Raw genomic sequence first — 57,671 nt, 5'->3', positions numbered from 1 at the left:
ACGACCTCGCTCCAGGAGCCGGCCAGCCCCACCTGGGAGGCGTCGACCTCGGCCTCGGCGACGCCGAGCTTCTCGACCGGCTTCTTCTTGGCGGCCATGATGCCCTTGAAAGACGGGTAGCGCGGCTCGTTGATCTTCTCCACCACGGAGACGACGGCGGGCAGCGAGGCCTCGACCCTGTCGTAGCCGTAGTCGGTGACGCGCTGGATGGAGATGGCGCCCTTGTCGATCTGGACCTGGTTGGCGAAGGTGAGCTGCGGCACGCCGAGACGCTCGGCCAGCATGGCGGCGAGGACCCCGGTACGGGCGTCCGTCGACTCCGAACCGAGTACGACCAGGTCGAAGCTGATCTTCTTGAGAGCCTGCGCCAGGGCGTGCGAGGTGCCCAGCGCGTCCGAGCCGTGCAACGCGTCGTCCACCAGGTGGACGGCCTTGTCCGCCCCCATGGCCAGGGCCTTGCGGATGGTGTCGCTCGCCTTGTCGGGACCCATGGTGAGAACGGTCACCTCACCGCCATGAGCCTCCTTCAGACGTAGCGCCTCCTCGACCGCGTATTCGCACAGCTCGTTGATGACGCCGTCGGCGGCGTCGCGATCGAGCGTCTTGTCATCGGACCTCAGCTTGCGCTCGGTCGCCGTGTCGGGGACCTGCTTCACGCAGACGACGATGTTCATGGCTGGTGGCCGACCTCCCGTGGTCGCTTACGCCACCGCGTCACTGCGGTTGGCGCCGGATACTCGGTGCGTACACGCGGGGCACGTGCACACTGTGCCAAGACTGCCAGGTGCCCGAGAGCGCCGTGGCAGCGGGTGGCCCGGTTGGGACACGCCCGTCCCTACCCCGAGCCTATGTTACTTATCAGTAGCTTGGCCGCAAACCGCCAGGCAGGACGGCCGGCGACCGGGACCTCGGAGCCCCCAGGGACCCCCGGACCACCATACCGAACTATATTCCGGTGCCTGCTCGCGGGCCCCTTACTCCGGAAACGTACCCCGGGAATTGGCCTGACTAGCTTCGTGCGCTCAGCTGGCCACCAGGATCCCGACCAGGACGAAGACGACGGTGCCCAGCGCGAGCGCCAGGGTGATCGTGCTGAAGAACGCGCTGAGGGCCGCCCACAGCGCGACGGCCCCGGCTCCCGCGGACAGGTCGAGGATCGTGCGTCCGCGGTCCCCGCGGGCGAACAGGGCGATGCCCGCGTCGACGAGCATCGCCGAGCCGTACCCGGTCAGCAGCAGCAGCGCCACCTCGGGCAGCGGTTCCCTGGCGGTCGCGGCCATCAGCGAGACGAGCAGGCCGGTGCCGACGACCCAGCGGCGGTGCAGCACGACTCTGCGACGCTCGCGGGCCTCCTCCGGTGTGGGCCTGCCCTTCTGCGGGCGGGGGCGGTCGCCCGGCCGCCACTCCCGGGTGGTGAGGCCGTGCATCCCGTTCTCCACCACCGCACGGGGCCGTGGCGGACCCACCACCGGGGCCGCACCCAGCCGGGCCGGCAGCGCGCCCGCGTCAGGCCGGGCCGCGGGGTCGCGCAGCAGGCACTCCCGCAGCAGCGGCTCCAGCCACCCGGGAACACCTTCGAGGTCGGGAGGGTGGTGGACGACGCGGTAGCCGATCGCCGACGCCGGGCCCGTGCCGTAGGGGTGCCGCGCCGTGGACGCGTACGCCAGCGTCGCCCCGAAGGCGAAGACGTCGGCCTCGGCACCGGATCCGGTGCCCTCCAGCACCTCGGGCGCCAGGTAGCCGGGCGTGCCGAGCACCGCTCCCGAGGCGGTGACCGAGGGCGAGTCGAGCGCGCAGGCGATGCCGAAGTCGATGACGACCGGCTCGCCGTCGCTCAGGATCACGTTCGCGGGTTTGAGGTCGCGGTGCACCACCCCCGCGGCGTGCACGGCCGCCACGGCCTCGGCCAGGCCGCGCGCCAGCCGTACGAGATCGTCGCCCGCGACCGGCCCGTCCGCGCCGACCACCTCGCTGAGCGGGCGACCCTGCACGTAGCGGGTGACCAGGTAGGGGCGCGCCCCGTCAAGGGAGGCGTCCAGGACCTCGGCGACGTGCGGGCCCCGGACCAGCCGCATGGTCTCCACCTCGCGGGCCAGCCTGGTCAGCGCCGTCGCGTCGGCCGCGACGTGGGGATGCAGGATCTTGACCGCCACCGTACGCCCCTCAGGGTCCAGAGCCAGGTGGACCTCGCCGAAACCTCCGGCCCCCAGTCTCGACAGCAGGCGGTAGGGGCCAAGACGTTCACCGTCCGGTGCGACCATGCGACTCCTTCCGGTGGATCTCCTCCATCGTGCCGCAGAGAGGGCGATCCCGCATCGGCTGGATGTCAGGAAACCCCCATCAATGGACGCGGGATACAAACCAGAGGTTTCCCATCGACCACATCCGGTAACCGGGCTTGGGACCGGCTTGGTATCGATCTTCAGGAATCGCCCAGGAGGCCGGGGCCGGCCTCGCCCCGGAGAACGCCGGTGCCCGGGGGTCTCACCCGGCGGGACCGGCCGTCGCGTACGACCTCGACCGGCCCGCCCGCGCCGGCGGGATCGTCACTTCCAGAACGTCAGGAACCCGAGGCCGAGGCTTGTCATCAGGTCGTCGAGGAGGCCGCCGACGAGATCGAGCGCGCCCATCGCGCCCTCGTTCGCCGACTGCCGCCACTGCGCCGTGAGATTGTCGACGACATCGGTCGGCTGCTGCCACGGGGAGAAGGAGGGAACCACGCTCAGCGCGGCCATCACCGCGAAGAACGCCAGCGTGCCCAGGACGATCGTGGTCACCATGCCCGCGCCGGGGCTCCGGATGATCCCGCTCAGCGCGCGGGCGACGGCCTTGCGCGGCTTGCCGCCGCCGGGCAGGACGAACAGCCCGGCCGCGAAGGCGCCGGCCGCGTAGGCGGCCGCGTGGTTCTTGTTCATGTCGCCCGCGTAGACCAGGACCCCCCACACGCACATGCCGAACATGGCGGAGAGCAGCGAGGTGACCAGCGTCGCGAAGGTGGCCCTGATCAACGCCCACGGGGTGCCGAGCAGCGCGAGCAGCGGGTCGGTGGCGCTGCTGCCCCTGATGGAGCGGCGCTGGACCAGGTCCCCGAACAGGTACTCCCCCACCCGCAGGCAGAGCGCGGCGGCCAGCGCGAACACGCTCACCACCACCGGCAGCATGCAGGCCACCGCCACCAGGATCGTCAGCAACAGGAACGCGGCCAGCGGGTGGCTGGCGCGGTAGCGCTCCTGCGGCGGGGTCCTGGGCGCGGGTGCGGGCCGCTCCTGCGGCGGGGTGTGCGGCCGCGCCTGGACCGGCGGCGGATAGTGCCTCGACGGGCCGGTCGGCGGCGGCGCCGGGTATCCGGCCACCCGCTGGTCGGGGTAGGGCGGCGGTGCCGCCCCCCTGGCCTGTGCCGAGGGCGTCGCGGGGACGTAGGGCGGCGGCTGGGGGGCCGGGACGTACGGCGGCGGGGCGGTCCCCGCGCCGGACGCCTGGCCGGACGCCTGCCTCGGCCTGCGCTCGCGCCGCTCCGGCTTGGCGTACTCGACCGGCGGGAGCAGGTCGGCGTAGCCGTCGTCCTGCGGCAGGACGCGGGTGCCGTTCGGCGGGGGCGGCGGGGGCGGCGGACTCTGGCCGTCCAGAATCCTGGTGCCGTCGGTGTTGAGGACCTTCGTCCCGCCGTCGAGGACGGCGGTGGGCGGCGTCTCGTGGAAGGTCGTCACCGTCGGGTCGAGGGCGCGGGCCATCCGGTGCAGCTCCGTCGCGGACGGCCGGGCGGCGGGGTCGACGGCCAGTGCCCGCTTGAGCCAGCCTCGCAGCCAGACAGGGGCCTTGTCGACGTTCGCCCGGCCCTCCATGATGTTGAAGCAGACGACTTCGAAGCTGCCCGTGCCGAACGGCGGCTGACCGGTCGCGCCGAAGAAGACCGTCGAGGCCAGCGCGTGCACGTCGGCCGCCTGGGTGATCTCGGAGTCACGGATGATCTCCGGGGCGAGGTAGCCGGGGGTGCCGACGAACATGCCGGTCTGGGTCAGCCTGGTCGCGTTGACCAGGTGCGCGATGCCGAAGTCGATGACCAGCGGGTCACCGTTGACGATCATCACGTTGGACGGCTTGAAGTCGCGGTGGATGACATCGGCGGCGTGGATGGCCACCAGTGCCGCGCACATGCCCTGCGCCAGCCGGATGACCTGGTCCGCGGGGAGCGGGCCGTCCTGCAGGACGGTCTCCTCCAGCGTGCGCCCGGGGGCGAACCGGGTCACGATGTAGGGCTGCCTGGCCGTCAGTTCGGCGTCGAGCACCTCGGCGACGTGCGGGCTGCGCACCCGCCGCATGGTCTCCACCTCGCGGGTGAGCCGGTCGCGGGCCTTGAGGTCGGCCGCCACGTGCGGGTGCAGGACCTTGACGGCCACCTCGCGCCCGTCCTCGTCGATCCCGAGGTGGACGACGCCCATGCCGCCCTCGCCGATCTTTCTGAGCAGCCGGTACGGGCCCAGCCTCTCGGGCGCCCGCGTGTCCCCCGTCATCACGCCGCCTTCTTTCGTAGGTCGCTCAGTTCGTCCACCACCGTTCCGACGTCGACCGGTGTCCACACCGCCGGCCGTGCCCTGTCTCCCACGGTGCCGATCGCCAGGAAGACCATCAGCGCCGCCACCGCGCCCAGCGCCGCGGCGGCGATCATGGCCGCGCCGCGGGACGGCAGCAGTGATGCCAGCGTACGTCGCATCTGGCGGCTGGGGCCCTCCACACCGGGTCCGGCGCAGACGGTCCAGAGCGCGACGGCCGCACCCCAGCTCAGCGTGTTGGCGATGGGCATGCTCCCGACCAGCACGGCGAGCAGGAGCGTCACCGGCAGGCCGAGGATCAGCGCGTACGGCACCAGGGCGACGGTGATGCCGATCGACTTCAGGAGCGCGGCCAGCTGGCCGAGCACCCGGAGGACGTCGCCGGCCGCCTCGCCGGCGGTCCTGCGGGCGTTCAGGGCCGGCTGGGCGATGTCGGCGGCGCGAAGCAGGATCGCCACCGGGATGGCCACCGCGGCGACGATCAGCGGGGCGATGACCGCCGCGATCGTCATGATGACCAGCATCAGCACGCTCACCACCCCGTACGCCCTGGAACGCTGCAACGCGTGCCCCGGCCGCTGCCCGGGGTGGAGCGGCGACGGCGCGGGGTACTGCTGGGCCTGCGTGGGGGGCTGGGGGTGCGAGTAGGGGTAGGGCGGGGGTGCGGGGGTACGGACGTGCGGGGTCTGCTGCTGATCGAACGGGGCCTGCCGCTGCGGGTAGGGCTGCGGGGTGCCCGCCTGCGGCGCCCGGCCCTGCTGGCCCGGCTGCCCCTGGTAGCCACCCTGCTGGTTCTGGTGGCCCGGCTGGCCCGGCTGGCCCGGCTGGCCCGGCTGGTTGGTGTACTGACGGATGTATTCCTGCAGGTCCTGAGGGCGGACCCGCTGGGTGGGGATGTCCCCGTCGGGGACCGGCGCGGTGAAGCCCCGGTCATCGCCCCTGGCCCCCGGCTGGTCACGGACGGCGGAGACGGGCGGGGAGCCATGGACCGCGCCCGGGGTGCGGGTGGGCACGTCCTCCGGAGCGAGCATGCCGGTGGGCAGGTCGTGCGCGGACTGCTGGGCCGCCGCCTGGCGCAGTTCCTCGGGGGTCACCCGGCGGGTCGGCCACGGGTCGGCCTGCTCCTCGCCGAGCAGCGAGACGTACTCGTGGGGCTGGGCCATGGGGGTGGGCGGCCAGGGAGTGGGCGGGACCGCCGGGCGGGACGCCACCGGGGTCGGCACGTCGCCGGGGTCGCCGCGGAACCCGGGATCACCGCGGAGACCCGGGTCAGGGGCGGCGCGAAAGCCGGGAGCGGGGGCGTCGAACTCCGCGACCGTGGTGATCTCGTCCGGCACCCGGGGCCGGCCGGTGTCCGGCAGCAGACGCCCCACCTGCGCCGCCAGCTCGGCGGCCGAGGGTCGCCTGGCCGGGTCGCGCTGAAGCGCGGCCCGCAGCACCGGCTGGAGCTCACGCGGGACGGCCTCGACGTTCGCCTTGCCCGCGGTGATGTTGTAGAAGATCATCTCCAGCGTGCCCTTGCCGAAGGGCGGCTGGCCGGTGGCGGCGAAGACCAGGGTGCCCGCCCAGGCGTGCACGTCGACCTCGGGGCCGGCCTCGTGTCCCTCGATGATCTCGGGGGCGAGGTAACCGGGCGTGCCGATGAACATGCCGGTCTGGGTGAGCCTGGTCGCGTCGACGGCCTGGGCGATGCCGAAGTCGATGAGGACCGGCTGGCCGTCCAGGATGAGGACGTTGCCGGGCTTGAGGTCGCGGTGGATCACGCCGACCGAGTGCACGGCGGCCAGCGCCGACGCCACACCGTGCGCGACCCGCAGCAGCGCGGGCAGCTCCATGGGGCCGTCCTGCTTGACCACCTCGTCCAGCGGCCGACCGGCGACGTACCGCGTCACGATGTAGGGGCGGTGGCCGGTCACGTCGGCGTCGATGACCTCGGCGATGTGCTCGCTGCGCACCCGCCGCATCGTCTCGACCTCACGCGAAAGGCGGCGACGGGCGACGTCGTCGCCCGCCACCTCGGCGCGGAGCACCTTCACCGCGACCTGTCGGCCCTGTGGGTCGACCGCGAGGTGAACCACCCCCATACCGCCCTCACCGAGCCGCCGCAGCAGCCGGTAAGGGCCCAATCGGTCGTCCTGATTCATGGCATGAAGCACCATATCGGCTTAGACCCCGCCCATGAGATGAACCATCGGGCCACATTTTCCGACTGAATAACGTTCACAGAACCCCGACGGTTTCCCGATTCCCGCTCTCACTTAATCTCATTTTCGCTTCAGTTCGCCAGACGGAGAACCTGCGCCGTTTTCAACCCTGCCAGCAGGGAGCCCGGCACCGCCAGCTTGGAGCGGCGGACCCCGCTGCCGATCACGACCTCCGGATGGGCCGCCACCGCCTCGTCGACGAGCACCGGCCAGTCCTCGGGCAGTCCGAGCGGGGTGATCCCGCCGTACTCCATGCCGGTCAGCGTGACCGCGTCGTCCATCGGCGCGAACGAGATCTTCCGCGCGTCCAGGTGACGCCGGACCACGCCGTTGACGTCGGCCCTCGTGGTGGCGAGCACCATGCACGCCGCGTAGCGGACCTCCCCCGCGCGCCTGGCCGCCACGATCACGCAGTTGGCCGACTCGCCCAGGCCCACGCCGTAGCGCTCGCAGAAGGCCGCCGTGTCGGCCAGTTCCGGGTCGATCTCGGCGACCTCGATCTCGCCGAGGCCCCCGTCGGGCCCGCCGACCGCCCGCGCCACCGGCTCGGCCAGCAGGTCCGGCCGCTCGGCGGCACTCGTCCAGTCAAGTGTTCCGATCGCCATCGCCGTCTCATCTCCCTTGGTTTTCCTTCGCACCGAAGACCTTACGGCCGCGCCGGAGAACTCAGGAGGTCGCGCTCAGCACCCGGCGGTGCAGCTCGGTGACCGTCCTCCTCGCCGACTCCATCGCGCCGGCCTGCCAGGCGATCAGCTGGGTGAGCCAGTCCCCGGCGAAGTAGACCCGCCCCGCCGGGCGCTGGAGGAGGGCGAAAGCACCCTCGTGGGAGGGCCAGCCCACCCAGCCTCCCTCGATGTACGGCGTGCGCCGCCAGGCGATCGAGACGCTGGAACGCAGCTCGGAGCGGTACTTCTCACCGTGGATCTTCTTGCCCTGGGTGAGCGCCCGCTTTCGACGATCACTGTGGGAGAGCGCGCCGTAGAGGTCGGCGTTCGGTCCGACGTTGTAGTAGCCGACCAGCAGGCCACCGCGGGAGTGGTAGCCGTGGGAGGGGTACCAGATGTGGGTGATGTCCAGGTCGGTCTCGGTGACACCGCCGTAGATGCGGTCGTCGATCTCCCACCAGCGTCTGCCGTACTCCAGACCGATCTTGCCCGCGGAGACCGGGACGGGCGTGCGGAGCGCGGCGGTGACCGGGGTGCCGAGGTTGTGCGGCAGGCGCGCGAGCAGGTGGGGCGGCAGGGTCGCGATGCAGTAGTCGGCGCGGACCGTGCCGCCCCGGTGGGTCACCTCCACCCCGTCGGGCAGGTTCCTTATCCCGGTGACCGGGGTGCCCGTCCTGATCCGGTCTCGGCCGACCGCGTCGGCGAGCGCGCCGGCGATCGTGTCCATGCCGCCCACCGGCTGGAACATCGGCATCGCCTGGTCGTAGCCGAAGTCCATGGTGACGGCCCTGCCGGTGCCCGCGGCGAGCACGTCCCGCAGCGAGGGCGTCGCCCCCAGGGGAACGCCCCGGTCCACTCCCGGATAGGTCTCGAAGCCCCGCCGTTCCGAGCCTCGGTAGGTGAGGTCGGAACCCAGGTCGCCGAAGCGCCGCAGGAACTCCGCCAGCCGCTCGCGGTCGTCGGCGGTGAGCCTGCGGTTCAGCGCGCCGGCGTTGCTCGCCTTGGCCAGCAGCTCCGCGACGTAGCCGTACAGGTCCGCGCGGGCGGTACGCGCCCGGACCGGGGCGGTCATGTTCTCGTTGTAGACGTACGCCGAGGCGTTGTTGTTGACGAACGTCTCGATGGGGACGCCCAGCTCGCGGCAGTAGTCCATGGTGACCATCCACGGCGCGATCCGCCCGGCCCCCGCGTTGAAGTAGGTGCCCTCCTCGAACGCGGCGGTCTGCGGCTCGCCGCCCAGTTCGTCCAGCCGGTCGCCCGTGCGCAGCGTGATGGTCCTGCCGCCCACCCGGCCGGACGCCTCCAGGACCGTGCAGTCGTATCCGGCCTTGCCCAGCTCGTAGGCACAGGTCAGCCCGGCGATACTGGCACCGAGGACGACCACCTTGGCCGCCGCCTTCCCGCTGAGGGAGAAGTCGGAGGGCTGCGGGGGGGTGAAGTCCTTCTCCTGGGACTCCGGGGCGAGGCCGAGCGCGCCCATGGCCGCGAACATGGCTCCGGCACCCCCGGCCGCGCCCACCCCGACCAGCAGTGCCCTGCGCGTCAGTCCTCCGCCTCTGCCGGGGGCGGCCTGGGCGGCGGGCTCCGTCTCGTCACTCATCGAAGGTCTTCAAGGACATCGGGCACCGCCGGGGGTCGGCTCGAAGGGGACATGGAAGGAGGATCAGCCGTAGATGCCGCTGCCGCAGGCGACCTGGCCGCCGATCATGGCGAAGACTCCCAGCAGGGCCATGATCTGGGAGAAGTCGTCCGTGGTGAACTCGGTGTGCCGGGGGCCCACCGCCCGCACACCGGGAATGAGCGCGCATCCGGCCGCGATGGCCGTGGAGTTCCACTCGACGCCGAGGGTGAACGGCGGCTCGGGGGCGCAGAGGCGGAAGTCGGCCACCCGGTCGAGCGCGCGGGCGGTGGCCTCGCGGATGCGGGCCTGGGCGACGGCGGGCGGCAGGAGTTCGGCGGCGAACCTGTCGATCCCCTTCTTGACCGCGACGGTCTCCACGTCACCGAGCAGTTCCCTGGCCTCCTCGCAGACCGCCTCGTCCCCGGTCACCAGGACCACCGGCACGCCGAGCGTCCCGGCGAAGGAGGCGACGAGGCGGGTCTCGCCGCAGACCTCGCCGTTGAGGTGGACGTTCTGGATCTCCCTGCCCATCCAGGTGTGGTTGAGGACGCCGTGCTGGACACCGGCCCGCGCGTGGTAGCCGACGAAGCAGGCCGCCCGGTGGCTCGCGTCGAGTCCCTGCCCCATCCGCAGCGGCTTGCCGGGACCGCGGAGCAGGGTCGCCCGCTCGTCGAGCAGGTCGATCCTGAGGTTCTTGGTCGAACCGTGCGCGTCGTTGACGCGTACCGCGGTGGCGCCCGCGTCGAACGCCCCCTCGATGACCGCGTTGGCGTCGCCGGTCATCAGCTCGCAGCCGCGCTCGTAGCCCCGCCCCCCGGCCTGCATCTCCTCGGGGTCGGTCAGGCCGGTGACACCCTCCATGTCGACCGAGACGTACACCTTCACGCCGTCCCCCACGTCTCGACGCGCCGCGCCTCGTCCTCGGTCATGAAACCGATCTCCCCATCCATGAAGTCGTGAACCTGCTTGCGCCACGCTTCGGGAATCTCCGCGATCGCCGGCCGGTAGCAGCGGTCCAGCCAGGCGGTGGAGGACTCGGTCGCGCGCAGGTACCCGGCCGCCGCGCCGAAGACGGTGTCCTCGATGCCGGGCACCCTGGCGCAGCCGTACTCGATCATCTCCTGGCCGCCGTACGGCGGCGGCTGCTGCCACCTGCGGGCGACCGGGCGGCCCGCGGTGATCGTGGTGCGGAGCGGGCGACGCTCGACGGCGGCCTGGATGAGCTCCTTGTACAGGCACTTGCCGCAGGTCCCGCAGGGGCCGTTCACCCCGCGCAGGCACCAGCGGACCTGCTCACGCAGTTCGGAACCGAGGGCGAGCCGCATCGTGACGGCCTCGCTCACCCCGCCCACCGGGAGCACGATGTGCAGACCGGCCGCGGCGAACGCCCGCCCCCAGGCGCCGTGCGGCGCCCACATCGGGTTGTCGGGTGTGTAGCGGAGCAGGTAGCGGTCGCCTCCCAGCCAGCGCGAGCCCAGCTCGTAGCCGAAGGCCAGGCCCCCCAGGTCGAGCTCGTCCGCCAGCAGCAGCGCGCCGGCGGCGACCGCGTGGTGCTCGGGGTAACCGGGGCGCGGCTCGGCGAGCGTGAACTCCAGGTCGGAGCGGACGACGGTCAGCTCGCGCCCGGTCCTGGCGGCCAGCGCGGCCAGCACGTCGGAGCGGTAGTGGGTCCACCGGTTGGGCACCCGCGGGTGGGAGACCCGCTGGAAGTGCACGAAGGGCGCGTCGGGCAGCATCGCGGCCACCGCGACCGAGTCCGCCCCGCCGCTGTAGGAGATCGCCAGCCTGTCACCCGACCGCGCCCGTCCCCCTTCGGGGCCGGCCTCGATCCCCCAGCCGTCGCCGATCGCCCCCGCGAGCTCCGGTGAGATCGGCCGGTCGAAGGTGACGCGGCGCCGGGTCCACGGCGCGACCACGGTCCACGCGGCGAGGGCGAGCAGGTCGGGGTGGATGTCACGCGGGGCTCGCGGCAGCTCGACCCGGAACGAGTTCGTGGCCAGCTTCAGCGGCTGGCCGTCGGCGCAGCGGCCGGTGACGTCGTCCTCGGAGTCCAGCCGGAACGACAGGTGCCAGGTGCCGTCGTCCGCGCTCCAGGTCACTCTCACGCGGTGCCCCCGGCGGTCCTGTCCGGAATGCTCCCGCGCTCCCCGGAACCCGCGGCGCGGTCCACGGCCTGCCAGAGCAGCACCTCGTTCTGCAGGACCCCGTCCAGCGCGACCGCGGTCTCCTGGGCCAGCCGGTGGGCGTCGTCCCAGCGTCCGGCCCGCGCGGGGTCGAGAGCGACCCCGGCCACCCGCGCGCGGAGCTCGACGACCTCCGCGCGCAGCGAGGTGACCTCCCTGGCCAGCGTCTGGACCTCCCAGAGCGCGTCCTTGACGTCCTGCCGGTGATCCGCCCTGGAGATGTACCGGGAATCGAACCAGCCGAGGACCGCCCGCCGCAGCGGAGCGGGCACCAGCGCACGCTTCACCAACCGCACCATAATCCGGCACGATACCGGCAATTTTTCATCACCCATCACCGATCCCGGCAAGCCGGATGAGTGCCTCAGCGGCCGGTGAACTCGGCCTTCGACCTCTCGGAGAAGGCGCGCATGCCGATCCCGGCGTCGGCGGTGGCGAACATGCCGGAGAACTGCAGGCGCTCGATCTCCAGGCCGGTGTCCAGGTCGGTCTCCAGGCCGTGGTCGACCGCCTGCTTGGCGGCGCGCAGCGCCAGGGCCGGCCCCCCGGCGAACTGGGCCGCGTACGCGAGGGCCTCGGTGTGAACGTCGTCGTCGGGGACCACCCGGTCCACCAGGCCGATGGCCAGCGCCTCGTCGGCGGCCACATGGCGTCCGGTGAAGATGAGGTCCTTGGCCTTGGCCGGGCCGATGAGCCTGGGCAGCCGCTGGGTGCCCCCCGCGCCGGGGATGATGCCGAGCAGGACCTCGGGCTGGCCCAGCTTGGCCGACTCTCCCGCGATCCTGATGTCGGCGCACAGGGCCAGCTCGCAGCCGCCACCGAGCGCGTAGCCGGTCACGGCCGCGACGACGGGCTTACCGATTCTCGCGACGGCGGTGAAGCAGTCCTGCAGGGTCCGCGAGTGGACCGCCATGTCCGCGTACGACATGTCGGCCATCTCCTTGATGTCGGCCCCGGCCGCGAAGACCCGTCCCCCGTAGAGGACCACGGCGCTCACGTCCCCGTCGGCGTCCACCTGCCGGGCGCACTCGGCGATCTCCAGCTGGACCTGCCGGTTGAGCGCGTTCATCTTCGGCCGGTCGAGCCTGATCGTCGCGACCCCGTCGGCCTTCTCCACCCGCACGAACTCACCCATGGACGTCCCTCCGTCAAGATTCACAACGCGACCGGTCCGGTGCCGGTCGCGCCGTGATCCAACATAGAGCGCCGCTCAGTTGACGGGCATGGCCAGGTCCCTGCTCCCCGCCGCGCTCCCCGCCGCACTCGCCGCGACGCGCTCTTCCGCCCGCCTCGACGGCCCGGCGATCACCCTGCGGTAGATCGCCTCGTACGCGCGGGCCATCGTCTCCAGCCCGAAGAAACGCTCCGCCCGGGAGCGGCAGGCGTGCGGGTCGAGCACGTCGGCCGCCTCGATGGCGGCGGAGAGCTCCGCGGGGGTGCCGCGGATGAATCCGGTGACCCCGTCCACGACCACCTCGGGCACCGCGCCCCTGCCCAGGGCGACCACGGGCGTGCCGCAGGCCATGGCCTCGATCATCACCATCCCGAACGGCTCCTCCCAGACGACCGGGAAGACCAGACATCTGGCCGCGGCCAGCAGTTCGCGTTTGCGGGCGGTGTCGGCCTCGCCGACGTATTCGGCGTCGGGACCCAGGCGTGGCCCGACGTGGGCGTCGAAGTAGTCGTGCTCGGTCTTCTCTGTGAGCTTGCCGGCCAGCAGGATGCGCCGCCCGGCCGCGCGAGCGGCGTCGATGGCCAGGTGGGCGCCCTTGTCCTCGCTGAACCTGCCCAGCCAGAGCGTCCAGTCCTCCTTGCGTTCCCTGAAGGGGAACGCCTCGACGTCGACGGCGTTGTGGACGACCCCCGCCCAGTTCAGGTCGGGGGCGATGCGCCGCTGGGCCTCGGAGATGGCGACCATGGACATGCCCGCGCCGAGCACCCGGTAGTACTCGCCGTACTCGCCCCCCACCTCGCCGTGGCAGGTGATCACGGTCGGCGCGGCCTGCGCGGGCGCGGTCAGCGGGCCGGCCAGGGAGTGGTCGTGGATCACGTCCACGACGAGCTTCGAGCTCATCGCGTACGCCCTGGCGGCGTGCAGGACCTCGGGCAGCGCCTCGCCGATCCGCTCGGACGGCGCCCGCCCGTAGGTGGCCAGGAAACGCGCCGGCGTCCCGGCCGTGCCCGCCCCGATCATCGTGACGTCGTGCCCGCGCCGGGTCAGCCCGGCGACGAGGCCCGCCACCATCGACTCGATGCCCCCGTAGCCGCTGGGCGGTACGTCGTACCAGGGCGGCGCGACCATCAGGATGCGCATGCCGTTGGACCACCCCGGGACAGCTCTGGAAGAAACCATGGCGACCTCACCTGGAGAGAGACGAAGGAAACGGTCAGTGCACCTGCCTCAGGGCGGCGGTCAGCGGCCTGCGCGGCGCGTTGATCAGGGTGATCCCGTCCGGCAGCCCGCTGATGGTGGCCCCGGACGCGCCGACGTCGATCGTGACCCTGGCTCCCGCGAGCGGCAGTCCCTGGATCCGCAGGCCCTCCAGCCCGACGGGATCCAGCCACACCCGCCCGTAGGGAACCCACGGCTCGAAGCGCAGCAGACTCCTGACCAGCTGGATGGGGCTCGCCGCGGCCCACGCCTGCGGGGAGCAGGAGGTGGGGTACGGCACGGGCCAGGTGAACTCGGCCCGGTCGAACCCGCAGAACAGCTCGGGCAGCCGCCAGCCGAACGCCTCGGCCGCGTCCAGCAGGCCGTAGGCGATCCGCTGCGCGTCCCGGGTGAAGCCGTAGCGCATCAGCCCGGACGCGATCAGGGCGTTGTCGTGCGGCCAGACCGAGCCGTTGTGGTAGCTCATCGGGTTGTAGGCGCCCATGGTGGAGGCGAGGGTCCGCACCCCGTACCCGGTGAACATCTCCGGCGAGAGCAGCCGCTCGGCGACCTGTGCCGCCCGGTCCTCGTCGACGATGCCGGCCCACAGGCAGTGCCCCATGTTCGAGGCGAGACTGTCGATGGCGCGCCCGGCGCCGTCGAGACCGACGGCGTAGTAGCCCCGGTCCGGCAGCCAGAAGCGCTCGTTGAAGGCGTCCCTGATCCGGCTCGCGCGGGCCGCCCACTGTTCCTCCAGAGCCGTGTCGCCGACCTCGTGGGCGAAGTGGGCGCGGGCGATGTAGGCGGCGTAGACGTAGCCCTGGACCTCCGCCAGGGCGATGGGCGGGCGGGCCAGGGTGCCGTCGGCGAAGTTGATGCCGTCAAAGGAGTCCTTCCATCCCTGGTTGACCAGTCCGTGGTCGGTCTTGCGCCGGTAGGACAGGAACGGGTCGGCGCACCTGTTGATCCAGTCGAGGGCGGCGTCGGCGTGCGGCATGAGTTCCTCGACGGCCTCCCTGTGCATGCCCCACCGGCGCAGCTCGCCCAGGACCATCACGAACAGCGGGGTCGAGTCCACCGAGCCGTAGTAGGCGCGGCCGGCCTGCGGCGAGGCGCCGACCTGGGTCCCGAAGCGGAGCTCGTGCAGGATCTTGCCCGGCTCCTCCTCGGTGAGCGGGTCGTCGACGGTGCCCTGGAGCCTGGCCAGGCGGCGCAGGGTGCCCAGCGCCAGGCACTGGTCCATCTGCAGCGCCATCCACGAGGTCAGCAGCGAGTCGCGGCCGAACAGGGTCATGAACCACGGCGCGCCCGCGGCGATGGTCGGCGGCTCGTCCGGCCTGTCGGACTCGAAGAGCCGGAGCGCGCCGAGATCCTCCTTGGAGCGTTCCAGCGCCTTCGACAGGAGGCGGTCGGAGGTGACGACGACCGGGCTGAGGCGCTCCCAGTCGGCCCGGCGCCTGGCGGGCTCCGCGTTCTCCAGGGGACAGCGCGTGGAGAACCAGGCCGGTGACTCCTCGCCCTCCAGGATCGGGTTGACCTGCAGGCTGACGGTCCACTCACCCCGGGCGGGCACCACGACCCTGAAGATGAGCATGCCCGGCACGGCGAACGGCGACGGTTCGGCCACCACCCTGGTGCCGCGCGAGCGGCAGGTGGAGATGATCAGCAACCCCGACCTGTCAGCGGTCATCTCCACGTCGGCCACGTGCCTGACCCGGCCCGCCTTCACCTCGAACAGGTCCGCCACATCGGAGGCCACGTGGATGTCGACGACGCATCCGGCGGGCTCGTCGGCCAGGTTGCGCAGGGTCACGTCCTCGCGGAGGCCGCCGCCGACGTAGCGGTCCCTGATCACGAGCAGGCTGCTCTCGGCCCGACCCGGACGAGGGCCGGTCCTGCCGAGGAACGTCGCGTGGTACGGCTCGGCCGGCAGCACCCTGAGAGGCTCCACCCCCGTCTCGTCCACCCTGAGCTCCCAGCGCGAGAGCAGCCGGGTGTCGGCGTGGTAGACGCCCTGCGCCCCGCCGGGCCGGATGTCGCCGTTGCGCGCGCACACGCAGAAGGAGCCACCCTCGACCAGGGTGACCGTGGTGTCGCCCAGCGGGCCCGGCTGGCCCTCGAACGTCCATGCGTTCAATGCTCACTCCAGCCTGTGCGATATGTCGGCTATCAAGCCATTCCCGAATAAAAGGAGAGGGAACTAGACAAAAGGGGTCCATTGTCACGTTTTGCCCGATAAAAGAGCTTTTGTCCGACTCTGCTTGATATTTCGCCCCCGCGCACCATCGGCCACCCACCCGCCTGTTGCGACAAAAACCGCAAAGAACCGGCTCTGTCACATCGGTTGGAGTCACAACCGGGAAGATCCTGGCACGCCGGAAGGTAAACCGATAGTAGTCATTTCATTACCTAGAGTGACTAGCGACAGGAGGATGCCGTGACAGGCATCGACCGGCGAGGATTCGCCAGGCTGGCAGGGCTGGGCGCGGTGGGGGCCATGGCCCCCGCGGTCCCGGCCGCCGTCTCGCTCACCGGCCCGGCCCCCACCGGCCCCCGGCGGGAGCCGCGTGACGGAGAGCGCTGGGACACCTGCCTGAAGGTGGCACGGGATCTGCTGCTGATCGACGAGAACGGCGCGGACCTCAAACTCGAATACCTCAGGGTGCTGATCGACAAAGGTCTGCCCAGGACCCGCAGCCCGAAGAGGATCCTGGTCGTCGGCGCCGGGATCTCCGGGCTGGTGACCGCCACGCTGCTGAAGCGGGCCGGGCACCGGGTCACCGTCATCGAGGCCAACGGCAACCGGATCGGCGGCCGGATCAAGACCTTCCGTACCGGTTTCGCCGACCGGCGGCAGTACGCCGAGGCGGGGGCGATGCGCATCCCCGACTTCCACCCGCTCACCCTCGCGCTGATCGACAAGCTCGGCATCTCCCGCCGCCTGTTCTACAACGTCGACGTGCGGCCCGGCGACGCGGCGAGCGGACCGACACCGCCGGTCGTCTACACCTCGCGCCGCGGACCGGTCTGGCGCTCCGGGCCGTCCCGCGGGGAGTTCACCGCACCGCGGCGGGCGAACCACACCTGGATCCGGGTCAACGGCATCTCGCAACGGCGCGACGAGTACGCCAGGGACCCGCGAAAGATCAACGCCTCGTTCGGGCTCAGGGACGACAGGACCGCGGGAAGGATCCTGGACGAGGCGCTGGATCCGGTCAGGGACTACTTCTCCGTCGTCCGCGGCTCCGAGCGGGTCGACAAGCCGCTGCCCGAGCTGATCGAGGGCTGGGCCCGCGTGCTGTACGACTTCGACGACCACTCCATGAACCGCTTCCTCCGGGAGCACGCCAGGTTGAGCGACGCGGCCGTCGACGCCATCGGCACCATCGAGAACCTGACCTCCCGGCTGCCGCTGTCGTTCATGCACACCTTCCTCACCCGGAGCCTGGTCAACCCGTCGGCGACCTACTGGGAGATGGCCGGAGGCAGCCGGGAGCTGCCCTACCGGCTGGAACCCGGGCTGCGCGGGAACATCCGGATGGACCGCCGGGCCGTGCGGATCCGGCACACCGCCCGGGGGGTGCGCGTGGAGACGGTCACCGAGACGGGCAGCACCGAGTCCGTCTCCCGGCCCCAGGGCAGGGGTGAGACGTTCGAGGGAGATCTCGCGATCATCACGATCCCGTTCTCCGCGCTGCGCCACGTGGAGATCACCCCGGCTCTGCCGTACCCGAAGCGGCGCGCGGTGATCGAGCTGCACTACGACTCCGCGACCAAGGTGCTGCTGGAGTTCCGCAGGCGCTGGTGGGAGTTCGACGAGCGAGACTGGAAGCGCGAGCTGGGCCCCCGCTACCGCCCTGGGCCCGCGAGCCACGTGACGGGCGGCGGCTCGGTCACCGACAACGCCAACAGGTTCGTCTACTTCCCCTCGCACCCGGTGCGCGGCAGCGAGGGCGGGGTCGTGCTGGCCAGCTACGCGTGGGCCGACGACGCCTCCCGGTGGGACTCCATGGACGACGCCGAGCGCTACGGCCACGCGCTGCGCGGACTTCAGGAGGTGCACGGGGAGCGCATCGCCGACTTCTACACCGGCCACGGCCAGACCCAGAGCTGGCTGCGCAACCGCTACGCCTTCGGCGAGGCCGCGGTCTTCACCCCCGGCCAGATGACCGAGATCCACCCCGCCATCACCGCACCCGTCGGGCGGCTGCACTTCGCGGGCGAGCACACCTCGCTCAAGCACTCCTGGATCGAGGGCGCCCTGGAGTCGGCCGTCCGCGCGGCCCTGGAGGCCAACGCCTGACGCCGCCGTCCACCCGGCGTGTCCACCCGGCGCGCGCCGGGTGGACACGCGCTCAACGGAGGGTGCCGTTGGTCATGCCGACGGGCTCCTCGGGCACCGCGACCAGGCCGAGCTCCGCGGGCGACGCCACCAGGGAGTGGTCGGGAACGATCCGGACCGTGTAGCCGAACGGGCCGGTGCGCTCCAGGGGGATGGTCCCGCCGAAGACGGCCCTGCCGTCGTCGCCCACGTTCTCGACCGTCAGGTCGGCGTAGGCGGGCGCGACCAGGTCGTCGTGGTCCCCGACCCGTCCGTAGGCCGCCTGGACCCGGATGTCACCGGGCTCCAGCTCGCCGAGGGCGACGGTGGCCTTCAGCCCCAGGGACGATCCGAGCTCGGGGGTGTCGCCGAGACCCGCGGCCTCCACATGCTCGACCCGCACACCCGGCCAGGCCCTGCCGACCCTGAGCTTCCACGCCGCGAAGCTCCTCGCCTGCTCGTACCCGTCGCCGGACAGGGCGCGCGCGGAGGAGGCCGCGGGGGCGTAGAGACCCACCACGTAGTCGCGGAGCATCCGCCCGGCGAGCACCTTGGGACCGAGCGAGGTAAGGGTGTGCCTGACCATCTCCAGCCAGCGCCGGGGCAGGCCGTCCGCGCGGTCGTAGAACCGGTCGGCCACCTCGTGCTCGATCAGGTCGTAGAGGGCGGTGGCCTCCAGCTCGTCGCGACGGTCGGGGTCGGCGACGCCGTCGGCGGTGGGGATGGCCCAGCCGTTGGTGCCGTCGTACCACTCGTCCCACCAGCCGTCGCGGATGGACAGGTTGAGCCCGCCGTTGAGCGCCGCCTTCATGCCGGACGTGCCGCACGCCTCCAGCGGGCGGAGCGGGTTGTTCATCCACACGTCGCAGCCCTGGACGAGCAGCTGCCCCAGGGCCATGTCGTAGTCGGGCAGGAAGACGATGCGGTGCCGCACGTCCTCCGCGTCGGCGAACTTCACGATCTGCTGGATGAGCTTCTTGCCGCCCTCGTCGGCCGGGTGCGCCTTGCCCGCGATCACGATCTGGACCGGCTTGACCGGGTCGAGCAGCAGCGCCCGGAGCCTTTCGGGGTCGGACAGCATCAGGGTGAGCCGCTTGTACGAGGGCACCCTGCGGGCGAAGCCGATGGTCAGCACCTCGGGGTCGAGGGCCTCGTCGATCCAGCCGAGCTCGGGCGGGGAGGCGCCCCGGTTGAGCCACGACTGGCGGAGCCGGGCGCGGGCCGCCCTGACCAGCCTCTCGCGCAGCCTCCCCCGGATGCCCCAGACGTCGCCGTCGGAGATCTTGGTGATGCTCTCCCAGCCCTGGGCCTGCTCGACCAGCGTGGGCAGCTCCTGACCGGCCAGCTCCATGATCTCGCGGCCCACCCAGGTGGGCGCGTGCACGCCGTTGGTGATGAACCCGATCGGGACCTCGTCGGCGTCGAAGCCGGGCCAGAGCCACTGGAACATCTCCCGGCTCACGGCGCCGTGCAGTTCGGAGACGCCGTTGACGCGCTGGGCCAGCCGCATGCCCATCGCGGCCATGTTGAACTTGCCCGGCTCGTCCTCGGCGCCGAGCGCGAGGATGCGGTCGGTCGGGACCGTGGGCCACGCGTTGTCGCCGCCGAACTGGCGGGCGATCATCTCCGTGGGGAAGCGGTCGATCCCGGCGGGCACCGGGGTGTGCGTGGTGAAGACGGTGCCGGCCCGCACCGCCTCCAGCGCCTCGTCGAAGGAGAGCCTGGCCTCGGTGAGTTCGCGGATGCGCTCCAGACCGAGGAAGCCGGCGTGCCCCTCGTTGGTGTGGAACACCTCGGGCTCGGCGTGCCCGGTGACCCGGCAGTAGGCCCGGATGGCGCGGACGCCGCCGACGCCGAGCAGCAGTTCCTGGAGCAGGCGGTGGTCGGTGCCGCCGCCGTACAGGCGGTCGGTGACGTCACGGGCCGCGGTGTCGTTCTCGGCCACGTCGGAGTCGAGCAGCAGCAGCGGCACCCTGCCGACCTGGAGCACCCAGACCTGGGCGTGCAGCGTGCGCTGTTCGGGAAGGCTGAGCTTGATCCGTACCGGGGTGCCGTCCTGCTCCTTGAGCAGGGTCAGCGGCAGGCCGCCCGGATCGAGGGAGGGGTAGTGCTCAAGCTGCCAGCCCTCGGGCGAGAGGGACTGGGTGAAGTAGCCGTGCCGGTAGAGCAGGCCGACGGCCAGGATGGGCACGCCGAGGTCGCTGGCCGCCTTGAGGTGGTCGCCGGCGAGGATGCCGAGCCCGCCGGAGTACTGCGGCAGCGCGGCGGCGATGCCGTACTCGGGTGAGAAGTAGGCGATGCTCCGGGGAGCGTCGGGGATGGTCTGGTACCAGCGGGGAGCGGTCATGTATTCGCGGAGATCGTCGGCCGCGTCGGCCAGCCGCCGCAGGAAGCGGCGGTCGGCGGCGAGCTCGCGGAGCCTGTCGGCCTCCACGGCACCCAGCAGGGCGACGGGATCGTACCCGACACGCCCCCAGATCGCCGGATCGACCTCGCCGAACAGGTCCAATGTCTCCGGGTGCCACGACCAGCGCAAATTCAGCACGAGCTCCCCGAGGGGTGCCAGCTCGGGGGGCAGGACGGTGCGGACGGTAAACCTGCGAATAGCTCTCACGGTGCCAGACCCTAGTTACTCAGCGCCACGAGGGCGACTCAAACACTCACGCGTCTCCCCCTCACCGCTATCAATCTCCCCCAAACACATCAAAGGCAGGTGATCGACTGTTAGGACAACTCGCCGAAGAGTAAGAGGTCCCGCACTCTATCCACCGGCACGCATGAAGATGGACTATTAGGGCACCGGACATACGAGCCAGAATGCGCTGCCCTCGGAATCGGCCGTCCCGGCGGGGCAGGGCTCCGCCTTGCCCCGAGAGCGGCCGCCGGGGACGCTTGAAAATCGAAGATCTTTCCTTGCTGACTTCCCCGGCGGCACCGGGCGTGCCGCCGCTACCTTGAGACGCGATGATCGGACGAATCCCAATCCTGGACATCTACCCCACGGTCGAATGCGGGCGTTACCCCGCGAAGGCCGCCGCGGGTGAGACCTTCGAGATCTCCGCGACCGTGTTCCGCGAGGGACACGACGCGGTCGCCGCAGGGGTCGTGTTCACCGGCCCCGACGGCGTGCGCGGGCCGCTGCTGCCCATGGGCGAGCTCGGGCCCGGCACCGACCGCTGGGGCGTGGAGGTGACGCTGCCCACCGAGGGCGAGTGGCGCTTCCGGGTGGAGGCCTGGGGCGATCCCCTGGCCACCTGGCTGCACGACGCGGGCATCAAGATCCCCCGCGACCTGGACGCCGACCTGATGTGCGAGGAGGGCGCCCGGCTCTTCGACCGCGCGGCGCGGGCCGTACGGGCCGCCGACTGCGAACCGGCGACCGGCACCGTCGCGACCGGCAGGCCGGTGAGCGGCAGGACCCCCGCGGCGAGGACGGCGAAGCGCGGCAAGGTCACCCAGGCACACGCGTGCGGGCACCGCGCCGCGCTCCAGGCGGTCGCGGCCAGGCTCCGCGACACCCGGATCGACCCGCGTGCCCGGTTCACCGTCGCCCAGCTTCCGGAGACGGCGGCGCTGCTGCGCGCGCACCCGCTGCGTTCGCTGATCACGAGATCGTCCCCGCGCTCGGTGGTGGTGCACCGCCGCAGGGCGCTGTTCGGGTCGTGGTACGAGTTCTTCCCACGCTCCGAGGGTGCGATCATCGAGCGGGACGCAGCCCCCAAGTCCGGAAATTTCCAGACTGCCGCGAAGCGGCTGCCGGCCGTCGCGAAGATGGGCTTCGACGTCGTCTACCTGCCGCCGATCCACCCGATCGGGCAGAGCTTCCGCAAGGGGCGCAACAACACCCTGACGCCCGAGCCGTACGACCCCGGCTCGCCCTGGGCGATCGGCTCGCAGCAGGGCGGTCACGACGCCATCCACCCCGACCTGGGCACCTTCGAGGACTTCGACGCCTTCGTGACGAAGACCCGCGAGCTGGGCATGGAGGTCGCCATCGACCTGGCCCTGCAGTGCGCGCCCGACCACCCGTGGGTCACCGAGCACCCGGAGTGGTTCAACATCCGTGCCGACGGCTCGATCGCCTACGCGGAGAACCCGCCGAAGAAGTACCAGGACATCTATCCGCTGAACTTCGACAAGGATCCCGAGGGGATCTACGAGGAGATCAGGCGGGTGGTGCGGCTCTGGATGGAGCACGGCGTGCGGATCTTCCGGGTGGACAACCCGCACACCAAGCCGGTGGCCTTCTGGGAGAGGTTGCTGGCCGACATCAACGCCACGGACCCGGACGTGCTGTTCCTGGCCGAGGCGTTCACCCGGCCGGCGATGATGCGGACGCTGGCCAAGGTCGGTTTCCACCAGTCGTACACGTACTTCACCTGGAAGAACTCGCGCTCGGACGTCGAGGATTACCTGAGCGAGCTCTCCCACGAGACGTCGTCGTACATGCGGCCGAACGTGTTCGTTAACACTCCAGACATTCTCCACGAGTACCTTCAACATGGGGGTGTCCCGGCATTCCGTATCAGAGCAGTACTTGCGGCGATGGCGATGCCGACCTGGGGCGTCTATGCGGGCTATGAACTTGCGGAGAATGTACCGGTTAGACCAGGCAGCGAGGAATATCTAGATAGTGAGAAATATCAGTACAAACCCCGTGATTGGGTAGGGGCTGAGCGGGAAGGTCGTAGCCTTGCCCCGTTCATCACGCAACTCAATTTGTTCCGAAGAGCACACCCGGCGCTCCAGGAACTGCGTAATCTACGATTTCACAGCGTTAACCATCCGGACATGGTCTGCTTCTCCAAGCGGCTGCCCGGCGCCTACGACACGGCCACACGACGGCACGGCCTGGGCGACGTGGTCCTCGTGGTCGTGAACCTGGATCCGCACAACACCCACGAGGCGACGGTGTCGCTGGACATGCCCGCCCTCGGTCTCGACTGGCAAGCCGAGTTCGTCGTGGACGACGAGCTGTCGGGCGAGTCGTACCGGTGGCGGCAGGACAACTACGTGCGCCTCGATCCCCACATCCACCCAGCGCACGTCTTCACTCTGCGTGCAGCGGCGGCGAACCAGCGGTGAGCCGGCCGGGTACGCGTATACCGGCAGAACAGCGGGGAGTCCACTGGTGAGTCAGCTACCTGAGCCAATTCCGAACACCTTCGACGAGGAAGAACCGCGCGATCCCTACTGGTTCAAGCGCGCCGTCTTCTACGAGGTTCTCATCCGGGGTTTCGCCGACTCCAACGGCGACGGCACCGGAGACATCCGCGGTCTCATCCAGAAACTGGACTACCTCCAGTGGCTCGGCGTCGACTGCCTCTGGCTGCTGCCGCTGTACGAGTCACCGCTGCGCGACGGCGGGTACGACATCGCCGACTTCATGAAGATCCTTCCCGACTTCGGGGACCTCGGAGATTTCGTGAAGCTGGTCGACGAGGCGCACAAGCGCGGCATGCGGGTCATCGCCGACCTGGTGATGAACCACACCAGCGACCAGCACCCGTGGTTCCAGGCCTCCCGGCACGACCCCGAGGGTCCTTTCGGCGACTTCTACGTCTGGAACGACCACGACGAGCTCTACAAGGACGCCCGGGTCATCTTCATCGACACCGAGACGTCCAACTGGTCGCACGACCCGGTCCGGGGACAGTACTACTGGCACCGCTTCTTCTCGCACCAGCCGGACCTCAACTACGAGAACCCCGACGTGCAGGACGCGATGCTGGAGGTACTCCGCTTCTGGCTGGACCTCGGCATCGACGGGTTCCGGATGGACGCCATCCCGTACCTGTTCGAGCAGGACGGCACCAACTGCGAGAACCTGCCCAGGACCCACGAGTACCTGAAGCGGGTCAGGGCGGAGGTCGACCGGCTCTATCCCGACCGGGTGCTGCTGGCCGAGGCCAACCAGTGGCCCGCCGACGTGGTCGAGTACTTCGGCGACCCCGCCACCGGGGGCGACGAGTGCCACATGGCGTTCCACTTTCCGCTGATGCCGCGCATCTTCATGGCGGTCAGGAGGGAGTCGCGCTACCCGATCTCGGAGATCATGGCCCAGACGCCGAAGATCCCGGAGAACTGCCAGTGGGGCATCTTCCTCCGCAACCACGACGAGCTCACGCTTGAGATGGTGACGGACGACGAGCGCGACTACATGTACTCGGAGTACGCCAAGGATCCCCGGATGCGGGCCAACGTCGGCATCCGGCGGCGGCTGGCGCCGCTGCTGGAGAACGACCGCAACCAGATCGAGCTGTTCACGGCGTTGCTGCTCTCCCTGCCCGGTTCTCCCGTGCTGTACTACGGCGACGAGATCGGGATGGGGGACAACATCTGGCTGGGCGACCGCGACGGGGTCCGCACCCCGATGCAGTGGAGTCCCGACCGCAACGCGGGATTCTCCGACTGCGACCCCGGCCGCCTGTATCTCCCGGTCATCATGGACCCGATCTACGGCTACCAGGCACTGAACGTCGAGGCCCAGCAGCGGAGCGCGGGCTCGCTGCTGCACTGGACCAAGCGGATGATCGACATCCGCAAGCGGCACCCGGTCTTCGGCCTCGGCGCTTTCACCGAGCTGAACTCCTCCAACCCGAGCGTCCTGGCCTACGTGCGGGAACTCGGCGACGACCGGATCCTGTGCGTCAACAACCTCTCCAGGTTCCCTCAGCCGGTGGAGCTGGATCTCCGCCGCTTCGAGGGGTCGATTCCCGTGGAGACGATGGGCGGAGTTCCGTTCCCACCGATTGGCGAGCTTCCGTATCTTTTGACGCTCCCGGGGCATGGGTTCTACTGGTTCACCCTGCCGCCCGTATCCCAGGAGGCGTAAAGCCGTGTTGACGGAGCTCCTTACCGGTTGGATCACCCATCAACGATGGTTCGCCGGTAAGGGGCGCCCGATCGACAATCTCGTCGTCGACTCGGACGTGCAACTCGCACCACGCCTGCGCCACGTGATCATCTCGGTTCACCAGGCCGGGGCATGCGACCGGTACCAGCTGCTGCTCGGCACCGACGCGCCCGACGAGTACCGCTTCAAGCCCGCCCACATCGGCGAGGACTACTACGACGCCGCCTACGACGCCGACCTCACCTGCGTCCTGCTGACCGGCATGGCGGAGAACCGTGATCTGGGCCCGCTCCGCTTCCGCCACCTCGACGGGGTGGAGATCAACACCTCCCTGCGGAGCCTGGTGCTCAACGCCGAACAGTCCAACACCTCCCTGGTGTACGGCGACACCTACATCTGCAAGCTGTTCCGCCGGCTGACCCCCGGGGTCAACCCGGAACTGGAGATCGTCACCGCCCTGGCCCGCCGTGACGGCACCCACATCGCGCGGCCGTACGGCTGGATCGAGACCGACCTCGACGGCGAGCCCACCACGCTGGCGATGACCCAGGAGTTCCTGTCGAACTCCAACGACGGCTGGGCGCTGGCGCTGACCAGCGTCCGCGACCTCTACGGCGCCCTGGAGTGCTCGGCCTCGGAGGCGGGCGGCGACTTCAGCGCCGAGTCCTTCCGCCTCGGCGTGGCCACCGCCCAGGTACACCACGAGCTGGCCGCCGCCTTCCCGGTCGACGTGATCGAGTCGCAGGAGGTCAAGCGGATGGTCGAGGAGTTCGGCCGCCGCCTGGCCGTCGCGGTCGCCGAGGTGCCCGAGCTCCGCGAGCACGCCCATGTCGCCGAGGAGGCGTACCAGCGGGTCTCCGAGGTGGCCAGGGAGATGCCGGTCCAGCGCGTCCACGGCGACTACCACCTCGGCCAGGTGATGCGGACCCCCACAGACTGGATCATCCTCGACTTCGAGGGCGAGCCCGGACAGCCCATCGCCGAGCGCCGGGCCCTGGCCTCACCGCTGCGCGACGTGGCCGGGATGCTCCGCTCCTTCGACTACGCGGCCCGCCACCTGCTGGCCGACCACGTCGACGCCGACGAGCTGCGCCCCCGCGCGGTCGAGTGGGCCGAGCTCAACCGCTCCTCCTTCCTGGCCGGTTACTCCGCCGGAGGCGGCCATCTGCGCGCCGAGGACGCCGTCCTGCTCCGCGCCCTGGAACTCGACAAGGCCGCCTACGAGGTCGTCTACGAGGCCCGCAACCGCCCGACCTGGCTGCACATCCCGATGGCCGCCTTCCAGCTGGACCGCTGACGGGTTCACTTCGAGCGGGGCAGCAGCACCTTGTCGATGATGTAGACGGTGGCGTTCTTGGTGGCGATGTCGCCGCAGACCACCTTGGCCCTGCCGGAGACGACGAAGTCCTGCCCCGAGCCCTTGACGGTGATCTGGCCGCCCTGCATGGTCTTCAGCGGGGCCGCGGTCAGCTGGGACGGGCTCTTCCTGCCCTCGACCACGTGGTAGGTCAGCAGCTTGGCCAGTTGCGGCTTGTCGGCCATCAGCTTCTTGATGGTGCCGGGCGGCAACTGGTTGAAGGCCGCGTTGCTGGGAGCGAAGATCGTGATGCCCTTGGCCGTGTAGAGCTTGTTGGTCAGCCCCGCGTCCTTGATGGCGGCGCTCAGGGTGGACAGCTCCGGGTTCTCGGCCACCGCGGTGGTGACCCGCTCCCTGGCCGCGTTGCCGAGGCTGCCCTTGCCGGTGGCCGGCAGGGCGGAGCAGCCGGGGCCGACCGGCTTGCCGCTCACGCCGGGCGAAGGTGACGACGTGTGGCCCGGGGGCGACGCCGACGGCGTCGGGGTGGGCGCGGAGTGGGTGGCCGCCCCCGCGGCGACAGGGAGCGCGCTCAACATCAGCACGCTCAGCCCGGAGACGAGAAGTTCCTTCTTCATGGGACCTCCTGATTCGGATGCATGAGCCGCCGGGATGCTCCCGGCGGCTCATGCCGCCTGCTCACTGGCCACTTTCCCCCCAGATAGTCATCTATCGGACATATGGCCATTAAATGCCTAAAACAGATCAGAATGTTCACCAGCAAGACGGCATCCCGGGCCACCCTCACACCGAATCAGGGCACAGAGTAATCAAACAACCCCATAGAGTGACCATATGGCTCCACCGCTACCCGGCCCACTGGCCCATCTGGCACCACTGCTGGACCAGTACGGCTATCTGGCCGTCGGCACGTTGATCTTCATGGAGGACTTCGGCATCCCCGTCCCCGGGGAGACCATCCTGCTCACCGCCGCGATCTACGCCGGGGCCGGGCAACTGCACCTCGCCGCCATCGTGCCGATCGCGGTGCTGGCCGCGGTGGCCGGGGACAACCTCGGCTACCTGATCGGCCGCACCGGTGGTCGCGCCTTCATCCGCCGCTGGGGCCACTACGTCCTGCTGCCCCCGGAACGCTTCCGGAAGGCGGAGCGGTTCTTCGAACGGCACGGCGGCAAGGTCGTCGTCGTCGCCCGCTTCATCGCGGGACTTCGCGAGGTCAACGGCATCGTCGCGGGCACCATCGGCATGCCCTGGCTCCGTTTCCTGGCGTTCAACACCCTCGGCGCGGCACTGTGGGTCACGGTGTGGACGGTGCTGGGGTACACCGTGGGCAACTACATCGGCGAGGTGTACGACGAGATCGCCCGCTACTTCGACTACCTGCTCCTCGCCCTGGTCGCCCTGGTCGCCGGGCTGATCGTCCGGCACCTGCTACGCCGCCGCCGCGACCGCCGGTGACACCGGGGAAGCACATCGGCCACAGGGCCCGGGCCCGGGACATCGGGCCGGTCCCCGGTGGCCGAAAAGACAGATGATCACGAAAGGATGTTCGCGATCATCCGCCTGCGGCGTCACGGGACGGTTCGGCAGGCCCGTGCCCCGCCGTGTTCGGCCCCTCCGTGTTCTCAGCCGCCTCCCGGAACCGTCCAGTAGATCCGTGTTCCGGTCGTCCGCCCCGTGGGCGGCGTCAGATTGACGAAAGCGCCGCAGTTGCCGGGCCATGCCGGGTTTCCCCCGCGGCCGGGGACCGGCCTGATCCTGCAGGTCGTCTGCATGACCCTGCCGTCGGTGCTCAGCATGTCGACGTACAGGCTGCCTCCCAGCGCCGCCAGGGTGATACCGATCACGTTGCCCGGATAACCGGGCACGGACGAGAGGTCATGCCAGTTCGGGGTGGTCCTCGGATCCCTGAGCAGAGTCCGGCCGTCGCCCGGCACATAGCCGAGGTATTCGGTGTCGCCCTGGATGGCCGAGTCGATACCGCCCCCCGGCCCCGGCGGACCCATCGGCCCCGGATCCCCCTGCGGACCCGCCGGACCCTGGGCACCTGGATCACCCTTCTCCCCCTGAGCACCCGCCGGACCCTGAGCTCCCGGATCACCCTTCTCCCCCTGAGCACCCGCCGGACCCGCCGACCCCTGCTCACCCTTCTCGCCCTGCGGACCCGCCGGACCCTGAGCTCCCGGATCACCCTTCTCCCCCTGAGCACCCGCCAGACCTTGCAGACCTGTCAGACCCTGCAGACCTGTCAGACCCTGAAGACCCCGCACCCCCTGAGCACCCGCTGGACCCGGATCACCCTTCTCCCCCTGAGCACCCGCCGGACCCGCCGGACCTTCCGAACCCGGGTGGCCCTGTGGGCCCCTCTTACCTTCCGGCCCCTGTTCGCCCTGCGGTCCCGGAAAACCCATCGGGCCCCTCTCGCCCTCCGGCCCCTCCGGTCCCTGGGGACCTCGGCGTCCCGGAACGCCCTGTATCCCCTTACGCCCCCGCCGTCCGCGCTCGCAGAATCCGTGACAACGGTGGCACGGACGGCCGCAACGGCGGCAAGGTCTGTGACGGCACTCCCCGTGGTGATCGACGGATGCGACGGGACCGCCCCCTTTGACGACCGCTCCGGCCGAAGCGCCCGGCACGGGCTCGGCCATCGCGCTCACCGGCGCCTGGCTCAACAGCACCGTCCCCGCCGTGGTCACGACGACGGCATACTTCAAGAGGCGGCGGCCGGCAGGACCCCCGGCCGGCTCACTCCCATGAGGAATCAACTTGTTTCCCTTTGCAGCGAGAATCCGATTTTTTATCATTTCCAGCGATCCGAATCGGAAATACCCGCACACCAAAAAGGAAAACGCGCCCCCCATTTTCGAGTCAGCAAACAGATGGCATTTCAGAGAAAACCGAATCCACCCTACAGGGCTTCTTCGCATTTTATGTACGAGTAGACAATTCACCTTAAATGCCGGTTGCCGCGATTCTGTTCCGCGAAAAGCGCCGGACGCGATATCAAGGGAGCCCTGCGGCATGATGCGTCGGCCGAGCCGAGGTCGCCGCCGCCCCGCACCCGGTCACCATCGAGGCGACCGTCGCCCGAGGCCATGGCCGCCGAGGCCCCTGTCCTCCCGGCGGCCATGGTCTCAGAACACGACCCTCGCGCCTTCCGGCTCCGCACCGGGGTCCGGCCGCCGGGTCCGCAGCGCCCAGCGCACGGCCGGTCCCATGGCCAGGCCGGAGAGCAGGAACAGGCCGCCCAGCACCAGCCAGCCCGGAGTCCCCCAGGTGACGATCAGCGTGGTGAGCAGCAGTGGGCCGAGCATCCTCGCGACCGCCGCGCCGGATCCGAAGAAGCCCTGGTACTGGCCCTGTTTGCCGGCCGGGGCGAGGTCGAATCCGATCTCCCAGGCGCCGGAGGCCTGCATCATCTCACCGAGCACCTGCAGGCAGGCGGCCACGAGCAGGACGAGCCCGGCGACCCACGCCGAGGATCCGGCCGACGACAGGGCGAACACCACGCACGAGGCGAGCAGCACCGCGCCCGCCCGCCGTACGGACCGGGCGGCGGTCTCCAGGTCACTGACCCGCCGGGCCACCCGTACCTGGAACAGCACGACGCCCAGGGTGTTGAGGACCAGCAGTGCGGCGACCGTCCAGCTCGGGGCCTGGGTCCGCTGAACGATCCAGAGCGGGATGACCAGGCTGAGCAGCGGCATGTTCAACAGCGCGATCATGTTGAGGAGCGAGATCAGCGCGTACGGCCGGTCTCTGAGCACCGCCAGCACCGGCTCGCCCGCTCCGGCGGCCGGCGTGGCCGGCACCGGAGCGAGGCGGAGCAGGATCAGCGCGGAGAACAGGAAGCTCAGCGCGTCCATCGCCAGGACCGTCAGGTAGGCCGCCGGGGTGTCGAGGTGCAGCGCCGCTCCCCCGAACGCGGCGCCGACCGCCAGCCCCGCGTTGACCGTCGCCTGCAGGTGGGCCCGGACCCCGGTCCGCCGCGCCCGGTCCACCAGCCCGGCGAGCAGTGCCTGCCTGGCGGCGGCGAGACCGCACTGGGAGATCGCGTACAGGCAGGCGACCAGCACGAACAGCGGGAAGGATCGGACGAACAGGAAGGAGCCGACCGCGGCGGCGGTGGCGACGGCCAGCAGGACCGCCGTGCCGCGCGGTCCCCGGCGGTCGGCGAGGTGCCCGAGCGGGACCCCCGCCACGAACCCGACGGCCCAGCCGAGTGTCAGCCCGAAGCCGACCTCGGTCGGCGACAGCCCCACGATCCGGATGAAGTAGAGCGCCGAGCACACGTAGTAGGCGCCGTCTCCGATCGAGTTGGTCAGCTGCGCGAGGGCGAGGATCCTGGGCGGCCCGGAAGGCGGCATGATCCGGCTGAACATCGGACTCCTTGGTGGTCACCGCGCTGAGGTCTCCCGCGTTGGGAACAGCGTGACTCTATTGAGCGGATTGGCCCCATATAAGATCCAATGGAAGACAGAATCATTGGGCCAATACGAGGACGGTCGGGTGGATTTCCATGTGAGCCTCGCCGGGCGCGGCGATCTGTCCGCCCGCATCTACCGGCAGCTTCTGGACGCCGTCCTCGACGGCCGCCTGCGCCCGGGGGAGCGCCTGCCGCCGACCCGCGAGCTGGCGCGACGGCTCGACGTGTCACGCAACACCGTGGCCGTCGCCTACGAGCGGCTGACCGCCGAGGGCGTCCTCGTCGGTCAGGTCGGCGCGGGCACCTTCGTGTGCGCCGAACCCCTCGGCCGCACCCGCTCCCGGGCCGCGCCGGCGGGCAGCGGCGTGCGCCCCCGCCACCTCTGGCGGTCCCTGCCCACCCCGCCGAGCGAACCGGCCACGGAACCGGTCTACGACTTCAGGGTGGGCGTACCCGACTCCCGGCTGTTCCCGCTCGAAACGTGGCGCAGGCTCGTCGCCCGCGAGTTGCACCCGGCGCTGGTGCGCTCCACCGGCTACGGCGACCCCTCGGGACATATGGGCCTGCGGGAGGCCGTCGCCCGCCACATCGGGATCTCCCGCTCGGTACGGGCGAGCGCCGCCGACGTACTCGTCACCCAGGGGGCCCAGCAGGCGCTCGACCTGATCGGCCGCGTGCTGATCGAGCCCGGCTGCCGTGTGGCGGTCGAGGAACCCGGCTACCCGCCGGCCAGGCTGCTGTTCCGGTCACTGGGCGCGCGGGTCACCGGGGTGCCGGTCGACGGTGAGGGCCTGGACGTGTCCGCCCTCCCCGACTCCGCCCGCCTCGTCTACGTCACGCCCTCGCACCAGTTCCCGCTGGGCACCCCGATGTCGCTCGGCCGCCGTGCCGCGCTGCTCGAATGGGCCGAGCGGCGGGGTGCCGTGGTGATCGAGGACGACTACGACAGCGAGTTCCGTTTCGAGGACCGCCCGCTGGAACCGCTGCAGGGCCTGGACCGCAGCGGCCACGTCATCTACGTCGGTTCCTTCTCCAAGACGATGCTGCCGATGCTGCGGCTGGGCTTCCTGGTCGCCCCCGCCTCGCTCCAGCCCGCGCTCCGCAGGGCCAGGCAACTCACCGACTGGCACGGCGAGCTTCCCACCCAGGCGGCGCTGGCCGGGTTCATCGGCGAGGGCCTGCTCGGGCGACACGTCCGCAAGGCGACCCGCGAGTACGCGGCCCGCCGCGAGCGGATCCTCGCCACGCTCCGGCGGGACTTCCGCGACTGGCTGGAGCCGATCCCCTCGGCCGCCGGCCTGCACCTCTGCGCCCACCTGACCTCGGACGCCGGGGTCGACATGAACCGCGTCACGGCGTACGCGAACCGGGCGGGGATCGCACTGCAGGACCTCGCCCCCTACTATGGCGAGGCCCCCGCGCGGGCGGGGCTGGTGCTCGGGTACGGCGCCATCCCGGCGGAGCGGATCGAACCGGGGCTACGGCACCTGGCGGAGAGCTTCCGAGCCGCGTGGAACTCACGCGACGTCTGAACGCCTGGTCCCGCTGGAAGCGACCGCCGGTCTGATGTGAGTGCTCACCTCGTTCGCCGACTCGGGCGTCCGGGGTGGGTTCTCGCCCTGCGGCCGGGGCGCCCGGAGATTTCCGGCGGATCTCCTGACCGGACGGCGGGAAATCGTGACCGCCTCCGGATACCGCGGGCGATGTACCCGATATACCGCTGCAGTTGCAGGAATAGATCAATCTTTCGCGGTATGTCGCCTTAAAAACCATTCATATAGCTTCGTAGCGGATCTTGAACTCTGATGCACGGCGATGAGTCATGTGCGGCAGCACCTGTGATCGTGAGCATCATCGAGGAGGCCGGCGTGCGTGGATGGTCATCGTCGAAGCTTTCCTGGCGGAACGCCCTACCCTGGGTCGCCCTGCTCACGACCGCAGGACTGCTGCTGGTGCTCAGCCCCGCCCTGCCCTATCGGCTGTCCGCCGCCGCGGCCGACCTGGCCGACGGGGTGGGCCGGCGACTGGCGAACACCAACAGCGGGCTGTGCCTGGACGTGCCCGCGGCGTCGCAGGCCGACGGCATCAAACTGCAACAGTGGGGATGCACCGGCGCCACAGCACAGAGTTGGACGTTCACCGCGACGCCCGGCGGCTTCTACACCCTGAGGAACGTCAACTCCGGCAAATGCCTGGACGTGCCCTACGCCAGCCCCGACCCCGGAACACAACTCCAGCAGGTCGTCTGCAACGGCTCCGACGCCCAGAACTGGCAGACCGTCGAGTCGGCCACCGGATTCCAGGTGAAGAACAAGGCCAACGGCCTCTGCATGGCGGTCAAGGACGCGGCCCTGACCAACACCGCCCAGATCGTCCAGATCGCCTGCGCCGGCCAGCCCGCACAAATCTGGACGATCAGCACGTTGGTGAACCTGGCCGACGGGGTGAGCCGGCGGGCGGTGAACGCCAACAGCGGGCTGTGCCTGGACGTGCCCGCGAGCTCGCAGGCCGACGGGATCAAGCTGCAACAGTGGGAGTGCAACGGCGCCGCGGGACAGAACTGGACCTTCACCGGAACAGGCGACGGCTTCTACACCCTGAAGAACGTCAACTCCGGCAAATGCCTGGACGTGCCCTACGCCAGCCCCGACCCCGGAACACAACTCCAGCAGGTCGTCTGCAACGACGCCGACGCCCAGAGCTGGCAGGTGCTGGAACTGTCCGGCGGAACCCGGCTGAAGAACAAGGCCAGCAACCTCTGCGCGGCCGTCAAGGACGCGGCACTGACCAACATGGCACAGATCGTCCAGGTCGCCTGCGCCGCCGGCGACGCACAGCTCTGGGCGGTCATCACCCGGGCACCACTCGATCTGGCCGACGGGGTGGGCCGGCGGGCGGTGAACATCAACAGCGGGCTGTGCCTGGACGTGCCCGCGAGCTCGCAGGCCGACGGGATCAAGCTGCAACAGTGGGAGTGCAACGGCGCCGCGGGACAGAACTGGACCTTCACCGGAACAGGCGACGGCTTCTACACCCTGAAGAACGTCAACTCCGGCAAATGCCTGGACGTGCCCTACGCCAGCCCCGACCCCGGAACACAACTCCAGCAGGTCGTCTGCAACGACGCCGACGCCCAGAGCTGGCAGGTGCTGGAACTGTCCGGCGGAACCCGGCTGAAGAACAAGGCCAGCAACCTCTGCGCGGCCGTCAAGGACGCGGCACTGACCAACATGGCACAGATCATCCAGATCGCCTGCGCCACCAAAGACGCACAAATCTGGGCGATCACCGCACTGGGTGGTCTGCCCGGCGCACCGACCGCGGTTCAGGGCACCGCGGGTGACAGGCAGGCCACCGTCACCTGGACCGCCCCGGCCGACACCGGGGGGATGGCCCTCACCGGCTACACCGTCACCGCCACACCCGGCGGCCGGACCGCCACCGTATCCGGCCAGGCGACCACCGCCACCGTCACCGGCCTGACCAACGGCACCAACTACACCTTCACCGTCGTCGCCGCCAACGCCGCGGGTTCCGGCCCGGCCTCCCAGCCCTCGCCCGGCGTGACGCCGGTCGGCCCACCGGCTCCGCCCACGGCGGTGACCGCCACGGCGGGCGACCGGCAGGTCATCGTCACCTGGACCGCCCCGGCCGACACCGGCGGCTCGCCGATCACCGGCTACACCGTCACCACCACGCCCGGCAACACCGCGACCACCGTCGCCGGCACCACCCTGACCGCCACGATCACCGGGCTGACCAACGGCACCTCCTACACCTTCACCGTCAAGGCGAAGAACGCCGTCGGAACCGGTACCGCGTCGGCGTCCAGCTCGCCGGCCACCCCGAACACCACACCTGGTGCCCCCACCAACGTCACCGCGAACGGCGGCGACGGCAAGGCCACGGTGTCCTGGACCGCCCCGGCCGACACCGGCGGCTCACCGATCACCGGCTACACCGTCACCACCACGCCGGGTGGCACGACTCTCGTCGTCACGGCCGACCGCACCTCCGCCACGGTCACCGGACTGGCCAACGGCACCACCTACACCTTCACCGTCACCGCACGGACCACCGCCGGCCCCGGTCCGGAATCGGCTCCGTCCAACCCTGTCATCCCGGCGCCGGGGCTGGAGGCGCCCACCGACGTCACCGCGGTCCCCGGCGACCGGCAGGCCACGGTCTCCTGGACCGCCCCCGGCGGAACCGTCACCGGCTACACGATCACGGCCGCGCCCGGCGGCCGGACCGCCACCGTATCCGGCCAGGCGACCACCGCCACCGTCACCGGCCTGACCAACGGCACCGCCTACACCTTCACCGTCGTCGCCACCAACGGCCAGACCACCGGCCCCGCCTCACAACCCTCGACCGCCGTGACGCCGGCCGGGCCTCCGGGCGCCCCCACCACCGTCACCGTCGAAGGCGGCGACGGCAAGGCCACGGTGTCCTGGACGGCCCCGGCCGACACCGGTGGAAAGCCCGTCACCGGCTACACCGTCACGGCCACGCCCGGCGGCCGGACCGCCACCGTATCCGGCCAGACGACCACCGCCACCGTCACCGGCCTGACCAACGGCACCGCCTACACCTTCACCGTCACCGCCACCAACACCGCCGGCACCTCCGAGCCGTCCGCTCCCTCGGCCTCGGTGACCCCGATCGGCAAGCCGTCCCCGCCCACCGCCGTCACCGCGACCGCGGGTGACGGCAGCGCGACCGTGTCCTGGCAGGCACCCGTCAACGGCGGTTCGACGATCAGTGGCTACACGGTGACCGCGACACCCGGCAACGCCACGGCCACCGTCGCCGGCACCACGCTGACCGCCACGGTCGGCGGCCTGACCAACGGCACCGCGTACACCTTCACCGTGACGGCGACCAACGCGGCCGACACCTCCGAACCGTCCGAGCCCTCCAACCCCGTGACACCCGCCGTGCAGGCCCCGCCCGGTGCGCCGTTCATCACGGACGTCTACCCCCGGGACGGTGCGGTGCGTGTGTCGTGGACGCCCCCCGACACCGGGGCGTCGGGCCTGACCAGGTACGTGGTGACCGCCACTCCGGGGGCGGCGAGTGTGGAGACGGCGCCCGGCGCGACGGAGACGATCGTGACCGGGCTGACCAACGGCACCGCGTACACCTTCACCGTGACGGCGTTCAACACCGTCGGGGAGGGCAGCGCGTCCTGGCCGTCCAACCCGGTGACGCCCGAACCCGCCAAGGTCCCGCTGCGGCCGGCCGGTGTGCAGGCGTTCCCGCTCGACCGGCGCATCGACGTGCAGTGGGTGCCGGTCGGTGACGGAGGATCGCCCATCACCGGCTATGTGGTCACCGCGCAGCCCGGCGACGTGACCGTGGAGGTGGAGGCCACCGACACCACCGCCTCTCTGACCGGATTGACCAACGGGACGGCCTACACCGTCACCGTCGTGGCCCGCAACAGCGCGGGAGACAGCACATCGTCGGCCGTCGAGGCGGTCACCCCCTCGGCCAACCGGCCCCCCGGGGCGCCGGAGCAGGTCCTGGTCGGCGTGCCCACCACCGGGACGGCCGAGATCTCCTGGAAACCGCCGGTCGACACCGGCACCGGCCCGGTCACCGGCTACACGGTGACCGCCGCCCCGGGCGGTCACAGCGTCACCACCTCCGCCGCCACCACCACCGCCACCGTCTCCGGGTTGAATCCGGAGACCGCCTACGCCTTCACCGTGCGGGCCGCCAACGCCTCGGGAAACGGGACGGCCAGTGGCGCGACCGGGAGCATCATCCCCAAGGTGACGGTGAAACGCGATCCCGTCCTGCTGGCGCAGGCGGCCCTCGCCACCCTGCGTGACGTGCGCGACGGCCGGACCCTGGTGTTCCACAATCCCCCGGCCCAGGTCACCGGGCTCACCCTCGGGGACATCGTCATCATCGAGGACAGCCCGCACGCCCCGGAGGGATTCCTCGGCAAGGTGCTGAGCGCCGCCGCCTCCGGCGAGGAGTTCATCGTCAGCACCACGACGTCGTCCCTCGACGAGATCTTCACCGACGCCGCCTTCGCGATGGACACCCGCCTGGACGCCGACCAGATGGAGTTCATCCCGTCCGGTCCCGGCGCACGGGTGGCCGCCGCCGGTCCCGGCACCCCCAGGGCGTTCATCCGGCCACCGGGAGTGCTGGTCGTCGACCTCAGCTGGACGCTGCGGGACAGGGGCAGAACCACCACCCAGCTCAACGGCTGGGTCACTGTGGACCCCTCTTTCAAGATCACCAACACCCTCACCAGCAATCTTCTCGACTACCGCCCCAAGGTGGTCACCGAGACCAGCGTCAAGCTCTCGTCGGAGCTCCGGCTGGACCACGGATTCAGAAGGGGGTTCCAGGAGAAGCTCACCCTGGGCGTGGTGAAGGGCCCGTGCTTCAAAGTCAAGATCAGGGGTGTTCCGGTAAAGGTCTGCACCCGCTTCTACATCAACTACACGGTGTCCGGCGAGGTGTCGGTCGGCCTGAGTTACGCGGCCCACCTCGACAGGGAGGTAGGCGTCCGATGCACCGCCTCCGGTACCGCTACGGAGAACGGTTGTGAGATCTTCGAGAACGAGGGGCCGGGGTTCTGGCTTGACGACTGCACCGGACCTTCGGTGGTGAACTGTGTGGGTCTCTACGGCGACGGCCAGATAAGCACGGGGATAGAGACCGATGTCGCGCTCATGCTGTACGGAGGAGTCGGCCCCGCGCTGACCTTCACGTTCCCCAGGTTCGACCTGAAGACGAGCACCACCCAGAATCCGTGGTGCGAGCTCGCGGGCCTGGTGAGGGTGGGCGCCGCACTGGACGCGAGGATATTCAACAAAACGTACTCGCCCTGGCGTAATCCCGACCTCATACCCCTTGCCGGGAAGTCCCTCGTCTGCGGGGACACCTTCCAGGGCCTGAAGATCAACCCTCAGGTCGGCCAGGTGGCGCCCGGACTGAGTCTCCAGTTCGACGCCACGGTGTCCGGCTACCCCGACAACGTCACCAAGAACTGGGCGGTGCTCAAAGGCCCCGGCACCATCAACCAGGACGGGCTGTACACCGCGGGCACGGAGCAGGGAGTGGCCGAGATCGAGGTGGTCAGTCCGGCCACCGGCGGCCACCCCGAACTGCGTGCCCGGGCGGCGGTGGAGGTCGGCACCGTTTACGGCACGCCCAGCGCACCCCGCCGGGACGGCTGGAGCCGCCCGGGGCAACGGTCGATCACCGCGAGCTGGCAGCGACCGGTGTCACAGGGCAGCAGCGCGATCAGCGGCTACGTCGTCATCGCACAACCCACGGCCTCCGACGACGCTTCCGATGCCATAACGGCCTACGCGCCCGGCAACGCCACGCACGCGCTCGTGCAGAATCTCGCGCCTGGCGAAACGTACCGGATCACCGTGTACGCGCGGAACGCGCAGGGCACCAGCCTCCCTTCGGAGAGCGAGGAGATCACCACCCTCGACCTCACCTTCCCCGCACCGATAACGCAGGGCAACGACCTGGCGACCAGCAACGAGGTGCCCCGCGGCCGGCCCGACTCCACCAACTCGTCCTTGGGAGTCATCTCCGGCGACGGCCGATACCTGTTCTACCTCACCCAGGGCAGAAGCAATCTGGCGGTCACCCCGGTGGCCAATCCCGCGAACTACAACCTCTATCTCTTCCGCTACGACACGACCACCACGGAACGTATCGTCGTCTCCAGAGGGCTGACCGGAGAAGCGGTGACCTCGGCCTACATCTTCAAGGCCAGTCGTGACGGGAACACGGTGGCCTTCCTGAACGGCAGCAACCTGATCGTGCACCGCATCAACGCCGGCACGAGTTGGAGTCCAGGAACCGATCTGGCCCCGTACGGGGTGAGCAACAACGGCGACGTCGTGCTGTACCGGAAAAAGCTGGCGGGCACCACTGCCCAGTTCAACGCGTTCCGTCAGGTCGCCGGTGGTGCCCCGCAGCAGATGGACGAGGAGTGCACCACCGGTGCCGCCGACGAGAAGTGTCTGGATCTCGGCGCGACCATGTCCGACGACGGGTCGAAGGTGGCGTACGGCACCATCGACAACCGCGACGGGGGCAACGAATGGCGAGTGTGGGTGTTCGACGCCGCCGCGGGCACCCGGACCGAGGTCACCAGCGACAGCGCCGTACCCCGCGTGTCGAATCCGATCATCTCCGGTGACGGAAGCACCGTGGCGGTCTCCTACACCTGGTGGAACCGCTCTCCCGCATCGGAACCGCTGGTGAGCGGCCTGGCACTGAAACGACTCGGCACCGGCCCCGTCACCCGCGCGGACATCGTGGTGCCCTTCGTCAGCGACACCTCCGGGCAGGGCGGCTCCGCCAACCAGGAGTGGGCGACGCCGGAGGTCCTGAGCGGAGACGGCCAGGTGCTGGCGTATCACCACCGCACCAAGACCGGGACCGGCATATTCGATGCCCTCCACAGCCTGCGGACCTATCGGGTCGGCGGCATGACACACATCGCCGGTGGATCCGCGCTCACCCAACCTTCGCTGATCAGCTTGACCGATGACGGGCAGCGGCTGGTCTACACCCTGACGGGCGCCTCCGGATCAGGGCTGGGCCTCATACCGGGAGTGTGGCACGACCTGTTGTGACAGAAGGCTCGTGATGGCGGTGTCGTCGTAGGCAACCGGCCCTCGGCCTGGCTCACGACGACACCGCGAAGGCGGCGGTGGCCGGCGAGCACGCCCGCCTTTCGGGCCGGTCATAACGTTTACCTGCGAACCGCTTCCCCATACGCCGCTTTTACTCCGCCTGTGGAACCCTCTGGGCAAAGCAGACGGCGAAGATCGAGTGGGGATCAGGTGTCATCGAGTACTGAGGGATCGACATGGTGGCGTCCTGGGCGGGTGGTCGCCTCAGCCGCGGGAGTCATCGCGACGGCGATGATGGCGGCGAGTTGTTCCTTCGGCAGCACCCCGGACCAGGCGGTCACCGCCACGCGACAGGCCGACGCCCCCTCGGCGGCGGCGTCCGATCCCTCGACCACGGCGTCCAGCGGCAAGATCCAGAAAGCGCCGGCGGTGGACCCGGCGTGGCCTCGCTGGGGGTTCACCCACACGGGGGTCAGCGCCAACAACGTCACCCCGCAGTTCGAGCAGGAGGTGAGCCGGACACTCGCCCGGACCCCGATGCTGCAGAACCAGCACATCATGGGGTTCGGGGCGCTCAACCCCCAACCGCGCCCGCAGGAGTTCTACTGGGAGGACCTCGACAGCCGGACGAACCTCATGAGGCGGTCCGGCGGCACACAGATCATCACGCTCTGCTGCGCCCCTGACTGGATGAAGGGCGGCCCCGAGGGCCCGACCGAGGACTCGGCCTGGGACGAACACCTGGAGGACGCCCCCTATCCCAAGCATTTCGACGACTTCGCCAAGCTGTCGGCGACCGTCGCCGCGAAGTACCGCGACGTCGAGTACTTCATGGTCTGGAACGAGTTCAAGGGCTTCTGGAAGGACCACTCCAAGCCTGCGGACTTCAAGGGCTACACCGACCTCTACAACAAGGTCTACGACGCGGTGAAGGCGGTCCGGCCCGACGCCAAGATCGGCGGCCCCTACCTCGGCTTCGACAGCAACAGGACCGGCGAGTCCGAGCTGCGCGGCAGCTGGGGAGTCGTCAACCAGAACGCCCTGGACGCCTTCAACTACTGGTTCAAGAACAAGAAGGGCGCCGACTTCATCGTGGTCGACGGCGCCTCGCTGACCGACGCCCACGAGTTGCTGCCCGACGCGTTCGGAGCGCTGAGCAAGTTCGGCGCGGTCACCACCTGGCTGCGCGACAAGACCGGCGACCTGCCGGTCTGGTGGTCGGAGTGGTACTTCGTCCCCGAGGACGACACCGTCTGGCCGGAGCCGATGCGGCTCGCCGTCCAGGCCGCCTCGATGATCGAGTTCGCCGAGAGCGGCGCCGCCACCGCGCTGTACTGGAATCCACAGGCCAAGGAGGGCACCTGCCAGGGGTGCATGTGGGACCCGCGGACCGGTGCCGAGCTCCCGACCGGCAAGCTGGTGGCCGACTTCACCACCTGGTTCCCCGCCGGAGCCGAACTGGAGCACGTCACCTCCTCCGACCCCAAGGTCCGGGTGCTCGCACAGCCGCGGCGGCTGTTGATGGTCAACACCACCGACGCGAAGATCACCACGACCGTGGACGGAAAGTCGTTCGCCCTCCAGCCCTACGAGATCAAGTGGAGTGACCGCTAGCCTCAGGACGTCGCCGGAGCAGGGATCGGGGAGATGGGCGTGGGGCAGAGGGGCGGGCCGCTGCGGGCCACCCGGTGGTTCGCCGGCACACCGGTGCCGACGGGCGACCTCGTGCGGGTGCTGGAGGCGGCTCGGTGGACCGGCTCGGCGCGCAACCGCCAGCCGTGGAGGTTCGTCGTGGTCAGGGAGCACGGCCTGCAGCGGAGGTTGAGCCTGCTGGGAGGCTACGCGGCTCACCTGGCCGCCGCTCCCGTGGTCGTCCTGCTCGCGGTGGACCACGGCACGGGCGGCGAGGACGCGGAGTTCGACGCGGGCCGGGCCGCGCAGAACCTCATGCTCGCCGCGCACGACCTCGGCCTGGGAAGCTGCCCGGCCTCGTTCTTTCCCGCCTCCAACGCCGAGCGGGCCGGCCGGATGGTCGGCGTCGAGGCTCCGTGGCGGGTCAGGACCGCCATCTCCCTCGGCTACCCCGCACCCGCGCCTCGCGGCAGGTCAGCGATCCCCTCGGGCCGCCTGCCGCTGGACGACCTGGTCCGCTGGATCGGTCCCTGAGCGGCGTGCAGCCGCTCAGGGACCGGTTCCCGGCCTGACAGGTGCTCTCGTAACGGGCCGCTCGGCCCGGCGTTCGGAGAGGCGGCCGCAGGCGGTGTCGACAGGAGGGGCGGTAGTGGCGGCGGGGGCTTGCTGTTTGAATGATCCGGATCGTAACGGTTCAGGGCTTGGAGTCCGAGTGGCCGTTGTGGAGTGGGCCGGGTGAGTGGAGGCGTGCCGGATGACGCTGGACGGGGGTACGGCCGCGGGACGGGTGATCTCTCCGGTTCTGGTGGGACGTGAGGACCAGTTACGGCGGCTGGTGACCGCGATGAGCCGTCCGCCCGCCGTGGTGGTGCTGGAGGGAGAGGCCGGCATCGGTAAGACCCGGCTGGTGACGGAGATGGCGGCCCACCCTGATGCGGCGGGTCGCCTGTTCCTCGTCGGGGGCGCCCGGCGGATCCGGGAGCCGTTTCCCCTGGGGCCGGTGGTGGAGGCGCTACGCGGCACAGGCGAGCTGCTGGCGCGGGCCGAGCTGTCGCCGGTCACGGGTGCTCTGCGAGGGTTGCTGCCGGAGCTGACGGGAGTGCTGCCGCCTCCCCTGGAACCGCTGGACGACCGGGCGGCCGAACGCCACCGGCTGTTCCGCGGTCTCAGAGAGGTGCTGAGCGCGCTGGGACCGCTGGTGCTGGTGATGGAGGACCTGCACTGGGCCGACGAGCAGACGGTCGAGTTCCTCGCCTACCTGCTGGCGGCCCTGCCGGACCGGATGTCGGTGGTGCTCGTCTATCGGGGTGAGGAGGTCGGAGCCGGGGTCAGGGAGGCCACGGGCCGTCTCCCGGACTCGGTCTTCCACCACCATGTCGTGCTGGAGGCCCTGGACGCCGAACAGACCGGCGTGCTCGCGGCGTCGATCCTGGACGCGAAGAACGTCACCCCCGACTTCGGGGCGCACCTGCACGAGCTGTCGTCGGGCCTGCCGCTGGCGGTACAGGAACTGCTGGCATTGCTGCGGGAACGAGGTGCGCTGATCCAGCTGCGCGGCGGGCGATGGGCGCGTAAGGCGCTGGCGGAGCTGGACGTGCCGCCGGGGGTCCGTGACTCGGTGCGCGAGCGGGTGGGCCGACTGTCCGCGGCGGCGCGCGGGGTGGCCGAAGCCGCGGCGGTGCTGCAGGTGCCGGTACAGGTGGCGGTGCTGGCCCAGGTGGGCGGGCTGTCCCGGGCCGAGACCGTGGCCGGGCTGGATGAGCTGCTGGTCTCGGGGCTGCTGGCCGAGCAGGACGGGACGGTGGCCTTCCGGCACGTACTGGCCGCACAGGCGGTGTACGGGGGAGTCCCCCTGGGGCGGCGGCAGGACCTGCACACCCGGGCGGCGGCCGCCGTACGCTCGGTGAAGCCGGTGCCGCTGGGGCAGGAGGCTCACCATCTGCGCCAGGCCGGTCTGCTGCGGGAGTGGGTGGACGCCGCGGAGCAGGCCGCCGACCAGGCGTCGGAGCTGGGCGACGACGCCGAGGCCGTGCGGATTCTGGAGGACGTGCTGCGGAACGCCCCGCTGGAGCCCGAACGCCGGGGACACCTGGCGGTGCGGCTGGGCTGGGCCGCCGGCCAGGTGCTGCGCCCCCCGGAGGTGATCGACCTGCTGTCGGAGGCTCTGGAGTCCGAGCAGCCGGGGCCGTTGCGCGGGCAGCTGCACTTCCTGATCGGCCTGCTGCAGGAGCGGCTCGGCGACGCCCCCGGCGCGCAGCGGCGCGCCTTCATCGCGGCGGTCGACGACCTCGGGGACCGGCCCGAACTCGCGGCGTGGGTGATGGCGGCCCTCGGCAGGCCGATGGACGCGGCCGTGCCGCTGGCCGAGCACACCGTGTGGCTGGACCGGGCCCTGGAAGTGGTGCCCGCGATAGGCGATCCGGTCGAGGAGGTCTTCGTGCTCGGCAAGGTCGCGACCTCGCTGAGCGGATTCGGCGACCGGCGCTGGGCCGCGCTGACCGACGACGTCCGCCGGCGGACCGGCGGCCGGCCGCGGCATCGCCAGGAGGTGAACGCCTACCGGTCCATCGCGGAGAGCGCGTGTTGCACCGGGTATTTCGAACTCGCCGACCAACTCCTGACCGCCGCGTCGCAGGCGGCCGGTGCGGAATCCTCCCGGGAGCCGCTGGCCCGTTGCCGGCTGGTCGCTCTGGTGCTGGCCTACTGCCGGGGCACGTGGACCGGGCTGGCCCAGGAGACCGCGCTGCTTCTCGACGAGTACGGCGGCCGCCCGTTCGACAGGATCACCGCCGAGACGGTCGCGGCCTGCCTGGCGCTCGCGCACGGCGACCTCGACGTCGCCCGGCGCGACCTGCACGATGTCGTCCGGCGCACCGTCGACCTGGGCGGCTACGAGCTGCTCCCGCTGTCGGTGACCGGATTCCTCCGGCTGTCCAGCGCACGCGGCGAGGCCGAGGCGGCGCTCGCGGTGACCGGCGCGGCGGTCACCGTGTGGGAGACCAAGGGGCTCTGGCCGCTGGCGGTACGGGCGGTGCCCGCGCTGGCCGAGGCGATGGCCGGCGTGGGCAGGCACGACGAGGCCGCCGATCTGATCACCCGGCTCTCGGCGCGACTCGACGGCCTGGACGCTCCACTGGCTCCGGCCGCGCTGGCGCACGCGCGCGGGCATCTGGCGGCCGGCCCTACGGCCGCCGCGGAGCGGTTCCTGGCGGCCGGATCCGCCTACGCCCGGCTGGGCGCCTTGTACGAGGCGGCCCAGGCCCGTGAACAGGCGGCCGGTTGCCTGTTCGCCGCCGCGGACACGCGGGCCGAGGAGCCGCTACGCGCGGCGATCACGACGTTTCAGGCGTTGGGCGCCCGGTGGGATCTGGACCGTGCCGCGCAACTGGCCCGCAGGTACGGGGTGGCGGTGAAGGGGCGATACCCAGGTGGCCCGCAGGGTTACGGCGACGGGCTGTCTCCCCGGGAACGGGAGATCGCCGAAATGGCCGCCGCCGGACTGACCAACCGGGAAATCGGCCAGCAGCTTTTCGTGTCCCCCAGAACGGTGGAGAAGCACCTCGGCGCCGCGCTGCGCAAGCTCGGACTCCGCTCCCGCGCCGCCCTCGGGATGCACCTGGGCGGCGACCGCGACGGTCGCTGAGCCATACGGCACCGCCCACCCCCGTAGTACCGCACCCCATTACGGCCCTCCGAATGGGGGGCCCTACCCATAGTCCCGACGTGCCGCGCAGGCGACGCTAACGGCATGTCCGAAACCGACTCCACGGATGGCCGCCCGGCCGATGCCGCCCCCGAGGCCGACACGGACCAGGAAGGGCGGGTATCCCCCGCCGCCCCGCCGGATGAGGCGGCCGCCGAACTCCCCGACGACACCCCCGAAGGGTTCGAACCCCTCTGACCTCTCCAGCCCCACCCCCCGAAAGGGCAGTTCCGCATGTCTGCACACATGTCCCCCGACCAGCCCCCGCCGGGCGGCGACCCCGGCCCTCCCCCCACTCGAACCACCGCTCGAATCACTGCTCGAATCCCCGCTCGAACCGGCACGAGACGGAAGGTGGCGCGCGGAGGATCGCTCCTGGCGGCCTCGGTCATGGTGCTGGGCACCCTGGTGGCGCCGGGCACGGCCGCCCTCGCCCAGGAACAGGAGCCCGCACCGGCCACCCCGGCGACGGAGCCGGCCCCCGACCCGATCGCGCTGACCGGACTGGGCCAGGGTGACCGCACGGTCACCCTGGTCACCGGGGACAGGGTGAGGTTGAGCGACGCCGGCGGCGGCAGGTACGCCGTGCGCCCCGAGCCGAGCGTCCGCCCCGACGGCACCAACGCCCAGCTGTCCACGCTGGCCACCCCGAAGGGCGTGTACGTCACCCCCAGCGACGCCCTGCCCGCCGTCAACGCCGGCCGCCTGGACCGGGAGCTGTTCAACGTCACCTACCTGGCCGAGAACGGCTACACCGACGACAAGACCAAGCAGCTGCCCGTCATCGTGCAGTACCCGCCGCAGCACACCGCCAAGGCCGTCGCCTCGGCCGCCAAGGCCATCCCGGCCAGCGAGCCGGTGCTCACCCTGGAGAGCGTCAACGCCTCGGCGCTCCAGGTCACCAAGGCCGAGGCGGGCGCGTTCTGGAACGCGGTACGGGCCGTACCGGAGAAGAAGGGCGCGAACGGGCTCGCCGGGCCGGCCAACGTACCGGACACGCTGCGCGGCGACATCGCCAAGGTGTGGCTGGACCGCAAGGTCAAGGCCGACCTCGCCGAGAGCGTCCCGATGATCGGCGCGCCGCAGGCGTGGGCCGGCGGGCACGACGGCGCCGGTGTGAAGGTCGCCGTGCTGGACACCGGCATCGACGCTAAGCACCCCGACCTGGCCGACCGGATCGCCGACAGCAGGTCCTTCATCCCCGGCCAGGAGGTGCAGGACGGCCACGGCCACGGCACGCACGTCGCCTCCACCATCGCCGGCTCCGGCGCGGCGGCCGACGGCAGGTACAAGGGCGTCGCGCCAGGCGCCCAGCTGATCGTCGGCAAGGTGCTGGACGACACGGGCTCCGGCTCCGACTCCCAGGCCATCGAGGGCATGGAGTGGGCCGCGGCCTCCGGTGCCAAGGTGATCAGCATGAGCCTCGGCAGCGGTCCCACCGACGGGACCGACCCGATGAGCCAGGCGGTCAACACGCTGAGCGCCTCCACCGGCGCGCTGTTCGTGATCGCCGCGGGCAACTCCGGCGCGTCGGGCGCCGAGACGGTCTCCGCCCCCGGCACGGCCGACGCCGCGCTGACCGTGGCCGCCGTGGACAAGAGCGACGCGTGGGCCACCTTCTCCAGCCAGGGACCGCGCGTCGGCGGCGGCCTCAAGCCGGACGTCGCCGCCCCGGGCGTGGCCATCGCCGCGGCACGCGCCGCGGGCACCACGATGGGCAGCCCGGTCAACGAGCACTACACGGCCGCGAACGGCACCTCGATGGCCACCCCGCACGTCGCCGGAGCCGCCGCGATCATGGCGCAGCTGCACCCGGACTGGACGGGCCCGCAGATCAAGGCCGCGCTCATGTCGACCGCCAAGGACGACGCGCTCAGCGTGTTCAAGCAGGGCGCCGGCCGGGTCGACGTGGCCAGGGCGTACACCCAGCAGGTCTTCGCCGTCACCCCCGGGGCCGACTTCGGCGCCATCGAGAGCGACGCCGAACCCGTGACGCGGGAGCTGACCTACACCAACCTGGGCAGCCGGCCGGTCACCCTGACCCTCACCCCCGTCCTGAACAAGTCGGACGGCGGCGCGGTCGAGGGCGCGCTGACCCTCGCCGGGACGACCCTCACCGTGCCCGCCGCGGGCACCGCCACCACCACCGCCACCGTCGACCCCAAGACCCTGGCCGGCCTGGACAACTACACCGGCGCCGTCACCGCGACCGCCGACGGCGTCCAGCTGCGCATCCCGGTGGGCGTGGTGCGTGAGGCGCCCAAGGTCACGCTGACCGTCCACACCCTGGGCAGGGACGGCAAGCCCCGCACCCCCTTGGCCCAGGACACCATCGACGTGTCCGGCGGCAAGGGCGTCCTCGGCGGTGTCGCCCTGACCTCCGAGGGGACCACGGTCACCCGCGTCCCGCAGGGCGTCGTCAGCGTGACGCAGGTGCTGACCTGGGTCGGCGACGACGAACGGGACAACCTGGCGCTCCTGTCCGTGCCCGAGCTCACCGTCACCGGGGACACCGAGATCACGCTCGACGCCCGGAAGCTGACCGAGGTCCGTTTCACCACCCCGCAGCCGGCCGAACCGTTGAGCAACGTTCCCTACGTGGCCTACCAGCGGACCGTGGCCAACGGCGGCGCCTACATGGGATTCACCTGGCCCGGCCGCACCTGGTCCCGGCTGTGGGCCCTGCCCACGGAGAAGGTCACCAAGGGCGCCTTCCGCTTCCACACCCGCTTCACCCTCGGCAGGCCCGAGGTCGAGATGAGCGTGCGCGGGCGGGGCGGGCTCACCCTGCACCCGGCCTCCGCGCTGCACGGCGTCAACACCTACGGGGTGCACGAGCAGTACGACGGCTTCCCCGACTTCCGGCCGTTCACCGGCACCCGTGAGCTGGAGGTCGTCGACGTCGGCGAGGGCAGGCCCGAGGACATCGCGGGCCGCGACCTGCGCGGCAAGCTCGTCCTTGTGGAGGCACCGATGTCAGCGGGTCTGTCCGGACCCATGTGCGGAGTCCAGATCGAGCGGATCGGCCCGATCCGCGACGCCGGCGCGGCCGCGATAGCGCACTTCCCGCAGCCCGGGACCGGCTGCGCGATCCCGCTGAGCTTCACGCAGACCCCGTACACCGGAGAGGCCAAGCCCATTGGTCTCCCCACCGTGTCCCTGCCCTCCCGTGAGGCGCTCGGCCTGCGCGAGCGGCTCACCGGCGGCAAGCCGGTCACCGTCCGGGTGACCGGCACCGAGGAGTCGCCCTACACCTACACCTTCGCCCCCTACGAGGAGGGCCGGGTGCCCCGCTCGCTGCACTACACCTTCGCCGAGCGCGACCTGGCCCGGATCGACCTGAACCCCCACATCGTCGCCCACGCGCGCTACAACGACTGGCGGTACGCGCAGAAGCCCGACGACGTCATGCCGATGTCGACGTCCGTCTCCGGGTGGGGCGGCCCCCGGCTCACCCTGCGGGAACGCCGCGACTGGGTCGGACCGCTCGACTCCGGGGTCCTCTGGTCGCACGGCATGGAGGAGATGCGCGGCGCGCCGATGGACGACCGGGTCCCGCAGTGGGCCCTGGAGGTGTTCGACAAGCCGGTCCGCACCCGGCAGTCCTGGATGACCACCCCGTTCACGCCCGGCGCCGCGACCGGCTCCGACAAGGTCTACAGGCTCGCCAGGCCGGGCGCGAACATCGGCTCGTTCTTCCGGTGCATGATCTGCGTCCAGGGCGACAGCCTGTGGGCGGAGTTCGAGCCCAGCTACGGCTCGCCGGGCACCAGGAAGTACAACGGCGACTACTGGCCGACGACCGACCTGTCCAAGCCGGGCTTCGACGTCCGCCTCTACCAGAACGGAAAGGAGATTCCGCGCACCCCCGTCGGCGGCACCGACTTCATGCCGCTCTTCAGCCTGCCGGACAGTCCCGGCAGCTACCGGCTGACCGCCAAGAACGACCGGAACGACACCGAATGGACCTTCACCACCCCGGTCAAGGCCGAGCGACTGCCCGGATCCTTCTGCTCCCTGGAAGTGCTGTACGGCACGGCGGAGCCCTGCAGGCCCGCCCCGGTCGTGTTCGTCGGCTACGACCTCGGCGACACCCTGGACGCCGCCAACAGCGTCCGCGCCGACCGTACGCACACCTTCACCGTCTCCCCCTACCACTCCCCGTCCCCCTCGAAGATGCCTGACATCACCGGCCTGAAGCTGTGGGCCAGCACCGACGACGGCGCCACCTACACCTCCGTCTCCGTCAAGCGCGGCAAGGACGGGACCTACACCGCCACCACCCGCTACCCCGCCCTCAAGCACACCAAGGGCGCCGTCACCCTCAGGGTCGAGGCCTGGGACAAGGCGGGCAACACCATCAAGCAGACCACCGTCCGCGCCTTCGATCTCCGCGGTTAGACCACCGGACGACCACACGACCACACCGAGCGGAAACCCCGGGTCACTCAGCGTGATCCGGGGTTTCCCCCGGTTCGCCGCCGGTAAGGCCGGCGGACACCCGATCCGACGGTCGCCCCGGTCAGGGGCCGGTCCTCAGCTGCGGGTCGGTGATCCCGCCGGGGCAAGCGAGCCGGGCGATGTCCCAACCGGCACGTCGTGCTCCGGCCTGGTAGGCGCTCTCGTAGAAGGCCAGTGCCGCGACGCGGGGGTCGGCCGCCGATCGGGCGTCGTCGTAGCGCAGCACGGCCAGGTGGCCGCCGCGCTGCTCGATCCACTCCGCGGCCTCAGGCCTCAGCGGCTCGTTCTCCAGCCCTTCGGGCTCGGGGGCGGTGTACGAGTAGAAGGCGGGCTCGGGGAAGGCGTCGTCGCCGAACCAGAAGCCGGAGCTGATCACCTCCCGCGAATAGGCCTCCCGCGTCACGGAGTCGACCGAGGGCGGCTGGTCGACCCGGCGTTCGGAGAAGCGGCTGCAGGCGATGTCGAAGGTGTGCCAGAAGTGGTGCACCGGGCTGATCTTCCCCGAGAAGCCCGAGGAGAACTCCTCCAGCACCAGGTTCACCTGGCTGAGGACCTGCCAGTAGCGATTGGCCATGACGGGGTCGTAGGCCGCGTGCTCGCTGTCCTCGACGAACGGCCGCCCGGAGTCGGGCAGGTCGAACGGCCACGGCCGGTCCAGGTCCACCTGCACGTCCAGCTCCGCCAGCGCCAGCATGACCTTCTGGTAGAAGGACGCCACCGACTGGCCGTAGAGCGGGAACGACGTCGCCCGGCCGTCCAGCTCGGTGACGAGCAGCTGGTGGCCGACGAAGTCGAAGTCGATGGTGAAGATCGGGTTGCCGTCCGCCTGCCCCATCGGGCGGGTGGTGAACCCCCGGCCGGTGAGGTGGAACGGCACGTTCCACCAGTGGTTGCGCCGGACCTCGGCGGCGAGCCGGATCTTGCCCACCACCTGGCAGAACCGGTGCAACGTGGCCTTGGTGTCCCGCCACTCGTCCAGCGGCATCGGGGCGAACAGCTCCATGACGCCACCATTCCCGCAGCGTGCGCGCCAAAGACCCGGCCGGCACCACGGACAGCAAGATCTTCACCGGGGCCGCGCCGGGAACACTCCGGAGCGGGGGGCGAGGGCGACTCATGGCACCCGGCGCCCCCGCCTCGTGGCAGGCCCGCGATATCCTCGGGCCGCCCGCCACCGGATGACCTGGTCCCCTGGGCCGGCCTCTGGGGGCCGCCTCTCCGGGCCGTCCGAGGTGACCACCGCGTACCGCACGGTGTCCAACAAAAAGTCATATAGGAAATCTTTTATAAAGAGTATGCAAATCCTTTTATAGCAGTGAGTACGCCCTTTTATCGGGGGTACCGGCCACGAGTATGTCCGGCCTGCGCGTGCCGCTGCCCGCACAGTCGACCTGCGTGCGGCTCGCCGTTCTCATCACCATCCCGGCGGCACCGGTACCGGGAGGCGTTGCTCCCGTCTCACCAGGGGCCGCGCGGGTGCGCTCCGCTCCGGACTCCCCCGCCCGCCACAGGGCGCGGCGCGTCTCCGGGCCTGTCGTCCCAGGCCTGCTCGGCATCCTTTTCGCGGCCCAGACGATCATGCCGATGGCACTCGCCGGTTGGAGGATGCGCGGCATCGTCATGGCCACGCTGCGCCCGGTGAGGAGGATCTGCGACCGCCTCGACGAGATCAACGAGGGTCATCCGGAGGCCCGGATCCCGGAGTTCCCGGGCCGGCAGGAGATCAACCGGCTCGCCCGCGGCATCAACAGTGCCCTTGAGCGCGGCTGGAAGGCGCACCGGTTCGCCTCCGACGTCTCACATGAGCTGCGCAGCCCGCTTACCGCCCTTCGCGTGCAGATCGAGGAGGCACGGCTGCACGGCGGGCAGACCGATCTGGACGACCTGCTCCGCCGGGTGTTACGCGAGGCCGACCACCTTGAATCGATCATCGATGATCTCCTGACGCTGTCTCGGGCGGAACAGGGCGGCGAATCGGCGGCGTGCCGGCCATTGGACATGGCGGCAGTGGTGAGGCAGCACGTCGCCCGGCGGCACGACCGCGTTCCGGCCGGGCTTCGGCTTGAATCCGGCGTGTTCGTCAACGGCGTGGAACCCCAGATCTCCCGGATCCTCACAAACCTGCTGGACAACGGGCAGCGGCACGTCAAGGGATCGATCACGGTCGGAGTCCGGCGCGACGGCGACATCGCCGAGATGACCGTCGAAGACGACGGCGACGGCGTCCCGCCCGCTGAACGGGAGCACATCTTCGAGCGCTTCGCCCGCTCCGAGAAGTCGCGCCGCGTCGACCCGCGCGGTGCCGGGCTCGGTCTGGCGATCACGCGCGAGATCGCCCACGCGCACGGCGGCACCATCCATGTCGAGGACTCCGCAGCCGGTGGTGCCCGCTTCGTGCTCCGGCTGCCCGCCGTCGACCCGTCGGGTGAAATCGGTGAGACGAGATCGGTGCGATCCTGCCCGCCGGCCACCGCCTGAGACAACCGGCTCCGCCCGGTACATGGCGCGAACCCGCCGCGCGGCCGTGTTAGTTCTCTGCGAACGAGGGAACATTTAAAAATCCAACTTATCGCCCAAAGTGGGTGCTATTACCGCAAAGGGGATGCAATTTATTCAACTGAACCGTTCACCGGTTCTTCATCGATCCATCGTCGCTTCGGGAGACCAGGATGCGACTGCCCGCGCCTCGAGGCCCCCTCACCGCGCTTCTCTTCGAGCGACTGGCGTGCCCGCCTCATGAGTTCGGCCCGCCACCGGTGCCCACCAGGACACCGGCCCTGGAGGACGAGGATCTCCAGCTCGCACTTTTCGCCTGTTACGAGTTGCACTATCGCGGCTTCGCGGAGGTGGACGAGGAGTGGGAGTGGGAGCCATCGCTGCTGGCGGTCAGAGGGGCGCTGGAGCGGCGGTTCGAGGACGGTCTCGCGCGGGCGGTGCCGCGCCCTGTTCCCACCTTCTCGGCGTCCATCCGCCGGGCCCTGGCCGAGCTGACGGCCGCCGCCACCGGGCCCGACCTGTCGGGCTTCCTGCAGCGCGAGGCCGACCTCGCGCAGTTCCGCGAGTTCGTCGCGCACCGGTCGATCTACCACCTCAAGGAGGCCGACCCGCACACCTGGGCGATCCCCCGGCTGCACGGTCGCCCCAAGGCGGCCCTGGTCGAGATCCAGGCGGACGAGTACGGCGGCGGGCACGCCGGGCGGATGCACTCGGAGCTGTTCCGCACCACCATGCGCCGCCTGGGCATGGACGACTCCTACGGCGCCTACCTCGACCAGGTCCCGGCGATCACGCTGGCCGTCTCCAACGCCATGTCGCTGTTCGGACTCCATCGGCGGCACCTCGGAGCGCTGCTGGGCCACCTGGCGGCGTTCGAGATGACCTCCTCGATCCCCAACCGCCGCTACTCCATGGGCCTGCGGAGACTGGGCGGGAACGAGGAGGCGAGGCGTTTCTACGACGAACACGTGCAGGCCGACGCCGTCCACGAGCAGATCGCCGCGCACGACATGTGCGGCGGGTTCGTACGGCAGCACCCCTCACGCGCCGGCGACGTCCTGTACGGGGCCGCCTGCGCCCTCACCCTGGAGCGGCTCTTCGCCGAGCACGTCATGGACAACTGGCGGCGCGGTGCCTCCTCCCTGCGGGAGGCGGGCCTGATGGCGGGGAGCCGATGATGGACCTGGACTACATACTGCCGTTGCGCTGGGACGACGACTCCGGCCTGGAGGAGCTGACCGCCTACCTGCGCCGGCTCGGCCGCAGCGTCCGCGTCATCGTCGTCGACGGCTCCCCGGCCGCCCTGTTCGACCGGCACGCGCACCGGTGGAACGGCCTGGTGTGGCACCTGCGGCCCGATGAGGATCTCGGCTTCGCCAACGGCAAGGTCAACGGCGTGATTACCGGGATGCGCCGGGCCGACGCCGAACACGTGGTCATCGCCGACGACGACGTCCGCTACGGCGAGGCCGAACTGTCCAGGCTGGACACCCTGCTGGAGGGAGCCGACCTGGTCCGGCCGCAGAACTACTTCGCCCCCCTGCCCTGGCACGCCCGCTGGGACACCGCCCGGACCCTGCTCAACCGCGGCTTCGGCGCCGACTACCCCGGCACGTTCGGCGTACGCCGCTCCACCTTCCTGAAGATGGGCGGCTACGACGGGAACGTGTTGTTCGAAAACCTGGAACTCATCCGCACGATCCGCGCCCACGGCGGTCGCGAGTGTCGCCCCCTGGACCTCTACATCCGCCGTCTGCCGCCGGAGCCGCACCGGTTCTGGTCCCAGCGCGTCCGGCAGGCCTACGACGACCTGGCCCAACCGGCCCGCATGGCGTCCTTCCTCGCCGTCGTCCCCGTCCTGGCCGCCGGGTTGCCACGCCGGCGTTCCCGGACGGTTCTGGCCGGTGCCGCCGTATCGGCCGGGCTGGCGGTGGGACTGGCCGAGATCGGCCGCCGCAGGGGCGGCGGGCGGCGGGTCTTCCCCTTCACCGCCGCGCTGTTCGCCCCGGTGTGGCTGCTGGAGAGGGCCGTGTGCAGCTGGCTGGCACTGGCGGCCCGCCTGTTTCGCGGCGGGGTCCCCTACGCCGGACATCGGATGCGGACCGCCGCGCACTCCTCCCGCCGGCTCAGGGCGCGCGCTCAGACCACCGCGTCGGGCTCGCTCGCCGCCCGGAAACCGACCCGCTTGTGCGAGCCGTCACAGAACGGCTTGGCCGCCGAACGCCCGCAGCGGCACAGCGCCACCGTCGCCCGGCCCGGGTCGATGACGGCCCCGTCCTGAGTCATCATCGTGAACACCCCTCGGATCAACAACGGTCCGTCTTCACAAGGAGTCACCGTGACCGAATTATCCGTTTTAGGGCGCATATTAGGGTGCTGCCCACTGTCTACCCGGAGAAACGCAGGCCACCGCTCCAGCGAGGCGTCCGCGGGCCCGGATCGGCGTACGCATGCCAAGTGGTCCAAAACCTTGGGGCCGGTCGGAACGGCCGACCTACACCATGAGACAGGCCGATCGGCTGCTCGGCCTGCGTCCGGGCACCGCACGGCGGTGGATCGACGGGTACAGCCGCAACGGCCGCACCTATGATCCCGTTATCCGGGAGCGTCACACCGGTGAGGAGATGGCGTTTGGTCCATCTCGGCGGCCGTCCTGATCTTTTGCCCACGGGCAGCAGCGGCTCCAGCACTGCCCATTGCGCGTCGGTCAGGTCGGCCCGCCCCGTCACCGATACGGTGGCCACGAGATCTTCGTACTGATGATTCTTCTTGGTCGATGAACCATCTAATGGAGACCTCGCTATTTAACGATCAAGACACGCCGGACCAGCCCCCGCACCCAGCCGCTGTCAACTTTCTGAACACGGCCTAGATCCCCTGCCACTGCTGGTTGTTCAGCCAGTTCAGTTCCCACTGGACGACCTTGGCACCGTTGTCGGTGGCGAAGCCGTAGACGTCCAGAACCTTGCCGCTGTGCATGTTCTTAATCACGTCATGGCTCGAAGCGGGCGGAGCGAGGCGATAGACGTCCCAGAGCTGATTGCTTGCGCCGTTGCAGGGCCACAACACGGCGTCGGCGCCGTTGTCGGTATTCCAGGCGTAGTCGTCCAGGCATAGGCCCTTTTCCACGTTCGAGATCGTGGCTCCACCATCCGTCCAGTCGACCCGCCACTTCTGGTTGGCTCCGCCGTTGCAATCCCACTGGTGGACGCGCGAGCCGATGCCATCCCAGTGGTAGACCTCCAGGCACTTCCCCGAATGCACATTCTCGAAGGTCGAGGTGTAGCCGTTGGCGTGCGCGATACCTGGGGCGAGGAGAGGGGGCAGGAGGAGAGCGATAGTTGCTGCGAGGCGTGCCCGTAGCTTCACGAGGGCTCCTTTCTGGCTTGGTGATCTTGCTGTCCTTGAAACTGTGGCGCATTTCGCCGGGTATGCTGCCCCGCCCTTCAGCAGGGCAGCGCCCAGGGTCAGATCCACTCCGTGCACGCGTACCTGATCCAGCTGCCCGCTGCGACACGGCCCTCGGCGGGCACTTCCACGCAGACCATGACCTGGGCTTCGGGCGCGTAAAGCATGGTCGTGCGCAGGCGGAAGCCCGGGATCTCGCTGGCATGGACTCGCCGTGGCGGCTCTCCGTGGCCGATCCACGGCCGATCGCCAACCTCCTCGCGGTAGATCGACACCTTGTAAAGCCCGGCGACGGTGGGGTCAAAAACGCCCCAATTGGTGGAGCACTTGGGTCCCCAGAACACCTGCAACACCCCGCGGTCGGTGGTGACCTTGGCGCCCTCCTTCCTGGGCACGTAGGAGCCGTCGTTGCAGCCGGTGGTGGAGGCCAGCTTGGCGTCGCACTCGTAGCCCTGGCAACGGGGCCCGGTGGCGGAGGCGGAGGCGGGCAGGGTCGCGGTCAGTCCGGCTGCGGTCAGCAGGACGGCCACCGCCTGAGCGATAAACCGTTTCATGCCGATCAGTGTCCCCAGCGGATCTCGTGCCCGACAGTCATGAAATATCGGGACAATCCTGGGGCTCAAAGGGGGACACGGAGCTCCACGAGTGTGCCCTCCCCCAGCGCGGACTCTATCGAGGAGCTCCCGCCGATCTCGGCGACGCGCCCCTCGATGGACTCGCGCAGTCCCACTCCCCCGCCACGCGAGGTGAACCCCACGCCATGGTCGAGCACACCGACGACGACGAGGTCGCCCTCCACCCGCGCCCGGACCACGGCCTGCCCGGTGCCCGCATGCTTGCGCACGTTGGTCAGGGCCTCGCGCACCGCCCCGGACAGCGCCTCGACGGTGGCCACAGGCAGCACGGCGCCGGCGGCGCGCAGTCCCGCCGCGTTGAGATCGACCGTCAGCCCGGCGCGGATGGCCTGCTCGACGACCTCCTCCAGGGCGGCGGTCAGGTTGCTGCCGGAGCTGTCGTGGTCGCCGCGCACGTAGCCGCGCAGCCAGCGGGCTTCGGCGGCGACGTGGGTACGAACCTTCTCCTCGGCAAGCCATCCATCGCGCACCAGCGCCTCCATCGTCTGGAGCACCCGGTCGTGCAGGATGCGCCCGTTGCGGGTGCGTTCCTGCTCGGCGGCCAGCCTGGCGACCTGCTCACGGGTCTCATCCAGCTCTGTGGCGTTGCGGCGCAGCAGGGCGGCGACGAACCAGGCGATGGCGGCGTCGACCCAGAAGCCGATGGTGTGCGGCACCGCGCCCAGCCAGAAGAAGCCGCTCCAGGCCTGCATGTACAGGTAGGCGGCCACCAGCGGGACGGTGGACGCCAGGGCCGCGCGCAGGGTGCGGAAGGCCACGCCGATGCCGATGGAGACCAGCAGCATGTAGGGCAGCATGAAATCGGGTCCGGAGTCCTTGATCGCGGTGCCCGCGACCACGGTCATCGCCATCGCGGTCGCCGCGGTCAGTACGGAGTCGGTGGTGATCAGCCAGGCGGGCGGCACCCTCCTGCGCCGCCAGGTGAGGGCCACGACGAGCGCGCTCTCCAGGCCCAGGACGGCCAGCGCGGGCGCGAACCCGGGCACCTGCCTGCGCAGTCCGCTGTCGCCCACGAAGTTGAGCGCGATGACCTCGGCGAAGGCGGCGACGCGGAAGAGGATGACCGTCCAGGCCAGCGCGCTCTCGGTGTGCCGCCGCGCATCCCCGGGACCGCTCATCTCCCCCGCTCGATCCGGCGCAGCGCCGCGGCGATCAGCTGGGCCTTGTTGTCCACCTGCAGCTTGCGCCGGATGCGCTCGATGTGGGTGTCGACGGTCGATTTCTTAATGCCCATGCGCCGGGCGATCTGGTCGTAGGTGAAGCCCTGCGCGATGTAGGCGAGCGTCTCCTCCTCGCGTGGCGCCAGCCGTACGGCGGGCTCGGGGTCCGGCACCGGAGCGGCCAACTGCGCGTGCAGGATGTCGGCGAGCCCCGCCGACAGGTAGAAGCCCCGGGCGGCGACGGTGCGCAGCGCGGTGCTCATTAGCTCGGCCGGGTCGCTCTTGGTCACATACCCCCGAGCGCCCGCCCGGATGGCGTGCACCAGGTCGTCCGGCTTAGCGGAGGCGGACATCACCAGCACGTTGTACAGCGGCGACAGCTCGGCGATGGCGGTCAGGCAAGGCTCGTCGACGCCGAGGTAGAGGTCCAGGATGAGCACGTCCAGGTCGGTCCGGCCATCCAGGACGCCAAGATCGCGGCCGCTGAGCACCACCTCGAACTCGCCGGTGCTGTGCAGGAGGTGCTCCAGGCCGTGGCGGATGAGATCGTGATCGTCGACGACCGCGATCTTGATCATGTCCCACTCCCGCATGAGCCAGCCTGACCCGCAAGATGGTCTCATGCCAAGTCCCTTTTTAGGGGGACAGATCCACTACATGGTTATGACGACGTGAACGGCCCCACACGGCTCTCGCAGTCGGGGATCAGCAGTTGGGGATGTCGCGACCGCTGTTGTCCTTGGCCTGGTCGTTGCCCCATCGCGCGAGGTAGTAGGCGGAGACCCACTGGTTCTTCCACGGGTCGCCCGAGTCCAGGTCGGTCTTCAGCCACCAGTGATTGTAGTCACTACCGACCTGGACCTTCGGTCCCCACACCCGACAGAAGACGTAGTTGGCCCCCTTGTTCAGGGTCCCCGTACGAGACTTGCCTGGCGACGAGTACCGAGCATGAAAGCCGGGGGTTATGCCAGATCAGAGATCGTGAGCCCGGTTTCGGCGATGAAACCGTTCAGCAGGTCGGGCCGGTACTGCAG

At 70.4% G+C, this 57,671-nt stretch carries 37 protein-coding genes and 2 pseudogenes (1 of these 39 running past the window's edge); 15 read left to right on the top strand and 24 right to left on the bottom strand.

The window, feature by feature from the left end; genetic code table 11:
• The 12 genes from AB0K21_RS39755 to AB0K21_RS39700 form a co-directional block, all read right to left on the bottom strand.
• A protein-coding gene (locus AB0K21_RS39755; protein WP_343976863.1) for an electron transfer flavoprotein subunit beta/FixA family protein crosses the window boundary here: on the bottom strand, nucleotides 1-674 show its 5' portion. The gene continues 106 nt to the left of window position 1, outside the view; only the first 674 of its 780 coding nucleotides appear in the window; it begins with the start codon at nucleotides 672-674; the stop codon falls past the left edge of the window.
• Between the two features lie 348 nt (nucleotides 675-1,022).
• Nucleotides 1,023-2,261 (bottom strand): serine/threonine-protein kinase, encoded by a 1,239-nt coding sequence (locus tag AB0K21_RS39750; protein ID WP_364157560.1) that lies wholly within the window; start codon nucleotides 2,259-2,261, stop codon nucleotides 1,023-1,025.
• Nucleotides 2,262-2,546: 285 nt separating this feature from the next.
• Complete coding sequence (locus tag AB0K21_RS39745; RefSeq protein ID WP_364157557.1) at nucleotides 2,547-4,511, bottom strand: protein kinase; 1,965 nt, start codon at nucleotides 4,509-4,511, stop codon at nucleotides 2,547-2,549.
• A complete protein-coding gene (locus tag AB0K21_RS39740; RefSeq protein ID WP_364157554.1) occupies nucleotides 4,511-6,694 on the bottom strand; it encodes a protein kinase in 2,184 nt (727 codons plus the stop codon). The genes AB0K21_RS39745 and AB0K21_RS39740 overlap by 1 nt, the downstream gene beginning before the upstream one ends.
• Before the next feature lie 131 nt (nucleotides 6,695-6,825).
• Nucleotides 6,826-7,359 carry a YbaK/EbsC family protein gene (locus AB0K21_RS39735; protein WP_343972876.1) on the bottom strand — a complete coding sequence of 178 codons (534 nt, stop codon included), beginning with the start codon at nucleotides 7,357-7,359 and terminating at the stop codon, nucleotides 6,826-6,828.
• Between the two features lie 61 nt (nucleotides 7,360-7,420).
• Complete coding sequence (locus tag AB0K21_RS39730) at nucleotides 7,421-9,019, bottom strand: FAD-dependent oxidoreductase (RefSeq protein ID WP_343972879.1); 1,599 nt, start codon at nucleotides 9,017-9,019, stop codon at nucleotides 7,421-7,423.
• A 63-nt stretch (nucleotides 9,020-9,082) separates the two neighbouring features.
• Complete coding sequence (locus tag AB0K21_RS39725) at nucleotides 9,083-9,925, bottom strand: M55 family metallopeptidase (RefSeq protein ID WP_343972882.1); 843 nt, start codon at nucleotides 9,923-9,925, stop codon at nucleotides 9,083-9,085.
• Complete coding sequence (locus AB0K21_RS39720; protein WP_364157549.1) at nucleotides 9,922-11,145, bottom strand: DUF6395 domain-containing protein; 1,224 nt, start codon at nucleotides 11,143-11,145, stop codon at nucleotides 9,922-9,924. The genes AB0K21_RS39725 and AB0K21_RS39720 overlap by 4 nt, the downstream gene beginning before the upstream one ends.
• The gene (locus tag AB0K21_RS39715; RefSeq protein WP_343972888.1) at nucleotides 11,142-11,510 is read right to left on the bottom strand and encodes a hypothetical protein; all 369 of its coding nucleotides are present in this window, start codon (nucleotides 11,508-11,510) and stop codon (nucleotides 11,142-11,144) included. Before AB0K21_RS39715 ends, AB0K21_RS39720 begins: the two co-directional genes overlap by 4 nt.
• Nucleotides 11,511-11,587: 77 nt before the next feature.
• On the bottom strand, nucleotides 11,588-12,358 hold the full coding sequence (locus tag AB0K21_RS39710) for an enoyl-CoA hydratase-related protein (RefSeq protein ID WP_343972891.1): 771 nt from the start codon (nucleotides 12,356-12,358) through the stop codon (nucleotides 11,588-11,590).
• A gap of 75 nt (nucleotides 12,359-12,433) precedes the next feature.
• Nucleotides 12,434-13,537: a glycosyltransferase family 4 protein gene (locus tag AB0K21_RS39705; RefSeq protein WP_364157545.1), complete on the bottom strand. Its 1,104-nt coding sequence runs from the start codon at nucleotides 13,535-13,537 to the stop codon at nucleotides 12,434-12,436.
• A gap of 73 nt (nucleotides 13,538-13,610) precedes the next feature.
• Nucleotides 13,611-15,731, bottom strand: coding sequence for a glycogen debranching N-terminal domain-containing protein (locus tag AB0K21_RS39700; RefSeq protein ID WP_364157542.1), 2,121 nt, complete (start codon nucleotides 15,729-15,731; stop codon nucleotides 13,611-13,613).
• A 300-nt stretch (nucleotides 15,732-16,031) separates the two neighbouring features.
• Here AB0K21_RS39700 and AB0K21_RS39695 point away from each other — a divergent pair, with 300 nt between their 5' ends.
• Nucleotides 16,032-17,897 carry an NAD(P)/FAD-dependent oxidoreductase gene (locus AB0K21_RS39695; RefSeq protein ID WP_364157539.1) on the top strand — a complete coding sequence of 622 codons (1,866 nt, stop codon included), beginning with the start codon at nucleotides 16,032-16,034 and terminating at the stop codon, nucleotides 17,895-17,897.
• A gap of 52 nt (nucleotides 17,898-17,949) precedes the next feature.
• Here the strand turns inward: AB0K21_RS39695 and glgP are convergent, their stop codons facing one another.
• The gene (gene glgP, locus AB0K21_RS39690; protein WP_364157536.1) at nucleotides 17,950-20,529 is read right to left on the bottom strand and encodes an alpha-glucan family phosphorylase; all 2,580 of its coding nucleotides are present in this window, start codon (nucleotides 20,527-20,529) and stop codon (nucleotides 17,950-17,952) included.
• A gap of 350 nt (nucleotides 20,530-20,879) precedes the next feature.
• Between glgP and AB0K21_RS39685 the strand changes: the two genes are divergently transcribed.
• From AB0K21_RS39685 to AB0K21_RS39675, 3 genes are read left to right on the top strand one after another with little or no spacing between them, the layout of a single operon-like run.
• Nucleotides 20,880-23,000 (top strand): alpha-1,4-glucan--maltose-1-phosphate maltosyltransferase, encoded by a 2,121-nt coding sequence (locus AB0K21_RS39685; RefSeq protein WP_343972906.1) that lies wholly within the window; start codon nucleotides 20,880-20,882, stop codon nucleotides 22,998-23,000.
• Between the two features lie 46 nt (nucleotides 23,001-23,046).
• Complete coding sequence (gene treS, locus AB0K21_RS39680; protein WP_030913794.1) at nucleotides 23,047-24,750, top strand: maltose alpha-D-glucosyltransferase; 1,704 nt, start codon at nucleotides 23,047-23,049, stop codon at nucleotides 24,748-24,750.
• 4 nt (nucleotides 24,751-24,754) lie between these two features.
• Nucleotides 24,755-26,068: an aminoglycoside phosphotransferase gene (locus tag AB0K21_RS39675; protein ID WP_364157532.1), complete on the top strand. Its 1,314-nt coding sequence runs from the start codon at nucleotides 24,755-24,757 to the stop codon at nucleotides 26,066-26,068.
• Between the two features lie 5 nt (nucleotides 26,069-26,073).
• On the opposite strand, the gene AB0K21_RS39670 is transcribed toward AB0K21_RS39675, so the two are convergent.
• A complete protein-coding gene (locus tag AB0K21_RS39670; RefSeq protein WP_364157529.1) occupies nucleotides 26,074-26,703 on the bottom strand; it encodes a fasciclin domain-containing protein in 630 nt (209 codons plus the stop codon).
• Nucleotides 26,704-26,920: 217 nt separating this feature from the next.
• Between AB0K21_RS39670 and AB0K21_RS39665 the strand changes: the two genes are divergently transcribed.
• On the top strand, nucleotides 26,921-27,544 hold the full coding sequence (locus tag AB0K21_RS39665) for a DedA family protein (RefSeq protein ID WP_364157526.1): 624 nt from the start codon (nucleotides 26,921-26,923) through the stop codon (nucleotides 27,542-27,544).
• Between the two features lie 167 nt (nucleotides 27,545-27,711).
• Here the strand turns inward: AB0K21_RS39665 and AB0K21_RS39660 are convergent, their stop codons facing one another.
• Together AB0K21_RS39660 and AB0K21_RS39655 are read right to left on the bottom strand one after the other, a co-directional pair.
• A complete protein-coding gene (locus AB0K21_RS39660; RefSeq protein WP_364157523.1) occupies nucleotides 27,712-28,092 on the bottom strand; it encodes a hypothetical protein in 381 nt (126 codons plus the stop codon).
• 1,128 nt (nucleotides 28,093-29,220) lie between these two features.
• Nucleotides 29,221-30,468 carry an MFS transporter gene (locus AB0K21_RS39655; RefSeq protein ID WP_364157520.1) on the bottom strand — a complete coding sequence of 416 codons (1,248 nt, stop codon included), beginning with the start codon at nucleotides 30,466-30,468 and terminating at the stop codon, nucleotides 29,221-29,223.
• Between the two features lie 127 nt (nucleotides 30,469-30,595).
• On the opposite strand from AB0K21_RS39655, the gene AB0K21_RS39650 reads away from it, so the two are divergent.
• From AB0K21_RS39650 to AB0K21_RS39620, 7 genes are all read left to right on the top strand, one after another.
• Complete coding sequence (locus AB0K21_RS39650; protein ID WP_364157517.1) at nucleotides 30,596-32,044, top strand: PLP-dependent aminotransferase family protein; 1,449 nt, start codon at nucleotides 30,596-30,598, stop codon at nucleotides 32,042-32,044.
• A 336-nt stretch (nucleotides 32,045-32,380) separates the two neighbouring features.
• Complete coding sequence (locus AB0K21_RS39645; RefSeq protein WP_364157514.1) at nucleotides 32,381-39,142, top strand: fibronectin type III domain-containing protein; 6,762 nt, start codon at nucleotides 32,381-32,383, stop codon at nucleotides 39,140-39,142.
• 255 nt (nucleotides 39,143-39,397) lie between these two features.
• Nucleotides 39,398-40,756 carry a xylan 1,4-beta-xylosidase gene (locus AB0K21_RS39640; RefSeq protein ID WP_364157511.1) on the top strand — a complete coding sequence of 453 codons (1,359 nt, stop codon included), beginning with the start codon at nucleotides 39,398-39,400 and terminating at the stop codon, nucleotides 40,754-40,756.
• 33 nt (nucleotides 40,757-40,789) lie between these two features.
• Nucleotides 40,790-41,308: a nitroreductase family protein gene (locus AB0K21_RS39635; protein ID WP_343972938.1), complete on the top strand. Its 519-nt coding sequence runs from the start codon at nucleotides 40,790-40,792 to the stop codon at nucleotides 41,306-41,308.
• Between the two features lie 220 nt (nucleotides 41,309-41,528).
• On the top strand, nucleotides 41,529-44,417 hold the full coding sequence (locus AB0K21_RS39630) for an AAA family ATPase (protein WP_364157508.1): 2,889 nt from the start codon (nucleotides 41,529-41,531) through the stop codon (nucleotides 44,415-44,417).
• 105 nt (nucleotides 44,418-44,522) lie between these two features.
• The gene (locus tag AB0K21_RS39625; RefSeq protein ID WP_364157505.1) at nucleotides 44,523-44,675 is read left to right on the top strand and encodes a hypothetical protein; all 153 of its coding nucleotides are present in this window, start codon (nucleotides 44,523-44,525) and stop codon (nucleotides 44,673-44,675) included.
• Nucleotides 44,676-44,831: 156 nt separating this feature from the next.
• Nucleotides 44,832-48,878, top strand: coding sequence for a S8 family serine peptidase (locus AB0K21_RS39620; RefSeq protein WP_364157502.1), 4,047 nt, complete (start codon nucleotides 44,832-44,834; stop codon nucleotides 48,876-48,878).
• A gap of 121 nt (nucleotides 48,879-48,999) precedes the next feature.
• Here the strand turns inward: AB0K21_RS39620 and AB0K21_RS39615 are convergent, their stop codons facing one another.
• Nucleotides 49,000-49,941 carry a DUF5996 family protein gene (locus tag AB0K21_RS39615; RefSeq protein WP_364157499.1) on the bottom strand — a complete coding sequence of 314 codons (942 nt, stop codon included), beginning with the start codon at nucleotides 49,939-49,941 and terminating at the stop codon, nucleotides 49,000-49,002.
• Nucleotides 49,942-50,291: 350 nt separating this feature from the next.
• Here AB0K21_RS39615 and AB0K21_RS39610 point away from each other — a divergent pair, with 350 nt between their 5' ends.
• The 3 genes from AB0K21_RS39610 to AB0K21_RS39600 all read left to right on the top strand — a co-directional run bounded on the left by AB0K21_RS39610 (nucleotide 50,292) and on the right by AB0K21_RS39600 (nucleotide 53,715).
• The gene (locus tag AB0K21_RS39610; protein ID WP_364157496.1) at nucleotides 50,292-51,416 is read left to right on the top strand and encodes a HAMP domain-containing sensor histidine kinase; all 1,125 of its coding nucleotides are present in this window, start codon (nucleotides 50,292-50,294) and stop codon (nucleotides 51,414-51,416) included.
• A gap of 191 nt (nucleotides 51,417-51,607) precedes the next feature.
• Nucleotides 51,608-52,612 carry an iron-containing redox enzyme family protein gene (locus tag AB0K21_RS39605; protein WP_364157493.1) on the top strand — a complete coding sequence of 335 codons (1,005 nt, stop codon included), beginning with the start codon at nucleotides 51,608-51,610 and terminating at the stop codon, nucleotides 52,610-52,612.
• Entirely contained in the window at nucleotides 52,612-53,715 is a 1,104-nt protein-coding gene (locus AB0K21_RS39600; RefSeq protein ID WP_364157490.1) for a glycosyltransferase family 2 protein, read from the top strand. The genes AB0K21_RS39605 and AB0K21_RS39600 overlap by 1 nt, the downstream gene beginning before the upstream one ends.
• Here AB0K21_RS39600 and AB0K21_RS39595 read toward each other — a convergent pair.
• From AB0K21_RS39595 to AB0K21_RS39565, 7 genes and pseudogenes are all read right to left on the bottom strand, one after another.
• A pseudogene (locus AB0K21_RS39595) lies at nucleotides 53,679-53,801 on the bottom strand (hypothetical protein); the annotation flags it as partial. The gene AB0K21_RS39600 and the pseudogene AB0K21_RS39595 sit on opposite strands and share 37 nt — an antisense overlap.
• Before the next feature lie 251 nt (nucleotides 53,802-54,052).
• Nucleotides 54,053-54,178 (bottom strand): annotated as a pseudogene (locus AB0K21_RS39590) (IS5/IS1182 family transposase); the annotation flags it as partial.
• A gap of 124 nt (nucleotides 54,179-54,302) precedes the next feature.
• Nucleotides 54,303-54,803 (bottom strand): RICIN domain-containing protein, encoded by a 501-nt coding sequence (locus AB0K21_RS39585; protein WP_364157487.1) that lies wholly within the window; start codon nucleotides 54,801-54,803, stop codon nucleotides 54,303-54,305.
• A gap of 98 nt (nucleotides 54,804-54,901) precedes the next feature.
• A complete protein-coding gene (locus AB0K21_RS39580; protein ID WP_364157484.1) occupies nucleotides 54,902-55,396 on the bottom strand; it encodes a hypothetical protein in 495 nt (164 codons plus the stop codon).
• 65 nt (nucleotides 55,397-55,461) lie between these two features.
• On the bottom strand, nucleotides 55,462-56,595 hold the full coding sequence (locus AB0K21_RS39575; protein WP_364157481.1) for a hypothetical protein: 1,134 nt from the start codon (nucleotides 56,593-56,595) through the stop codon (nucleotides 55,462-55,464).
• Nucleotides 56,592-57,215 carry a response regulator transcription factor gene (locus AB0K21_RS39570; protein ID WP_364157478.1) on the bottom strand — a complete coding sequence of 208 codons (624 nt, stop codon included), beginning with the start codon at nucleotides 57,213-57,215 and terminating at the stop codon, nucleotides 56,592-56,594. Before AB0K21_RS39570 ends, AB0K21_RS39575 begins: the two co-directional genes overlap by 4 nt.
• Nucleotides 57,216-57,342: 127 nt before the next feature.
• Nucleotides 57,343-57,513: a hypothetical protein gene (locus tag AB0K21_RS39565; RefSeq protein WP_364157475.1), complete on the bottom strand. Its 171-nt coding sequence runs from the start codon at nucleotides 57,511-57,513 to the stop codon at nucleotides 57,343-57,345.
• Nucleotides 57,514-57,671: the final 158 nt, after the last annotated feature.

The organism is Streptosporangium sp. NPDC049248, from assembly GCF_040678965.1.
Lineage (GTDB): Bacteria > Actinomycetota > Actinomycetes > Streptosporangiales > Streptosporangiaceae > Streptosporangium > Streptosporangium fukuiense.
Note: the sequence above shows the minus strand (reverse complement) of the source record. Positions and strands in the feature narration are given on the sequence as shown.

What these genes read in the sequence shown, in the direction of transcription:
- AB0K21_RS39625 (WP_364157505.1), top strand. Translation starts at nt 44,523, where the DNA reads ATGTCCGAAACCGACTCCACGGATGGCCGCCCGGCCGATGCCGCCCCC.
- AB0K21_RS39710 (WP_343972891.1), bottom strand. Translation starts at nt 12,358, where the DNA reads ATGGGTGAGTTCGTGCGGGTGGAGAAGGCCGACGGGGTCGCGACGATC.
- AB0K21_RS39660 (WP_364157523.1), bottom strand. Translation starts at nt 28,092, where the DNA reads ATGGGTCCGCCGGGGCCGGGGGGCGGTATCGACTCGGCCATCCAGGGC.
- AB0K21_RS39635 (WP_343972938.1), top strand. Translation starts at nt 40,790, where the DNA reads ATGGGCGTGGGGCAGAGGGGCGGGCCGCTGCGGGCCACCCGGTGGTTC.
- AB0K21_RS39745 (WP_364157557.1), bottom strand. Translation starts at nt 4,511, where the DNA reads ATGACGGGGGACACGCGGGCGCCCGAGAGGCTGGGCCCGTACCGGCTG.
- AB0K21_RS39740 (WP_364157554.1), bottom strand. Translation starts at nt 6,694, where the DNA reads ATGAATCAGGACGACCGATTGGGCCCTTACCGGCTGCTGCGGCGGCTC.
- AB0K21_RS39570 (WP_364157478.1), bottom strand. Translation starts at nt 57,215, where the DNA reads ATGATCAAGATCGCGGTCGTCGACGATCACGATCTCATCCGCCACGGC.
- AB0K21_RS39655 (WP_364157520.1), bottom strand. Translation starts at nt 30,468, where the DNA reads ATGTTCAGCCGGATCATGCCGCCTTCCGGGCCGCCCAGGATCCTCGCC.
- AB0K21_RS39750 (WP_364157560.1), bottom strand. Translation starts at nt 2,261, where the DNA reads ATGGTCGCACCGGACGGTGAACGTCTTGGCCCCTACCGCCTGCTGTCG.
- AB0K21_RS39630 (WP_364157508.1), top strand. Translation starts at nt 41,529, where the DNA reads ATGACGCTGGACGGGGGTACGGCCGCGGGACGGGTGATCTCTCCGGTT.
- AB0K21_RS39670 (WP_364157529.1), bottom strand. Translation starts at nt 26,703, where the DNA reads ATGAAGAAGGAACTTCTCGTCTCCGGGCTGAGCGTGCTGATGTTGAGC.
- AB0K21_RS39575 (WP_364157481.1), bottom strand. Translation starts at nt 56,595, where the DNA reads ATGAGCGGTCCCGGGGATGCGCGGCGGCACACCGAGAGCGCGCTGGCC.
- AB0K21_RS39685 (WP_343972906.1), top strand. Translation starts at nt 20,880, where the DNA reads ATGATCGGACGAATCCCAATCCTGGACATCTACCCCACGGTCGAATGC.
- AB0K21_RS39580 (WP_364157484.1), bottom strand. Translation starts at nt 55,396, where the DNA reads ATGAAACGGTTTATCGCTCAGGCGGTGGCCGTCCTGCTGACCGCAGCC.
- AB0K21_RS39610 (WP_364157496.1), top strand. Translation starts at nt 50,292, where the DNA reads ATGTCCGGCCTGCGCGTGCCGCTGCCCGCACAGTCGACCTGCGTGCGG.
- AB0K21_RS39605 (WP_364157493.1), top strand. Translation starts at nt 51,608, where the DNA reads ATGCGACTGCCCGCGCCTCGAGGCCCCCTCACCGCGCTTCTCTTCGAG.
- AB0K21_RS39735 (WP_343972876.1), bottom strand. Translation starts at nt 7,359, where the DNA reads ATGGCGATCGGAACACTTGACTGGACGAGTGCCGCCGAGCGGCCGGAC.
- AB0K21_RS39615 (WP_364157499.1), bottom strand. Translation starts at nt 49,941, where the DNA reads ATGGAGCTGTTCGCCCCGATGCCGCTGGACGAGTGGCGGGACACCAAG.
- AB0K21_RS39730 (WP_343972879.1), bottom strand. Translation starts at nt 9,019, where the DNA reads ATGAGTGACGAGACGGAGCCCGCCGCCCAGGCCGCCCCCGGCAGAGGC.
- AB0K21_RS39665 (WP_364157526.1), top strand. Translation starts at nt 26,921, where the DNA reads ATGGCTCCACCGCTACCCGGCCCACTGGCCCATCTGGCACCACTGCTG.
- AB0K21_RS39600 (WP_364157490.1), top strand. Translation starts at nt 52,612, where the DNA reads ATGGACCTGGACTACATACTGCCGTTGCGCTGGGACGACGACTCCGGC.
- AB0K21_RS39705 (WP_364157545.1), bottom strand. Translation starts at nt 13,537, where the DNA reads ATGCGCATCCTGATGGTCGCGCCGCCCTGGTACGACGTACCGCCCAGC.